Below are 50,172 nucleotides of genomic sequence, written 5' to 3' on the forward strand. Positions count from 1 at the left end.
ATAAAATACAAATAGGTTATAAAAACACTGGTGCACTTTATATTTCATTTAAGGAAACCAGTTTTTATTTAACTGGTTTTTCTTTTTGAATATTCACTAATAAGTCGCTTATAAAATTAAAAGAATTTTTTAATAAATAAGGACTTATTTTTCTTATTCCATATATTTCTTGTAAATCTACTAAAATTAATGTTTCATTATTCACAAATGCTTTTTTATAAGAAAAGAGTATTATATTTTTATCTCTTTCAAGTAAATTGGATACAAAACCCTTTAGTGCAAAATCATCATAAAAATTATCAAAAATGATATAAATATCATCATTTATAACATTATTTTCAATTATTACATTTGTATTAGAATTCAATATAATTTCTTTTCTTTTAATTTCAGAATAAAATTTTATAAATTCATTTACATTATAGTTATCTTCTCCTAATTTAAAAAGGTGAAATCTTGAATATTTTTCTAAAACTAAAAATATTTTTTGTAAATTTTTATAATTAGTCATTAATCCTTCAATTAAAAAATCTAAATCATACCCAATTACAGTCTTAAATAAAGCATCTCCAAAAGGATTTTTATCTTTTTCCTTTTGTTTTATATAGTTTTCAGTTACTGTTTTTCTAAATTCTTTATAATTTTCATAACCGATTTTCTTTACATAATGACTTATCGTACATGCTGTATTCATGAAAAATTGTTCAGCAAATTCCATTTGAGTTAATTTACAAAATAACTCAGTGTTATTTTCAATTCAATCTTCCATTTCATGCTCGGTTTTTGACAATCTAACTTCAACTTTGTGTTTTACTACCATAATTAAATTTTATCATTTTATTGAATTTTTATGAAGATTTATCAACATATCATTAATTTTTTTGAAAATTTGTGAATTTTTTAAACTTTTTGCATAACTAAATGGCGAAGGATGAGATGTTGTTAAAATTATTTGATCTTCTAAATTAATTAATGGAATGAATTCTTCTGCCTTTTTACCCATAAATAAAAAAATTAGATTTTTTTGTTTATTTGAAATAAAGTTTAAAAAATTAAAAGTAAAAGTTTCTCAACCAATATGTTTATGAGAAAGAGGTTTTCCTTTTTCTACAGTTAAAATAGTGTTTAGCAATAAAACACCTTGTTTAGATCATCTTTCTAAATTCCCATTTTCACTTTGAAAATCAGGATAACTATTTTTTATTTCTTTATATAAATTATTTAAAGATGCTGGAATTCTTTTAGATTTGCTTGAAAAAGCCAAACCATCAGCAAAACCTTCTGCATGATAAGGATCTTGACCTAAAATTATAACTTTCAAGTCATTAAAATTTGTAATTTCAAAAGCTTTGAAAATATCTTTATAATCAGGAAAAATAGTTCCTTTTTCATATTCTTTTTCAATTTTTTCACAAATATTTAAAAAATATTTTTTGCTTTTTTCTTTTTTTAAAAAAGTAAAAACTTCTTCTTGATTCAACATATTAAAATTATAAATAAAAAATAAAAATAACACTTTTTTTATTATAATTTAATAACTATGAGTAATAAAGAAAAAAATATTCAAAATATAATAAACCATTTAAAAAATGCAGGTTTTGTTTTTCAAGGATCTGAAATTTATGGAGGTTTAGCAAATACTTGGGATTATGGTCCTTTAGGTGTTCTGCTTTCTAAAAACATTAAAGACTTTTGATGAAGAGAATTTATAACTAAAATACCAGAAAACTATGGATTAGATTCTAAAATTTTAATGAATCCGAAAGTTTGAGAAGCATCAGGACATGTTTCAAATTTTTCCGATCCATTAATAGAAAATAAAAAAAATAACAAAAGATATAGAGCTGATCACATTATGGAAGAACTTTTTCCAGAAATAAATGTCAATAAATTATCAAATGAAGAAATTACAAAACACTTAAGAAATAACGTTAAAAACTATGATAATAGTGAAACAGATTGAGGAGAAATTAAACAATTTCACCTTATGTTTGAAACTCATCAAGGAGTTGTAGTAGATAAAAAAGATAAAATTTATTTAAGACCTGAAACAGCACAAGGAATTTTTGTTAATTTTAAAAATATACAAAGAACAATGAGAGCGAAAATTCCTTTTGGAGTAGGACAAATTGGTAAATCCTTTAGAAATGAAGTAACTCCAGGAAATTTTATTTTTAGAACTAGGGAATTTGAGCAAATGGAACTTGAAATTTTTAGTTCTCCAGAAGATTCACTAGCAATATACAAAAATTATTTAGAAAAAGTGTGAGCTTTCCTTTTAAATATAGGAATTAAGAAAGAATCTATTAAATTTAGGGAACACTCTAAAGAAGAGTTAGCTCATTATTCTCAAGCAACAAGTGATGTAGAATTTTTATTCCCTTTTGGTTGAGGTGAATTACTCGGAGTTGCACATAGAGGTGATTTTGATTTAACATCACACAGTAATTTTTCAGGAGAAAAATTAGAATATTTAGATCCAGTAACTAATAAAAAATACATTCCGCATATTATCGAACCTTCTATTGGGATGGATAGATTACTTTTAGCTTTAATTGTAGATGCCTATGAAGAAGAAAATATAGAAAATAATGATACAAGAATAGTTTTAAAATTAAATAAAGATATCGCCCCATATAAAGTAGCAGTTCTTCCTCTTGTTAAAAAATTATCAAAAGAAGCAATGGAAATTTTTAATTCATTAATAGAAGATAATATAAGTGCTTCATTCGATGAAAGTGGAACTATTGGTAAAAGATATCGTCGTCAAGATTCAATAGGAACTTTTTATTGTATAACTTTTGACTATGATTCTTTAAACGATAATAAAGTAACTATTAGAAACAGAGATACAATGCAGCAAGAGAGAATTTTCATTGCAGATATTAAAAAATATATTAAATAAATTAGGAAGGTAAATGAATAAAGAATTAGTAAATAAAATAATAACTGAATTGGATATAATTTCAGTTATTTCCAGTTTTTTACCTTTAGAAAAAAGAGGAAATAACTATTTGGCCATATGTCCATTTCACCAAGATAGCAAACCATCATTAACTATTTCTCCTTCTAAAAAAATTTTTAAATGTTTTAGTTGTCAAGAATCAGGAAATGTTCTAGATTTTGTAATAAAATTTAATAATTTTTCTTTTACCAACGCACTAAAATACTTAAACGAAAATTTTAACTTAAATTTGAATTTGGATGAAATGTCTTCTTTTGAAAATAAACCCCTATATAATGAGTTTGAACAAAAATTAATTAAAGCAAATGAAGATGCCAATATGTTATTTAAATTGTTCTTATTAAATCAACAAAAAAGTAATTTTGAAATTTCCAGTTTTATTCAAAATCGCTTTATAAATGACGAAATAATAAAGGTTTTTGAATTAGGTTTCGCTCCAAATGATAATAAAATTATTGAACTTTTATCTTTAAAAAATAACCAAAAAGACATATTAATTAATGCATCACTTATAACTGAAAACGAAAACTCTTTTTTTAAAAACAGAATTATGTTTCCTATAAAAAATCAATTTGGAAACATTGTAGGATTTTCAGGAAGAGTTATTTCTGATAAAAGTAATCAAGTTAAATATTTAAATTCAGCTCAAAATAAAATTTTTTCAAAATCAAAAATACTCTTTAATTATAAAAATGCGATTGATTTTTTAGGAACAAAAAATGAATTAATAATTTGTGAAGGATTCATGGATGTTATCGCTCTTTATAAAGCAAACATAAAAAATGCCGTTGCATTAATGGGTACTGCTTTAACTGAAGAACATATTAAATTGTTGCTAAACAAACATGTAATTCTACTTTTAGACGGCGATAAAGCTGGTGTAGAAGCTACTAAAAAATCTCTAAAAATTTTATTAAAAAATAATATAAAAGTAGAAATCATTAAAAATGATACAAACTATGATCCAGATGAATATTTAAACATTTTTGGACAAGAAAAACTCAAGGAAATGCTTAATAATAGAATATCACCCCTTTCTTTTTTATATAAAGAAATGATTATTAATGTAGATAAAAATGATTTTATATCAGTTGATAATTTTATAAAAGACTTTAAAGATTTTTTAGTTTTAGCTGATTATAAAGAAAAATCCTTTATTTTAGAAAAAATTGAAAGAGAATTAAACATAAATCCTAAAATTTTTAATCTCCAAAACAATGAAATAAAATACAAAAGTTTTTCAAATTATAATCAAAACCCAAATAAACAAAAAAAAGTATTAAATTTAGAGAGTAATGTAGAAAAAATAAGAAAACAAATAATAACTTCCATTTGTCTTATAGAAGAGATTGAAAAAAATTTTATGCAAAATTCTGAAAAATTCAATCTTCTTGTTTCTGATAAAAAAAATATTAATAAAATTCTTAAATATAAAACAGTTCAAGAAAAAACACAAGCTCTAAATGAAAGTCAATTATTTATAGAAACTTATGCAAAAGATCTTAATGATTTAAATGTTTTAATTAACAATTACAAAAAAATCAATGAAAAAATAAAAGTATTCAAGATACAGAATATAATAAAAGAATTAGAAAAAGAAAAAGAAAATTGTTCCGATATAGATGAAAAAGAAAAAATTGATGAAAAAATTTTATCATTTATTTCATTATTGAATAAATAAAATCATTTTTATGGTATAATTTTTTATACTTTTTAATTGATAAATTTAATTAAAATCTAAAAAACTTAAGGTGACAAATGGCTAAAGATAAAAACTTATCAAATTCATACACAACAATTATAAATGCATTACAAAAAGAGTTAGCAAGACAAAAAAAGAAGAAAAAAGATAAAACTTTTCTTACTCAAGATGAAGTTTTTAAATTTTTATATGCAAAAAAACTTTCTATAGATGAAGATGAAGCAATGGACTTGCTTCCAGTTTTAATTTCTGAAAAAATCTTAAATGACGAAAGTGATAAAGGTGATTTTGACGAAATAAATGAAAAAGAGATAGAAAAAGAAATATCTAAATCTAAAAAAAGAACTAAAAATAAAAAGATATCTGATGAAGATGTTGATTTCGATGATATCGATGAAATTGATGATTTAGAATTAAAAGATTATGATTCTGATGATGTTTTATCTATGGAAGATGATGAAATTTTTGAAGAAGATTTTAACTTAAACGATTCTCAATACAGAAATAAACTAACCGAAACTAATGATATTATAAAATGATATATGCGTTGAATTGGTAAATATGGAAAATTATTAAGCCAAGATGAAGAAATTGCTCTTGCTAAGCAAATTAAAGAAGGTGGTAGAAAAGGTAGAAAAGCTCGTCACACATTAATTAATAGAAATTTAAGACTGGTTATAAATAATGCCAAAAAATACAAAAATAGGGGTTTATCCTTTATAGATTTAATTTCTGAAGGTAATTCAGGGATTTTAAAAGCCGTTCAAAAATATGAATTTGAAAAAGGATATAAATTCTCAACCTATGCAACTTGATGAATTAGACAAGCAATAACAAGGGCAGTTGCTGATCAAGCAAGAATCATAAGAGTTCCTGTTCATATGGTAGAAACAATTAATAAATTGACTAAAATTGAAAGAGAATTACATCAAAATTTAGGAAGAATACCAACAGATGAAGAGATTGCTGAAAAAATGGAAGATGATTTTACAGCTGAAAAAGTTCAATATATTAGAAAAATTAATATTGATCCAATTTCATTAGATAAACCAATTGGTAAGGAAGATGATTCATTCTTTTCTGACTTCATAAAAGATGAAACTGTAATTTCTCCTGTTGATTTTGCTTCAGGAAAAGAATTGGAACAAATTTTAAAAGAAATGCTTCATAAAAATCTAGATGAAGATGAAAGAATCTTAATAATGAAAAGATTTGGTGTTGGTGAAAACGAACACGGAGAAAGATATAGAATACATAGTTTAGAAGAATTAGCTAATGAAAAAGGTGTTTCAAAAGAAAGAATAAGACAAATTGAATCAAAAATTTTAAGAAAATTAAAAATAACTCAGAAAAAAAGAAAATTAAAAGATTATTACCAAGGTGAATAATTCAAAAGAATTTTCTTTATTTCTTGATTCAATTTTCCCTCAAAATTCTAAAGAAGATTGAGATAAGGTAGGGTTTTCATACTTTTTTGATAATGAAATTTCTAAAGTTCTCATTTGTTTAGATTTAACTAAAAAAGCATTAGATTATGCGATAAAAAACAATTTTAATTTTATTTTAACTTATCACACTTTTCTTTTTTATAAAGGATATTTAAAAAACACTTTTGAAAAAGAACCTTACAAAAAATCAATGCATAAATTAATAAAGAAATATAAAATTAATGTTTTTTCAATTCATACCAATTTGGATTTTTTACCAAATAGCGGTGTTAAATCTATACTTGAAAAAATCAATTTAGAAGGTGATTTAACTCCTGTAAATAAATTTAATTCTATTGTTAATTTAAAAAGCGAAATCTCTTTTTTTGAATTGATAAACAAAATTAAAAATATGCTAAATTTAAATAATTTGCAAACAAATTTGCAAAAAAATAAAAAAATTAAAAAAATTGTAATTTTGCCAGGAGCTGCTGGTATTGAAAATATATTAGAAACTTATAAAGTAATTAAAAATAAAGCTCTTTACATCACTTCAGACTTAAAATGAAATGAATTGTTAACAATCAATAATCTAAAAATTGATTTATTGGTAGTTCCGCACTCAATTGAAAAAGCAAATATTGATTTTATGTATAAAATAATAAAAAAATCTTTAAGCAATTTAAAAGTAGAAAAATATTTGGAAAATGAATTTATAATAAATATATAATAATTTAAAAATTAAAAGGAAAAATATGATTAAATTAGGATCACACGTTTCATTCAAAAAACCCAATTACTTATATGGAGCAATTGAAGAATCTATAAAAAATGGTGCAAATTGCACAATGATTTATTTAGGAGCACCACAAACAACTTTAAGAACAAATGTTTCTAACTACAAACTATTTGAATATTTAAAAGACTATAAAGAAATAATAAAACCAGAAGACATAGTGGTACATGCACCATATATAACTAATCCAGCAAATCCTGAAAAAGCTGATTTTGCTAATAAATTTTTAATAGAAGAAATAGAAAGAATGAATTATATAGGTGCTAAATATTTAGTTTTACACCCTGGTTCCCATACTACATTTTCTAGAGAAGAATCACTTAAACAGTTAATTAAATCCCTAACTTTTATTTTAAATAATACAAAAAATGTAGAAATTATACTTGAAACTATGTCTGGAAAAGGTTCTGAAGTAGGAATTAACTTTGAAGAATTACTTTTTGTTTTGAATGAAGTGAATAATCCCAGAACAGGAATTTGCATTGATACCTGTCATATTTGAGATGCAGGTTATAATTTGGAAAATTATGACGAATTTATAAATGAATTAAAACAAAAAAATATTTTAAAACATTTAAAAGTTATTCATCTCAATGATTCGAAAAATCCTTTAAATTCGCACAAAGATAGACACGCAAACATTGGAGAAGGTTTTATTCCTAAAGAAATTCTTAAAAAAATTGTACACGATCCTTTATTTGATAATATACCTATTATATTAGAGACTCCTTGAAAAGAAGAAGGACCAATTTATGATAAAGAAATTGCTTTTCTGCTAGATAAAGAAAATAAAAATAACTTGGTTTTACCCTAGTTTTCTTTTATCAAAATTTCTGCTGCCTTACAGATCATAGCAGCATTATCAGTGCAATATTCCAATTTAGGAATTATAGAATTTGAATGTAGTTTAACAAATTCATTTCTTAAATGTTTATTAGCAGAAACTCCACCTGCAAGAACTATAGAATTAGGTTGAAATTCTTCAATTGCCATTTTTATCTTTTCTATTAAATAATCAACAATAGTTTTTTGAAAAGAATAAGCTATTTCTTCAACAGGAACACTTAATCTTCTATTTTCAAAGTTATTTATAATATTTATAACTTGTGTTTTTATACCACTTAAAGAAAAATCGTATTTTCCTTCCGTTTTTGGTTTTGAAATTTTTATATTATTAACAAATTGACTTTGTTTGCCTATATTATCAAAATATATTTTATCAATAATTGGTCCGCCAGGAAAGGATAAATTTAATTTTCTAGCTATTTTATCATATGCCTCACCAACTGCATCATCTAAAGTTTCGCCAATTATTTCTATTTGCTTAGGATTTTTAGCATATAAAATTTGAGTATGTCCCCCAGAGACTAAAAGGGAAATAGCCGGATAAATTATTTCATTATCTATTGCACCTGAAAAAAAATGACCATTTAAATGATTTATCGGAAATAAAGGTTTATTTAAAATTAATGAAATTGCTTCTGCAAATAATTTCCCTATTTGCAAAGAACCAATTAAACCAGGTTCTTTTGTAAATGCTATATAATCTATTTTATTTAAGTCTATTATCTTTTTTATTTCTTCTAAAATAATAGCTATATTATTAACATGTTCTCTTGAAGCGATTTCCGGAATTGTACCTCCATATTTAGCATGAATTTTGATTTGACTAAATGTAATATTAGAAAGTATTTTACCGTTTTTTAAAATAGCTACAGATGTGTCATCGTGTGAAGTTTCTATACCTAATATTGTCATTTTTCTTTATTTTTCCTTTATTTTATTCAAATATTCTTTTAATTTTTGTTCATTTTTATTATTACCAAATTCAAAAAATTTATTGTTTTTTATTTCTGAAGGTAAATATTGTTGATCAACATAATTATTTAAAAAATCATGTGGATATAAATAATTTACCCCGTGATTAAATTTTTTAGCACTTTTATAATGAGAATCTTTTAAATGATCTGGAATTTCATATATTTTACCATTATCAATTAATTCAGAAACTTTTTGCATTGCTTGATAAGTTGAGTTGCTTTTTGGACTTAATGCCAATTCAATAATGATAGTAGAAAGCGACAATCTAGCTTCAGGCATTCCAAGTCTTTCTGCTGAATCAATTGCTGCCATAACTTTCAAAGAAATGTTAGGATGAGCAAGACCTATATCTTCATATGCAACACAAAGCATTCTTCTATATAAACCATCAAAATCTCCGCTTTTAATAATTAACATACCATAATATAAAGCTGCATCAGGATCACTCCCTCTTAATGATTTGTGAAAAGCACTTAAATTATTATAATGTGAGTCAGCATTTTTATCGCTGTAAAAATTAACATTTGGTAATAATTTTTCGATAACTTCTTCACTTAAAGGTTCATTTTTGCTTAAAGTTAAAACAAAATCTAAATTTCAAAAAATAGTTCTTATATCAAAATTTGATAAAAATATTATTTTTTCTATAATTTCTTTTGCTAAAATGAAGCTTTTTGAATGAAAAAAATTTATTATTTCTTCCAAAGAAGGCTTGTTGAATTTTAAAATTTGCATTCTGCTTCTAATTGCTGGATTGATTTTAAAATATGGGTTTTCTGTTGTTGTTGCATAAATTATAATTTGGTCTTTTTCCAAATAACTTAAAAGTAAATCTTGTTTATCTTTATTTAAACGATGAATTTCATCAATAATCAAAATGTCATTATTTTTAATTTTCTCTAAAAGCGAATCTTTATTTTCTATAGTTGCATTAAATGTAGTGTATTTTAAATTAAGATTTAAAGCTAAAACATTTGCAACTGATGTTTTTCCAATTCCGCTTTCTCCATAAAAAATAAAAGATGTTCTGTTTTTTAATTCAATTACTCTATTTAAAAGAAATTTAATATGCTCTTGACCTATAATTTCATCCAGTGTTTCTGGTTTAAATTTTTTCAAATCTAATTTTTTATTCATAAATTTTATCTATTTTTTTTGTTATTTTTTGAATAGCAAAATTTTCTATTTTATTTTTTACTGTGTTTAGGTGAATATCAACCACTAAACTAATAGATTCTTTTATTTCTTTTGCGTTTTTTTCTATTGTTTCTGCGTTTTTTAAGATTTTTTCAGTTTGTGTTCTTATGTGTTTAAGAGAATTATCTAAAATTTCATTTTTCATTTTATCAAATTGTTCTAAAATATCCTTTTTTTCTTGGAAAGTTATTTCAGCATCTGCTATTTTTTCCCTTTCCATTATAAAGTGTTTAAGTAGTGATAAAAAAGGAATTAAATAGGCAGGTCTTATAACATACATATTTTCATAATCAAATACCTTAGAAATTAAAAAATCCTTTTCTGGTTCTAATTCACTAACTAAAATAGCAAAGTCTGCTTGTTTTTTAGTTTGGTCTCTTTTTAATTTATCATAATAATCAGAATTCTTTTTATTACCTGTTTCACCTTGACTTTTTGCTTCTATTATTATTTTTCCTAATAATTTTTTATTATTATTTCTACTATAAATATCATATAAAAAATCTGCTTTAGTATGATCTTTAACTTCATTATCTTTATAAAAAGAACAGTTGTTATCAAATGAAAGATTTTCAGAAGCTTGAGAAATTATTCAGTTTTCTAAATCTTCCCCAATAAGTTTTATATTTACATTTTTTTTCCTTTGTAAATCATTTATAGTAGTTTTTAACTCGGTATTTTCCTTAATTCATTTTTGTATTTCATTTGAATGTTGAATTTCTTTTTTAGTCATTTCTACTTGTGATTCACTTTGCATATTAACTTTAATATTATTTATTCTTTCTACTAAAGTTGCGTTTTCTTTTCTTATACTTTGCAATGAATCAAATAATTCAAGATATTCTGGAGATTTTTTATATTCATTTATAATGTTAATTTCAGCATTAGCTAATGTATTTTCTAATTGCATTTTTTCTTTAATTAAGTTTTCTTTTTCAGAAGTTAAATTATCGATTCTCTTTATTTTTTCTGTAAATTCTTCATTATTTCTAAAATCTTTTATAGCTTTTAAAGAGGCGTTTTCTAATTCTTGTTTATGATTTTTTATTATATTATCTTTTTCAGTTAATTTTTTTTGTAAATCAGTAAATTCTTCACTAGTTTTATACTCATTTATAATATCATTTTTAGATGTTTTTAATTTAGTTTCTAATTCTGTTTTTTCTTTAATTAAATTTTCTTTTTCAGAAATTAAATCATCGATTCTCTTTATTTTTTCTGTAAATTCGTCTTTTGTTTTAAAATCTTCAATAGCCTTTAAAATTGCATTTTCTAGTGTTTGTTTATGATTTTTGATTATATTATTTTTTTCGTTTAAATCATTTTTTAAATTAATGAATTCTTCACTAGTTTTATACTCTAAAAGTGCTTGATTTTTAGCTGTATTAAATAAATCCTCGTCAATCTTTGAACGAACTTCATTTAAATAACTTTCTACTCCTTCATCCTTATATTCATCTATAAAGAAAAAATCTCCTTTTTTTGCATCTTCCAAGATTTCAAATTTTATTCTTGGTTCATGTTCTATAATTCTAACTTTTATTTTATTTCCCATTTTTTACCTTTCCATATATAAATAATATTATATTAATTTTACATTTAAACAGTAAAATTTCAAATTTTATTTTTACATTTACTCTTTTAAAATAAAATATTTACATTTTCCCATATTTTCTAAATAAATTAAGGAAAAGCACTCTCCATAAGAACAATAATATAAATTATATTTAGAATGAAAAATGATAGTATTTCCGTGTTCTGGACACAATTGCAATTCACTTGGTAAAATATATTTTCATTCATTTATTATTTCTTTTTTTGCAATAATTCTATTTACATTTTTATTAAATTCATTAAAAATTTTTAAACTTCATTTTAATTTTCAAAAGTCTTTTTTATCAATTTTTCTTTTTTTATATTCAAGTTTAAATTTTTTTCACTGATTTTTATTTTCATTTTTAAAAATTAAAAAATCATTAATCGATTCAACATATTTATATACAAAGATAAATTGATATTCTTCTTCTAAAAATGATTTATTTTCCTGTAAAAAATTAAAATATTCGTGTTTAGTATGTTTGTGTCTATTAAATTTAGAATAGAAAATTATAATTATTCCTATAATAGTAGGAATAAAAATTAAAAGCATTAAAAATAGTATAAGTAACCACTCTAAACCGGAAGAAAAAAGTAAAATAAATAAAGAAAATAAAAATAAAATTAATACATAAAATAAAATTATTATTATTTTTTTTACAATATAAATAATAATATCTTTACGGTAAAAGAAACTATTGAATTTTTGTCTATTTTTTTTATATTCAATAGGTTTTTTCCTATCAAATAATCATTCATTTAATTTTTTTCAAATTATATAATAAATGAAAATTAAAGCTGATTTAAATAAAGTGTTAATTATTAATGAAGATATAAATTCAAAAAATTTAATATTTCAAAATCAGTTTTTTATAAAAATATCTGGTTTTTTTTCTTGTAAAATATTTTGAAATTGCTCAATTAAATTGTTAGATATTAAATGAAAAATATTAACGAATGAAAAAATAGTAGTTAATATTAGAACTGCTATTTCTATATAAATGGTAGGATTCAAAAATTTATTTTTTATTTTCATTTTTATTATTTCTGATAAATCTGAAAATTCAATAAATTTTTTTACTTTAAAAATTTTATTTTTTTCTTTTTCACTTAAAATAACGTATAAAAAAGCAATTATATAAAAAACTGTTATTGTCAATCAAATAAAACCCATTTTAAAATACCTATAATGTAATAAAAGTAATAAAAAAATGGCGGGGCAAACAGGATTTGAACCTGCGCGGGCGGTTAAGCCCCTAACGCGTTAGCAATGCGTCCTCTTCAGCCTCTTGAGTATTGCCCCCCAAGTTTTTACTATATAATTATATAATAATTTGCTTAAATTAATAAGTAATTTTTTTATTTTTCAATAAGTTTATAAAATTCCTTTTCATTAATTATTGGAGTTTTGTGTTTTTCAGCCAATTTTAATTTAGATTCACCTGGTAAATCACCAATAACTAAATAGTTCGTTTTAGAAGTAATTGTATTAGAAAGTACCCCGGAATTAGATACTACTAATTTTTTAAATTCATTTCTTGTTATGGATAAAGTTCCAGTAACAACAAAAGAAATATTTTCTAAATTTTTGCTTTCAATCTTGTTGTTTTCCTTTATAAAATTCAAATTTTGCTCTTTTAATTTTAATAAAAATTCTTTATTTGCTTGAATACTAAAATAATTTTTTAATTCTTTAACAATGGTTTCACCAAATTTATTTACTTCTAAAAATTTTTCATAATCATAATTTAAAAGTTCGTCAATATTGTTAATTCTTTTGCTAATTTCAATAGATGCTTCAACACCTATATTTTTAATTCCTAGTGCGTAAATAAATTTACTAAATTCTATAGTTTTAGAATCATTTATTGCTTTTAATAATACAGTTGTGGAACGCATCTTAAAATTCTTAGTTCATTTTTTATTATTAGCACTAATTAAAGCAATATTTTTTTCTAATTCAAATACATCTATAACATTTTTTATTACACCAAAGTCATAAAATTGTTTAATAGTTTTTTTAGAAAGTGTTGAAACATCGAAAGCATTTTTCGAAAAGAAGTGGATAATTTTTCTAACAATTTTGTCTGAACAATTTTCATTTTCACAAAATTGTTCTTTTTCTGTATTATGTAAAGGAAAATTACAACTTGGACAGTGAGTTAAAATATCAATATTGGTGTTTTCGAATTTTTTTACAGATGAAATTACTTGTGGAATAATTTCTCCAGATTTTTTAATATAAACATCTTCTCCAATTCTAATTTTAAGATTTAAAATGTTTTGAAAATTATGTAAATAAGCTTTTTCAACTTTAGTTCCATTTAAAAAAACTGGTTCTAAATTAGCAACATAAGCAATTTTTCCTGTTCTTCCTATTTGGTAATCAACTGAAAGTAATTTAGTTTTTACAATTTCATCATAAAATTTATATGCAATAGCTCCTTTAGGAAATTTAGAAGTATAACCTAATTCTTCGGAGAAAATAACATCATTTACCTTAATTACCATTCCGTCTATTTCATATTTCAAATCATCTCTATTTTTATCCACATATTCTATAATTTCCTGTATTTCAGATAAATTATGCACAGTTTTTCCTATTATATTTACAGGAAAATGATTTGTTTTTAAAAAGTTGATAGTTTGCGAAACAGAATTAATATTATGGTTAATAGGTTCTACAACTTGATAAAAAAATGCTTTAATTTTATGCATTTCATCAGTGGAAACGTTTTTCAATTTTCTTACTATTCCTGCAGCTGCATTTCTTGGATTTAAAAACAAATTTTTTCTTTCTAAAGATTTAATTTTAGAGTTTGAGTATTCTTCATCAACTTTTTGTTGGTTATATTCATCAATTTTTGCTTGAATTTGTGAATTTAAATCAATAAAATCATCTTTATCAATATATATTTCTCCTCTAATTTCAATGGGTTTATCATATTTTATTGTTTTAGGGAAAAATTCATCTCTTGTTTTTAATATATTGTTAATGATATTTTCACCTTCAATACCATTACCACGAGTTAATGCTTTTATTAATTTACCATTTTTATAATGAAGAGCAATAGAAAGTCCATCAATTTTAGGTTCAATATAAAAGTCTTTAATTTCCTTTATAACTTCTTGAGAATCATTCAAAAATTTTTGAATTTCTTCATATGAATAAGCTTTATTTAAAGATAACATTGCAAAAGAATGTTTAACTTTTTCAAATTGAGTAGAACTTATAGAATGAATTTTTTGAGTTGGTGAATTTAAATTTTCTTCTCAGGAAAATAAAGAAAAATATACATTTTCTAATTCTTTTAACTCTTTCATTTTGTCTTCATATTCTAAGTCGCTAATTTCTTGTGTATTTTCTTCAAAATACAACTTATCATGATATGAAATTTCTTGTCTTAAATCTTCAATAATTTTTTTAATTTCTAAATCGGTTTTTCCTTTTATTTTATCTTTTGTTTTTTTTCTCATAAATCATCCTTATTAAAATTGTTGAGCTGTATAAATTCAAAATAGAGGTAAAGGTCCTATTACATTTTGTTCTACCAATATAACAAAAACTATAAAACTAATTAAAAATAGTAAAAATAAGTAGTCAAATCATTTTAAATAAAGACGACGATATTTTGTTCTTTTTTCATAAGGATCATATCCTCTTACTTCCATTGCGTTTGATAAATCTTCTGCTCTAGAAAATGATAAAACAAATAGCGGAATTGTTAAGGTAATCATTGCCTTAACTTTATCATTAATTTTTCCGTGTTTAAAATCAACTCCTCTTGAAGCTTGTGCTTTAATAATTCTATTTGCTTCAAGTAATAAAGTAGGAATGAATCTAATTGCAATTGAAATAATCATCGCTATTACATTAGTATTAATTTTTACAAGTTTTAATGGGAAAATCAAATCTTCAATAGCTCTTGTTAATAATACAGGTTTAGTAGTATAAATCAAAAGAGTAGTGATTAAAATCATACAATAAATTCTTAAACCAAGAACAAAAGCCCTTATAAAAGATAAATTAGTATATTTTAAAGTTGTAAATTTTAAGTTCAATGAAAATCATTCTTGACTTATAAATTTATACGATTGATCGTGATCTAAACCTTTTATAATGAATTCTGGTTTATTAAAATTACTTAAATCATTTAATATAAAAGAATAAATTATAGACATAAATAAAAATATAAAAATAGGTAATTTAGCTACTTTTATTAAGTGAAAAGGTTTTTTAGTGGTAACAGCAAACAAAATCATCATAGGAATTATTAAAAAAGAAAGAGTTAATAGATGTGTTGTTACAAAAAACAAAGTAATAAAAATAATATTAAATATTAACTTTATTCTTGGATCTAACTTATGCAAAAACGTATTTTTAGGTACATATTTTCCAATTACTATATTCATATTACTCCTTTATTAACTTATTTATTTCTGAAATTAACTCATTAATATTTTTAACTTTTGGAATATTTATTCCTTTTTGTTTTAGTTTATTAACAAAACTTAACAATTTAGTTGGTTGCATTTTATTATCTTCTAAAAACTCTGTATCACTAAGTATTTCGTAAGTGTCTCCATCTTTAATTATTTTACCTTCCTTGAATACAATTGTTCTATTTGTTCAAGTTAAAGCATTATCTAAATCATGAGTTACAATTACTATAGTTTTTCCTGCTTTGTGTAAATTATCAAAAATTTCCAAAGTTTCTTGAATCCCTACCGGATCTAAACCTGCTGTTGGTTCATCAAAAAAAATGATATCAGGATCCATTGCTAAAATTCCTGCAATTGCCACCCTTCTTTTTTGTCCACCTGATAAATCAAAAGGTGATTTTTGTAAATAAGATTCATCTAAACCAACAAGTTTAATTATATTTTTAGCTTTTTCAATAGCTTTTTTCTTTTCTTCTCCCATTGAAACAGCACCAAATATAATATCTTTTTCAATAGTTTGCTCAAATAGTTGGTATTCTGCAAATTGAAACACAACACCAACCCTTTTTCTTATTTGTTTTAACTCTTTACCTTTAACTCTTTTTGCAAAAAGTTTTTTCTTTTTTAAAATAACATTTTTCTGTATATTTTCTTTATTTTTGTTTTCATTAACATAAATAAATTCCACTTCACCATCGTCTGGATAAATTAAACCATTCATATGTTCGATAAATGTGGTTTTTCCACTACCTGTTTGTCCTATAATTGAAATGAATTCACCTTTATTTATTTCAGTTGAAACATCATCTAAGGCATTAAATCTTGAAGGTAAATCTTTATCATAAATTTTAAATATATTTTTTATTTTAATTTGCATATTTCCTCTATTAATTCATTTTCATCATATGTTGGTTTTATTTTATTTATTAAAGAAGAAATTTTATAAATAAATGGTGAATCTAATTTTGCTTCTTCTAATACTTTTTTATCATTTAAAATGTTTTTTGGAGATCCTTGTGCTATTACCTTACCTTTTGCTAAAACTATCACTTCATCTGCTAAAACAGCTTCATCCATATCGTGAGTTATAGAAATTAAAGTTTTTGTTCTTGTAGATTGAATTTCCCTAATTATGTTTAAAACATCGTGTTTTCCTTTAGGATCTAGCATTGATGTAACCTCATCAAAGATTATAATTTTAGGACTTAAAGCTAAAATGGAAGCAATTGCAACTCTTTGTTTTTGACCACCAGATAAATTTTGTGGTTCTCTTTCAAGATGATCTAGCATATCAACTTTTTGAGCTAAATTGAAAATTATTTCCTTCATTTCCTTTGGATTAACACATCTATTTTCCAAACCAAAGGCAATATCATCTTCAACTGTTGCACCAACAAATTGATTATCTGGATTTTGAAAAATAATTCCAATATATTTTCTTGCTTCATTTAAAGTGCTTTTGGATAATAAAATATCATTTATTCACACTTCACCTTTTTTAGGTTTTATAATTCCTGTTAAAATTTTAGATAAAGTTGATTTTCCCGAACCATTGTGCCCTAAAATGGCAATATATTTTCCTGCTTTGAATTCTAAATTTATATCATCTAATGCTAATTTTGCATTTTCTTCATCGCTGTAACTAAAAGATACGTTTTTAAGTTTTATCATAATTTTTAATTATACTATTTATTGCTTTTTTTATTATTATTTAATAATAAATTAGCAGAATTTATATAAGATCTAATCAAACCTCCTGCTCCGAGTTTGATTCCACCAAAATATCTAACAACAACAATGAGGCTATTTTCTATTTTTTTTATTTGAAGCAAATTTAAAAGTGGTTTTCCTGCAGTTCCTTGCGGTTCCCCATCATCGCTCATTCCATAATGTGTTATTCCATTAATATCAGTGAATAAAAAAGCATAACAAATGTGTCTAGCTTTTTTATGTTCTTTTTTTAGATTTTCAATTATTGTTTTTACTTCGTTTTTGTCTTTAATTTCATATAAAAAGGAGTAAAATTTAGATTTTTTAATTTCAAATAAGTTATTCATTATTTTATTTTAAATTGAATATTTCCTTCTCCTACAACATGGGATTTTATACTTTCTAAAACATCTCCCAATGAAATAACATCAAAATTTTCTCTTTTTACAAAATTGATTTTTTCATCTAATGCATAAATTGTTAATGTATAAATTCCGTTTGAATCTGAAATATTTGGTATTTTTACCAATCCATAATCGTTTGCTATATACCTAAATATCTCATCACTTTCTCCAAAATCACTAGCTATTCTTTGTGCAAGGTGAGTACCAAAAGTATTAATATAATGATATTTTTGTTCTTTATTAATGTTAAATTGATTAATTATTCTTGAAGGAATTTTTATAAAGTTATCAGTTTCTAAATTCACATTTTCATTTTCTAGCTCAGTTCTAATTCAAAATATTAAAGGTGTAGCATAGTTTTTTACTTCAGCGTTTCCTAAAAGTGTCACAACATAACTTTTAGCTTCATTTATTTTGGAAAATTCTAAAGGTAGAGATATTGAATGAAACAAATTATTATGTTTTTGTGCTACATAAAATTTATTTAAAAATATTTCATTGTTTTCTCTATAAAAAGCACTAGATTTAATTTCAATATTTGTCTTTTTATTACCTTTATAAAAGAAAATTTTATCTTTTTCAAGTCCTTTGTTTAATTCCTGACTTTCTTTGTTATTTTCTACAAATCTATCATTGATAAAAACATATTTTGTTCTATATAAAAAAGTATAAAATCCTGAATCGATAACTTTTCCTTTTATCAAATTTTGAAAATCGTCAAAAAATAATTTATCTTCTTTATTAAAATTTGAATTTTTTAAAATTTCTTCTGTATTTAAAGCATAAATTCTTAATTCATAATTATGGTCACTTTCTACAGGGAATGGTCCTACATAAACGCCATTATTTTCGATTGAAACAATTTGTTCCAGTAAATGTTTTTTAGCGAAGGCTGACATAGAGTTTTCAAATTGAATAATTTTATCTTTATTTTGAAATGAAAAATCCCAATCTACCCTATTTTTCTTTATATTTGCGGCAATTCAATGAATAAAAGGTACTCCTAAAGATTTAGAAGCTTCCTTATCAATTAATGTTATAGCATATGATTTAGCATTTTTTACTTTTGACCATTTTATTGGGAAACTTACAGAATTGTCTTTTAAATTAGAATTACCAAATTGAGTTTCCAAAACACCATTTTTTACATTTTTTACAATTATTTTCATAAATTAAATTTTAACAAAAAATACACAAAATTAAACTTAAATAATTTAATCTTGTGTATTTTATAAATAAATTGAAAAAACTATTTTCTAATATTAAGTTTTTCAATAGTTTTTTTGTAAGAATCAAAATTGTTTTCTTTTAAATATAATAAAAGTTTTTTACGTTTATTAACTTTTGCCATAAATCCACGTTTTGAATGTTTATCTTTTTTATTAACTTCAAAATGTTTTTTTAATGATTCAATATCTTCAGTTAAAATTGCAACTTGAACTTCAATCATACCTGTGTTTTTTTCGTTTCCACCGAATTCAATTGTTAATTCTCTTTTACGTTCTTTTGAAACCATATTTTCTCCTTTGATTTAATCCCAGCAAAAACTTGAACGAATGTTAAAACCGAGAAAAAATATTTTATATTAATTTGTTAATATTTAAATTTTATCACATTATTTGTTTAATGTTAATAATTTTATAAAAGAATCTGCTTTTAATGAAGCTCCACCTACAAGTGCTCCATCAATATCTTTTTGATTCATTAATTCTTCAATATTTGTTGGACTTACTGAACCTCCATATTGAATAACAACATCTTTATGTGTGTTTTCTCTTATAAATTCACAAACTTCTTGTGCTATTTGTGCAGTTGCTGTTTTTCCTGTACCAATTGCTCAAACAGGTTCATAAGCAATTACAATTTTAGAAAAATCTTCTACATTTTTTAAAGAATTTTTTAATTGATGTAAAATAACATCTTTTGTTTTATTATTTTCGTATTCTTCTAATGTTTCTCCAACACAAACAACAGGAGTTAATCCTTCTTTTAATGCTTGATGAACTTTCAAGTTAACTAATTCATCTGTTTCACCAAAATATTGTCTTCTTTCAGAGTGCCCTAAAATTACAAAAGACACAGATAAATCCTTTAACATAGATGCAGAAATTTCTCCTGTATATGCACCAGAATCAAAATTTGAAAAGTTTTGTGCTACTATTTTTAAATTTGATTTTTCAAATAAAAATAAATTAGTAAAAGGTGCAGCAATTCCGAAAGTAACTTCATCTGAAATTTTTGTTTTGTTTTCACTGTATAATCTACTAAATTCATCTAAAAATACTTTTGTTTCTTGAGCATTTTTATTCATTTTTCAATTACCAATAATTGTTAATTTTTTCATTTTTCTCCTTAAAAAATAATCATTATTCAAATTATACTAAAACTATTGAATTAATAAAAAAATTAATTATTTTATTATAAATTTCAATAACAAAATCTTCAGTTTATAGTAAAATTTAAATAATATTAATATAATAATAAATATTAGAAAGCAGGCAACAATGAAAAGTATAAAAAATGTAATATTAAATGCTAAAGAAAATGATAAAAAATTTTTTAGTATTCAAGGATGACTAACAAACTTAAGAGGAAATACAAAAATTAAATTTTTAGAAATAAATGATGGTTCTACAATAGTTAATTTGCAGGTAGTTTTAAAAAACGAAAAAATCAATTTACAAGAAGTCGATAAGGCAAGGGATGGAGCAGCTATTTATGTTAAAGGTGTTTTAAATTACACCCCAAATTCAAAGCAACCTATCGAACTTCAAGCTGATGAATTTAAGTTATTAAAAAATACAGATGAAGATTTTCCAATTCAGAAAAAAGAAATTTCGATGGAATTTTTAAGAGAAATACCTCATTTAAGACACAGAACAAAATTAATAAAAGCTATAATGCTAATTCGTTCTACTTTGGCGATAGAAATTCATAAATTTTTCTCTAATCATAATTTCCTTTATGTTTCAGCACCTATCATAACTTCTAACGACGGAGAAGGAGCAGGAGAAACTTTTGTTGTGGATTCAGAAAATGAAAAAATGTTTTTTGGAAAAAAAGCAACTTTAGGTGTTACTGGTCAATTACACGCTGAATCTTATGCAATTGGAATGAAAAAGGTTTATACTTTTGCTCCAACATTTAGAGCTGAAAATTCTCACACTAAAAAGCATGCAGCAGAATTTTGAATGGTTGAACCTGAAATCGCTTTTTACGAATTGCAAGATGTGATTAAATTATCTGACCATATGTTAAAAACCGTTATTAAAAACACTTTAGAAAAACATAAATTAGAATTTGATTTTTTAGAAGAAATTGTTGATAAAAACTTGAGAGAAAAACTAAATTTATTTTTAAACAAAACACTTTCTATTATCGATTATAAAGACGCTATAGCAGAATTAATAAAAGTAAAAGATATTTTTGAAGAAAAAAATATTTATTTTGGTTTAGATTTAGCTACAGAACACGAAAAATACTTAGCAGAAAAATTATTTAACGGGCCTGTTGCTGTTATAAATTATCCAAAAGAATTCAAAGCTTTCTATATGTATCAAAATGATGATAATAAAACAGTTGCTGCTTTTGATTTATTAGTTCCAGGTATTGGTGAATTAATCGGTGGTTCCCAAAGAGAAGTTCGTTATGAAAAATTACTAGAAAGAGTTCGTGAATTATCAATCCCAGAAGACGATTTAAAATGATATTTAGATTTAAGAAGATTTGGTGATGCTGGTTCATCAGGATTTGGACTTGGTTTTGAAAGACTTGTTATGTATGTTACAGGAATCGACAATATTAGAGATACTATTCCTTTCCCAAGAACAGTTAATAACTTAAAAATGTAAATAAAGGAGTAAAAATGAAATTATCAATATTAATCCCATCATATAAACAAAAAAATGAACTTAAATCTCTTTTAGACTCTTGTTATGTTCAACAAAAAAACGAAGATTTTGAAGTGATTGTAACAATCAACAAACCTACAAATGATGAATTGAATTTAGTTTATGAATATAAAGAACTTTTCAAAGATAAATTAAAAATTTTAATTAATACAAAAAGACAAGGTGTTATTCGTGATATTTTTGATATGCTTACAAAAGCAGTTGGAGAATATTTTATTGTTGTTTTTCCTGAAACTAATTTAAAAAACTTTTTTGTCAAAAGATTTATTGAAATTGAAAAAAAATACAAGGTTGACATTATTGAATTTAAGCCTAAATTTAAAGGTTTTTTTCAATTAGAACCTAAAAAAAGAATTCAAGACAATAAAATTTTTAAAATTCAAGAAGACAAAAAGGTAATTGCATACACTTTTCCAATTATTTTTAACAAATTTTTTAACACAAATAAATTTTTAGAAATAACAGCAAACACAAATTTCAAAGATGCTAGTTCTAAATATTTGATTGAAATACTATACAAAACACTACCCTTTTTAGAAAGTTATGTCTATATCGATGAAATCATCGTTAATGAATGAAATAATGAAATAAGCATTTTTAACCCTTCACAAGTTATTAGGGACTGAAAAAATATTGAAAATTTCACAAGAGAAAATAAAATTGAATTTATGGAAGAGATTTTATATGCCAAACTTTTCTTTTTACAAATTTTTATTCCTGTAATTTTAGGAGTAACTAAAAAATCTCTATTAACAAGACTATTAACAAGACAAGAAGAATTTCCAATAACTGTTTTAAAATATTATGAAAAATTAAAATTATTAAGAAAAAATGAATTTAATTTACTTTTATCAGTAAATAAATACATCCTATTAAACAGTAACGAAAGTAAACTTATTACAGAAAATACAGCCCCATCAAAATGACATTCAATTTCCAAAAAAATTTAACTAAAGCAGAAGCGAGTCTTTCAATAAAGTTTCTCTCTTCTTTAATTGATATTTTATTATATTTCTCTTTTGCTTTTTCTTCTTTAGGTTTTTTATTCTTTTTAATATTTAAAAACAATTATAACTTAGCTTATTATTTTTGACTTTTTTTTCAAATTATATTTATTTTAGCTTTCCAATTACTTATTCCTTTGTTAAATCAAGGCAATAGTATTGGAAAAATAATTTGTAAATTAGAATTACAAACAGAAAAAAAAGTAAACAAAAAAGAATTGCTTTCTTGCTTATTAAAAAGAAATTTATTTTTTTCTTTGAATTGAGTTATATTAATTTTTCTTTTTATTCTTTTAATTAACCCTCAATTATCACAGAAAATTGTTTCTAGCAACAGTTTACTAAAAGATAAAAATAAGCAATTTAGTAATTTGAATTCATTAGAAAAAGTTTTAATAAATATTTTTATCGCCTTTTCTAACTTTAACTTTATTTTGCTTTTAATTTTATTTTTTTTCAACATATTTAATCCAAAAAAGAACATCATAAATATTTTTTCCAAAAGCAAATTAGTATACAAAAATAAATTCATCGAAACTCAAAAACCTTTAGAAATCAAAAACCTAAATTGAACCAAAGTGCAGTGAGACACGAAAGGAGATTATTATGAAGAATGATAATAATGTAAAAATTCTCTCAAATTTAAATGATAAACAAAAAAGTGCTGTTGTTTATAATCAAGGTCATCTTCGAATAATTGCCGGAGCTGGTAGTGGTAAAACAGGAGTATTAACAAGAAAAATAGCTTACTTAGTTGAAAATAAAATTACTGATGCTAAAAAAATTTTAGCAGTTACTTTTACTAATAAAGCCTCAAACGAAATGAAAGAAAGAGTTATAAATTTAGTTGAAGAAAAAGGAAATGAAGTTTTTATAAGTACTTTTCACTCTTTATGTAACTATATTTTAAGAAGAGAAATCACCAATCTCAAAGATTATAATTCTAATTTCGATATTCTTGATTCTTCAGATCAAAAAAATATTTTAGAAAACATATATAGAAAATTAAAAATAACAAATAGAGATATTAATTATTCAACTGTTTTAGAAAAAATTTCTAAATGAAAAAATTTAGAAATTTTACCAGAAGAAATAGATATAGATAAATTAGAAGAAGATGATGAAATAATAGTTGATCTTTATACTGAATACTCAAAAGAATTAAAATTATTAAAAGCATTAGACTTTGATGATTTAATGATTTTTACCGTTAAAATCTTTCAACAATTTCCAGAAATAAAGGAAAAATGAAGAAATAAATTTTCTCATATTCTAGTTGATGAATTTCAAGATACATCAGAATTGCAATTCGAAATTATTAAACATTTAACTGGAGAAAAAAATATTTTAACAGTTGTTGGAGATCCTGATCAAACAATTTATACTTGAAGAGGTGCTGATGTGGAATTAATTTTAAATTTTGATAAATTTTTCCCAGGGGCCTTAACAATTACCCTGGATCAAAACTACCGTTCTACCAATCAAATACTAAATGCAGCCAACTCTTTGATTAAAAATAATAAAAATCGTTTAGAAAAAAACTTATTCACCGATAATATTTCAAATGAAGAAATTGTATTTCACCATTCTTTCAATGTAGAAGTTGAAGCCAGATGAGTTGCAGAAGAAATAAATGATTTAAAAAGAAAAAAAGTTCAACTTAAAAATATAGCAATTTTATATCGTTCCGGTTTTTATTCAAGAGCTTTTGAAGAAGCTTTAATTAAAGAAAATATCCCTTATCAACTTTTAGGTGGAACTAAATTTTTTGAAAAAAAAGTTATAAAAGATTTAATCGCTTATCTAAAGGTTATAAATGACGGTTCAACTGTTGGTTTACTAAGAATTATAAACATTCCTTCTAGAAAAATTGGTCCTTCAGCAATTCAAAAATTAACTGAGTATGCAAACAAAAGAAATGTTGCCCTTTTTGATTGTTTAATTGATTATTTCACTAACAGAAAGACTTATATGAAAGAAGAAGGATTTGAAGAATTACCTTTAAATCATTCTCTTCAAAAAGAACTGGTTGATTTTTTAAATTCTATTAACTTCGCAAGAAAACTGCTAAAAAGTGAAAAAAGCATATCCTTTGTTCTTGAAAAATTTATTGAAAAAATTAAATACATAAGTTCAATTAAAAACATTTTAGATAAACAAGATGCTCTAAATAATTTGCATAGTTTAATGCAAGGGATTAAATCTTGAGAATCTAAAAATCCTAATTTAACATTAAATGATTATTTACACGAAATTTCTTTATTAACAGATAGTGATGATTCTAATTACGAACCAAATACTGTAACTTTAATGACAATACACAGTTCCAAAGGATTAGAGTTTCAAAATGTATTTTTAGTAGGAATGGCTGAGGGTATTTGCCCAAATAAAAGAACTTTAAAAGATGAAGAAAATATAGAAGAAGAAAGAAGACTTGCTTATGTAGCTATCACAAGAGCTAAAGAAAGATTATTTATTTCTGATTCTGGTGGAAACTATTTTGAAAATCAAGCATATTCTCAAACTTCTAGATTTATTTCAGAAATGGGAATAAAATCTGAAATTTTACAAAATTTCACAAAAAGAACTAATGATGGGCAATTAAACTATAAAAGAAATGATAAAACAATCAATTTAGTTGCTGGTGATTTAGTAAATCACATTGTTTTTGGAGAAGGAATAGTTCTTGCTGAAGAAGGTGATACAATAATTGTTAAGTTCAAAAACTTACCTGAAAAAGATGCGACCAAAAAAATAATGAAACAGCACAAATCTTTAGAAAGGATAACACCTATCTAAGATTATGACTAAAAATAATTTTCAATTAGATCATTTAGGTATTATTTTAGTAGTTATTATTATTTTGTTATGTATAACGGCATCAGGAATTTTATTTTTTGTTTATTCCAAAAATGAAAAACATATTTTAAAAAATAGTTCTATTATCATTCCTTTAAGTTTTGATGAAGAAAACGAAAGAATAAGAGTAATAGATTCTAAATTTAAAGACAGTGTTTTAGAAGTTTTTAAAAATAAATTAAATATTTATACAGGAAATTGAGTTAAATTAAATGATTTTATACTTTTAATTGATGCAAAAGATCGTAGCAAATTTATTGAAAATATGAAAACTTGATCTAATAAAGAGTTAGATTTAAATATAATTGATAAAGAAAACAAAAAAGAAACAAATAAAAAATATAAATTTATTTTTTCAAATGAAGGTGGAAAATATATATTTATTTATAGAAATAGATATAGCAAAATAAATATTAAATTTTTACAAAAAATTGTAAAAAAAATTAAAATTATGAAAATCAAAAATTTTAAAACTAATAAAAGATTTTCCTTATTTTTCAATTTTTCTTTAAGTACATGATTTATAAATGAATCTATTTCCAAAAACATTTTAGAAGAACTTGTGTATAATAATTTTTTACTTTATTTTAAAATAAAACAACTGTTTTTAGAAGAAGGAATATTAATTCTAGCTTTTAATTCAAATAATAAAAGAAAAATAAACAAAATAAAATATAAACTATATAAATTATTTTCAAAATTAAAAAATAATTTTTTCTTTTCGGAACAATCTGTTGTTATTATTGATAATAAAACTCAACAAAATTCAAGTTCAGGAAAAATAAAAAAAATGATTAACTTCTCACTATGAAAATCTAAAAATGTTAATAAAACTATTGAACTTGAACATCCTTATTTTTTAGAATATACAGAAGAATTAGAAAAATACGATAAGGCTATTGAAGAATTTAAAGAAATTCTTAAAAGAGATGTAATAACAACAAACAAATTAGAATTAAGAAGAGGCAAAAGAAAAATTGGTGAAATAGAAATAGATAACATTCGCCCCGAAATTAAAAAATTTCTTTTTGTTAGAGAAAAAATAAAAATAGCTGAAAAAATTCTCAAAAAAGATATTGAGTTAAAAAGTGAAGAAAAAAATCATAATTTTATTTATACATATACAGATGTATTTTTAAATTATTGAAATAAATTAGATAAAAATACTTCTAATTTAATTATCAGAATTAAAAGTTATTCTATGTTTTTAAAAAAATTTAAAGAAGCATCCAAACATAAAGAATTAGCTTTTGACAGATGAGGAATTTATGTTCAAAAAATAAATTTATCGTTGTTTTCTATCTTAAAAGAAATAAAACCTAAATTTTTAGTAATTTCTTATGAAATATTAAATAACATAGAAGATGATTCCTTTTTAATTTCTTTAGAAACATTAAATAAAATTTGTTCTACCAACAAAATAACAATAATTTATGAAAATAAAAATAATATAATTAAAAACGAAAGGATTCTTGAAAAAATAGGTTATAACTATTATTTCAATATTTAAAATGCAAAAAATTAATCAAGAAGATGTGACAATTCTAATTAACGGAAAATATGATAAATATACTAAAAAAAGCATTAATTCATTAAAAAAACGTTTTCCTAAATCGCCAATTTTGGTATCATGTTGAGAAAATGATGAAATTGATGAAAATCCAAAAGTTAGTAAATTTATTTTAAACAAGGATCCTGGTGGTTTTTATATAACTAAATTTAAATATGGTATTAATATTAATAGAATTATTGTTGCAACTCAAAATGGTTTAAAAGAAGTTAAAACCAAATATGTTTTAAGAATTAGAAATGATTTATATTTCAAAAATGATAATATTCTAAATGATTTTGCAAGTTTTTTTCACAAAAGAGATGAAAAATATAAGATATTTGACAAAAGATTAATTTCTTCTACTTTTTTTAGTTGTGATTACAATAATTTAAGTTATGGTAAAATTGATTATGCTTATTTACATATATCTGACTGATTAAATTTTGGTTTGACAACAGATGTGAAAAAATTTTGAGAACCAGTTCAGTTAATAAAAGACTTAAATGAATTTGCTTATTTTAATAAGAAAAATGACTTTCTTCCTGTAAAAATGCATCCAGAAAATTATTTACCTCAGTTTGTTTTTAAGGAAAATACTAATTTAAATTTAGAAGAAGTTGTTGGTGATGATTTAAAGAAAAAAGAAGAATTTGACAAGTATATAAATGAAAATTTTATAACTTTAGAATCTAAACAAATAGGTTTTTATAATTTAAAACCCAGATATAAAGCGGTTACCAAAATTTCTTTACTAAATCTTGGTACACAACCTTTTAATAAAAAATATATTTCTTTTTTAAAATATTATATAGATACATATGAACCAAATTGAAAAATAGCAAATAAATATAAGTTTGAAAGAAAAGAAGAACTGCCTAGCATACCTTACAAAATACCTACAAAAAACTCTAAAATTCAATTTACTTTTTTTAAGTTAGCAATAAAATTTTGCATCAAAGAACTATTTAAACAACATTTAATTAAAATATTTTTTATCTTTTCTAAGAAAAATATTTTAAAATTAAAGAAAGAAAAATCCCAAAATAAAGAACATTATCTAAAGGAATCTACAAATGAAAGAAAAAATAAATAAAGAATTTTTATCAAGATATTTTAACTCAATAGAAAAGAAAAATAACTTGATATACAAAAGTTCTGCTGATAAAAACAAAATATTAGATGAATATTATTGATTTATAAAATTGCCTCAAAACTTAAAAAAATTCATCCCTAACATTTATTTATATCAAGAACTAAATGATTTTAGTACAATAGTTATGGATTTTGTAGATTTTCCTAATATTTATAACTATTTACAAAAAAAAGTTTATATAAATAATTTTTATGAATTAATTAACAAATTATTTTATGTATTAAAACAATTTAAAGATACTTCTTTTTTAAACCCTTATGAAAATAAAGATGATTCTTTATCTCGTTTTATTTATATTGAAAAAACAAATAACAGAATAAGTCAAATAAATGAATCGGAATTTGTAGATATTAATAAAAAAATAATTTTTAATAATAAAGAATTGAAACCTTTCAATCAAATTAAAGAAAAAGTTTTTAATTTGATTGAAAAAAAATTAATAAATAGAGAGTTACTTTCAATTGTTCATGGAGATTTTTTCTTTAGTAACATTTTATTTAATGAAAAAACAAAAGAAATTAAATTAGTAGATCCAAGAGGTAGATTTGATTATTACAGAGATGTTATAGGAGATTTAAGATACGATTTAGCCAAATTAAGTCATAGTATTTTTGGAAAATATGACTGAATTGTACATAATAATTTTTCTTTCCAAGAAAATTCTAATAATTTTATTCTAAAAGAAAATTTTCCTTTTTCTGACAAAGAAAATAAAGAAATTTTGCTTTATTTTAATAAAAAAATTACTGAAATATTTCAAATTTCTTTTGATGAAATTAAATTAATTGAAGGTTTATTGTTTTTAACTATGATTCCATTACATAAAGAATCTAAAATTCATCAAAAAATCTTTTATTTAAAATCTATCGAAATTTTCAATGATTTATTAAAATCGGAGGATAAATGAGAATAGTTATAGATTTAGATGGTACTATTTGTGAAATAAAAAAAGAAAATCAATCTTATTCTGAAGTAAAACCTTTGCCAGGAGCAAAAGAATTTATAGATGAAATGAAACAAAAAGGGCACACAATTATTATTAATACAGCAAGAAATATGCAAACTCAAAATCATAATATAGGAAAAGTTATGAAAAATATAGGATTAGTAACTTTAGAGTGGTTAAAAAATCATAACATTCAATATGATGAAATTTTTTTCGGAAAACCTAATGGTGATATTACAATATGCGATCGCTCCATCCACTTTGAAGGATGAGATAAAATTAATGAAGATTTTTTAAAAAAATATGCAAAAGAAAGATAAAAAAACACAAAAAGCACAGATTGTAATATTAATGGCAGGAAATGGAAAAAGGTTTAAAGAAAAAGGTTATACAACAGATAAACCTTTTATTGAAATAGAAAATAAAACATTCTTGGAACTAGCGATAGAATCTTTTGACAAGCAAAATACATTTATTCTAGCAATGAAAAAAGAATTTACTTCAATTTATAAAAAAGAAATTAGTTCTTTACAAAAAAAATATAAAATTAAAATTTTTACTGTAGATCAAACAACTACTGGAGCTGCTTCCACTGCTCTTTCTATTTGAAAAATTATAGATAATAAAAAACCTGTTATTTTTGCTGATGTTGATAATTTTTATTTAGAAAAAGAAGCACAAAAATTTTTAGAATTTTCTCTACAAAACAAATTTGATGCTGCTGTTTCAACTTTTTATTCTACATCTAATAGTTTTTCTTTCATAAAATACAAAAATAATTTAGTTTTAGAAACAAAAGAAAAAGAAGTTATTTCTAATCAAGCAATTTCTGGTCTTTATTTTTTTAAAAATGGAAAAAAATTTATTGATTATTGCATAAAAATGCATATTTATAATAAAAAAATAAAAGAAGAATTTTATATGTCTAATATTTTTAATTTAATGCTAGAAAATAAAGAAAAAATAGGATGAATGCCTTTAAAAGAAAACGTTTATATTTCACTTGGAACTCCTGAACAACTTGAAAATTATTTAAATAACAAATCTCCTAAAAATTAACGGAATAAAACTAAATATTTTTAAATCAAGGAAAAAGTTATATAATTATACTTATGAAAAAATTAGGTATTTTATTAGACTCATTTGGTGGTATTTCTAAACAAACTATAGAAAATAATGGTTTTGAAATGGTTCCATTGCAATTTACAATAGATGGAAAAGATTATATAGATAATGGAGAAGAATTAACAAATTTACAAATTTGAGAATTAGTCAAAAAATCTAGCAGTGCTTCCACTTCTTTACCTGCATTAGCAACCATACAAGAAAAACTTAAAAAAATGAATAGCGAATATGAAAATGTTATCGTTTTTTTAACTTCTTCAAAACTTTCATCTACTTATCAAACAGTTTTAGTAGAATCTAAACAATATGGAGACAAATTTCACATTATAGATAATCACTTTTTTACAGATGAAGCACTAGAACTGGGTAAATTTTTAGTTCAAAAATCTAATGAAGGCGTTGAACTAAATAAACTTTTAGAAATATCAAAATGAGTTGCTAAAAAAAGTATGAATTTTTTAATTGTTAAAGATCTAACTTCTTTAATTCGTGGTGGAAGATTAAAGGGAGTAAAAAAACTCTTACTTAATTCTCTTAAATTAATCCCTTTACTCAAAGTAGATGAAGAAGGAATTAATTTTGGTGGATTAAAAAGAACATTAAAAGGTTCTTATGAAAAAGTTTTAGAAAAATTAATCGATTTTATAGGTGGTAAACATAATTTAGAAAATTTTGAATTTAAATTTATGTATGCCAATGATTCAGAAATGAAAAACGAAATTATTAACTTATTTAATAAAGAAAAATTAGAACTTGGAAATATCGAAATAGCTTCTGCTACCGTTATGATACATACTGGAGTAGGTTGTTCTTCATTAGGTATTTGACCTAAATTATCAAAAATTAAAATATAAAAAAATACCCTTATTATTTTTTAGAAAAATTTGCCTTTTGGGTATTTTTTTTATTTAAAATTGCTGTTACTAACATTATTGGAATTATAGAAAAAGAACACAAAATAATTAAAAATATTCTTAAAATAATTCAATATTCAGTAAATTGATAAGTAATTAAAATGACAAATAAAGATAAAATTAATGGGAAATTAAAATTAAAAAAATTTATTTTTAAAACTTTAAGATATACAAAAATTGTTATTATTATAAAAGATAAAATAACATAAGAAAGTCCTATTAAACATAAATATTTATATTCTATGATTTCCTTTTTTTGAATTTCAGGAGAAAATAGGAAATAAATAACTAAAATAGGAATTATAACTATTAAAATAGTAAATAATCAACTTGGAACTTTTGTAATTCTCATTATTTTTTATAATGTAATTTATGAAGCATTTTTATTATAAAATTATCAACATTTTCACTGGTTGAGTTTTCTTCACCGTATTTTCTATAAGTAACCAAATTATTTTTAATTTCATTATCACCAATAATAATTTGGTATTTTGTCTTCATTAATTGCGCTTCTCTTATTTTTTTATTAATTCTTTCGTCTCTATCATCTAAATCAACATTAAAGTTTAATAATTGTAATTTTTCTTTTATTTTTTTTGCAAATTCTAAGTGTTTATCATTTTGAATTGGAATTACAACAAATTGTCTTGGACTTGCTCAAAATGGTAAATTTCCCTTTGTTTGTTCAAGAACAATAGAAATAAATCTTTCATATGTCCCTATTAAACCTCTATGGATTAAAACTGGAGTTTCCTTTTCATTATTTTCATTTATAAAACTTATTTTAAATTTTTCAGGAAGCAGAAAATCTAACTGTAATGTAGACATAGTAATTTCATGATTTAAAACTGTTTTTACTTGAAAATCAATTTTTGGTCCGTAAAATGCTGCTTCTCCTATTTTTTCTTCATAGTCAATATTCAATTCTTTTAAAACTTTTTCTAAATCACTTTCTGCTTGGTTTCACATTTCATCATTATTGAAAAACTTTTCTTTATTTTCAGGATCTCTTTTAGAAAAAGAAACATAATCTAATTTAATATTAAACATATTTAATGTTTCAATAATCATTTTATATAAATGTTTAAATTCATCTACAATTTGACTTTTTCTAGCAAAAATATGACCTTCAGTTAAATCCATACCTCTTACTCTTTCAAGTCCTGTTAAAGCTCCTGATTTTTCATATCTATATAGTCTTGACTGCTCAGAATAACGTATAGGTAGTTCTTTATAACTTCTTTTTTGTCTATCAAATAAAATAATATGATGTGGACAAGTCATAGGACGTGCAATTAATCTTTCATTTTCTACCTCTATAGGTTTAAACATATCATCTTTATAATGTTCTAAATGACCAGAAGTTTTGTAAAGTTCTTCTGAACCAAAATGTGGAGTTAAAACTTCTTTAAATCCATATTTTTTGTCAAAAAATAAAATTCTATCTCTAATTGCGTTTCTAATTTTCATTCCATCTTCTAATCAAATAGGAAGTCCTTGACCTGAAAGATGTGAAAAAGTAAAAATATTTAATTCTTTCCCAATTTTTCTATGATCTCTTTCTTTTCTTTCTTTTAAAATTTCTAAAAATTGATCTAACTCTTCTTTAGTTTCTCAAGAAGTTCCGTAAATTCTTGTCAACTGCTCATTTTCTGATTTTCCTCTTCAATATGCACCAGCTATTGATAGTAATTTAAAATGTTTAATTTTTGATGTTGAATTTTCATGACCACCTGAACATAGGTCTTCAAAAAGAATCTTATTGTTAGAAGGATTTATTAAAGAATAAAATGTTACTTCTTGATTTTTAGAAATTATTTCATCATATAATTCTTTTTTAAACGGTTTATCTGTAAAAGAATAATTTTCTCCACTTGTCTTTACCATTTTGTAACCACCAGAAGCTAAACTTTTCATTTTCTTTTCAATTTTATTTAAATCTTCATCACTTATTGGCTTTTCAAATTTAAAATCATAATAAAAACCTTCTTCAGTTGAAGGACCAAATCCTAATTGAACATTTGGATATAATTCAATAACTGCAGCAGCTAATAAGTGACTTGTTGTATGGTTTAATTCTTTATTAAATTTCATTTTATAATCCTATTCTTTCTTTAAATTTTTCAATTGTTTTTAAAGCTACTAAATTAGCTTTTTCTTTTCCTTTTAATGATAATTCTTTTATATTTTTTTTACAATCTCTGTATTTTTCCTGTAAATTAGTTAAAAATTCTTTAACTACAGTAGCAACTGATTCTTTAAATTCTTTATAATTTTTTTCTTTAAATAATGTTTCAGTTTCTTCTAAAGTGATATCTTTCAAAGAACTATAAATCGTTAATAAATTCAATATCCCAGGTTTGTCTTTTGAAATATAAACTTTGTTTTCAGAATCAGTAACAGCTTTCATTATTTTTTTATAAGCAATTTCTGGATCATCCAATAAAAAAATGGAGTCATTTTGATTAGTATTAGACTTGGACATTTTCTTAGTTGGATCTTGTAAACCCATAATTTTTGAACCCGTTTTTTGCACATAAGCTTCTGGTAATTTAAAATTCATTTTATAACTTTTATTTAATCTTTCGGCAATGTTTCTTGTTAATTCTAAATGCTGAATTTGATCAATTCCTACTGGCACAATATCAGCATTATAAAGAAGGATGTCTGAAGCCATTAAAGTAGGATAAATAAAGAGCCCTGTTGGAATTAAATATGTTCCATTTTGATTTTTTATTTTACTACTTTTATCTTTAAATTGCGTCATTCTTGATAGTTCACCCATAGTGGTGTTTACTAAAATAAATCAATTTAAAACCGAATGAGCATCAACATCAGATTGATAAAAAATTGTGCTTTTTTCTGGATCTAAACCACAAGCTAAATATAAAGCAAAAACATCTTCTCTAAATTGTTTTAAATCTTTTCTTTCTATTGGCAACGTTAAACTATGTAAATCAGCGATAAAAATAAAAGATTCATATTCTTCTTGAAGTTTTACTGTATTTTTAATTGCTCCAATATAATTACCCAGTGTTATTTTACCAGTTGCTTGAACGCCTGTTACTAATCTTTTTTTCATATATTAAATTATATAATAATCTATTTAAAATATTCTATTAAAATTTATAATTAAAGAATGATTATAAAAAAATAAAAAGGAGTAATAATATTTTATGGTTTTAAACCATTTTATATTAAAATAATAGTTATATGGAAAAACAAGATTATCAAGCACTTTATAGAACTTATAGACCAACTAAATTCAGTGATGTAAAAGGTCAAGATTTTATAATTAAAACATTAGAAAACATTATCATAAGTAATAAAATCTCTCATGCTTATCTTTTTTCAGGTCCAAGAGGAACTGGAAAAACCACAGTTGCAAAAATTTTTGCAACTGTTGTTAATTGTGCTCATAGAGAAAACATTGATGCTTGTGATTTTTGCATTAGCAACATAAATAAAAATTTTGATATTATCGAAATGGATGCAGCATCAAATAACGGAGTTGATGAAATTAGGGAATTAAAAGAAAATATTCAAAATTTACCAACTAATTCTAAATTTAAAATTTATATTATCGATGAAGTTCATATGCTTTCTAAATCAGCATTCAATGCTCTATTAAAAACTCTAGAAGAACCGCCAAAGCATATAATTTTTATTCTAGCTACAACTGACCCACAAAAAATACCTTTAACTGTTTTATCAAGATTACAAAAATTTAATTTTTCTAAAATTAATCAAAACATAATCACAAATCAGTTAGAAGAAATTTTAAATAAAGAAAAAATTTCTTTCCAAATAAAGGCAATAGAAAAAATAGCAAAACTTTCTGATGGTGGTTTAAGAGATGCACTATCATTATTAGAACAAGCAATTTTGTTCTCTAATAATGATTTAACTTTAACAAAAGTGGAAGAAATTTTCTCTCTTATTTCTAATGGTGATTATGTTCAAATATTAAATTATTTAAATAGTAATTCTGTAGAAAAAATTATAGAAATTGCTGACTCTCTTTTTGAAAAGGGTATAGATTTTGCATCATTTATCAACAATTTTTTAATTGTATTGAGAGATTATATAATTTTTCATAAAACTAAAAAAGTTAATATTTTAGAAACATTATCACAGCAAGAAGTTGAAAATATTAATATAAATATAAAATATGCTTTTAATATTATTACTGAATTAAATAATTCTTTAAAAAATTTATATGTAATTGAAAATAACAAAACTTTTATTGAAATTTTATTATTAAAACTCCTGTTTTTAAATAATAATTCTTCTGATGAAAATTTAAAAAACGAGCAAAAAGAAACAGTAAAAGTTGAAAATATTTCTGAAGTTGCAAAGGCAATAAAAAATTTAGAAATTGACAATTCTGTCAATATTATAAATAAAGAAAATACAACAAATAATTTACACAAAATAGATAGTTTATTCTTAGAAGGAAAAGAAATAAAGGAAAATCCTATTAATAGAACTTCTTTAATAAAAGAAAAAACAGAAATAAAGAATGAAAACTTAAATTCAAATATCTTTAAAGAAAGTTTTCTACAAGATGAAATTTCAGAAGAACAAAATGAAGAAATAGAAAATAAAAATACTTCCGTATTTCAAATAAATAACAATCCTTCTAAAGATAATAACAATAAAGCAACTCAAGAAATTACTTCAATTTTTTCTCAAGACTTAAATAAAGACTTAACCGATACAACTTTATTAAAGAAAAGTACAGAAGTTATTTTACTTGATAATGAAACTATTGATGAAAAATACCAAGAAACAGAAAATATCATAAATAGTCAAGATTATTTAACACAAACTAAAGAAAACATATATCAAACTAATCAAATTAATTTAGACAACAAAAAAGATGAAGAAAATATACAAACTGAAAAGCATGAAATTAAAGTTTATGATGATTTATCTTTAGAAAATACTGAAAATATAAAAATAGAAACAAAAGAAAAAAAATCTGCATTTTCTCTTTTAGACGATGAAGATGAACCAATACCAGGTCTTAAAACAGAAAGTATAGATATCGGAGTTATCGAGGAAGATATTTTAACTGTAGATGAAGTAATTAATTTGTTTGGTTTATTCAAAACCAAAGCAAATTCAAGAGATTTTCTTCAAAAAAGAAAAGAGCAACTAAAGAATTTGGAACTAATTTCTCTTGGCAATAAACAATATGAAGAATACATTAATTACTTATTAGATGTTAAAATTATTACTGCAACTGATAAATTTATTTTAGTTTCTGCTATTCCAGAAAATGAAAATTCAATTTGAGCTTTAAATAGTGTAAAGTCTCAAATTAATTTTAGAGAGTTAAATAAACTAATTTTTGAAGAAGAAATTCATTTCTTTGCAATATCTAAAGAATTATTTGACTTAGCGTCTCAAAAATGAAAAAGAATGCAAGAATTAAAAACTCTTCCTGATGTTTTTAATGAATTACCAGAAATAGTTTATAAAACTCAAAAAGAAATCGAAGAAGAAAAAATGATTTCCATATTCGGAGATAAATTTAAAAAATAAAAAAGAGGTAAAAATGAATATACAAGAAATGATAAAACAAGCAAAAAAAATGCAAGAAAGTTATACAAAAAAACTTAATGAATTAAACTCTACAGTTTTTGAATTAGAAAAACAAGGAATAAAATTAGAAATGTATGGGGACAGAACATTAAAATCAATTAATGTGCATGAAGCATTAATTGATCCTGAAGATAAAGAAACACTTGAAGATGTTATTATTTTAGCAATAAATGAACTTGTTGAAAAAATAAATAAAAAACATGATGAAATTGCACCAGCAAACGGAATGATGTAATGATAGGAAGTGAATTTAATGAGTTAGTTGAGAATTTAAAAAAAATTCCTGGAATAACAAAAAAACAGGCTGAAAAAATAGCTTTCTATACTCTAAATCTTAATTATGAAGAGTTAGAAAAATTACTAAATTCTTTTAAGCAACTCAACCAAAATTTAAATAAATGCATTTCATGCAATTTTATTTCCAAAAACAAACAATGCGATATTTGTTTAGATGAAAAAAGGGAGAAAAAATTATTAATAATCGAAAGTGACAATGAATTATTAAAAATAGAACAAAGTGATTTTTATAAAGGAAAATACTTTATTTTCGATATTAAAAACAAAGAAAATTATCAACTTGAAATTGAAAAAATATTGAGTTTTTCTTCTCAATTTCAAGAAATAATAATTGCTCTTTCTCCAACAATTGATGGATTAAAATTAACAAATTTAATTCATAAAAACCTTAAAGAAAAAACTAAAAAAATTATTATTTCTCAAATAGCTTTTGGAATCCCAATGGGTGCTTCATTAGATTATATGGATATAATAACAATCAAAGAATCAATAAACAATAGAAAAGAGTAAAATTATGTTTATAACTTTTGAAGGATTAGATGGTAGTGGAAAATCTACAATTTTAGAAAAATTAAAAAAATATTTTAAAGAAAATTATTCTAATTTATCTTTTGTTTATACAAGAGAACCCGGTGGAAATAATTTAAAAGAAGCAGAAAAAATAAGAGAGATTATTCTTGATCCAACCAACTCCATCGATGCAATGTCTGAAGCAGTTTTATTTGCTGCTTCCAGAAGATTACATTTAGAAAAAATAATTTGACCAAGTTTAAAAGAAAATAAAATTGTTATTTGCGATCGGTATGTAGATTCTTCAATTGCATATCAAGGTGCTGGACAATTAATCGGAACAAACAAAATTAAAGAATTAAACGATATAGTTATTAATGGTACATATCCAAACTATACTTTTTTATTTGATTTATCACCTGAAGAATCAAGAAAAAGATTGATTTCACAAAATAATCATTGTGACGATAGAATAGAAAAAAATGCTCTTGAATTTTTTCAAAGAGTTTATGATTCATATCATCAAATGGCAAAAAGTGATTCAAAACGTTATATAATCATTGATGCTTCAAAATCCGTAGAAACAGTTTTTGAGCAAGTAAAAAATAAAATAGATAAAATTTTGGAGTTATCAAAAAATGGATAATATTGCAAAAACTATAATTGAAAATTCTTTTTCTACAGGTAAAACCTTTCATTCATGAATTATAAATTCTCAAAATAAACAATTAGCAGAAAATATTCTGTTATTTTTAATTTCTAAAATACAAAACACAACCATTGAAAAAATAAACAAAAACTTTTTTCAGTTTACAAAGGAAAATCCTTTAGATAAAGATATTTTAAAAGAAGTAATTAAAAAAATGACTACTTCTGCAGAAAAAAACGAAAATAATATTTTAGTTATTGAAAATGTTGAAAATTTACATATTGCTACATTAAATTCATTACTTAAGTTTATTGAAGAACCTAATAAAAATACTTTTATTATTTTTACAACTAAAAACATTAAAGCTGTTTTAAAAACTATAGTATCTAGGTCTTTTGTTTTAAATTTAAAAAATCCAAAACATGAATTATTAACAAAAAACGATGTTATTAATGAATTATTAAGTTTAACAAATAATTCAAAAGATAAAATTGAAAAATTTATTAATTCTTTTGAATCAGAACTACATAAAATAAAAACTACAAAAGATTTTTTTAGTTTTTTAATTTTAAATTGGCAAGAAGAAAATCATTCCATTTTTTGATTTCTTTTTTTTGCACTTATTAAAAATTTAATTTTAAATAAGCATTCTTTTATTCAAAAACAAACTATTATTAATTTACAAAAAATTTTAAATTTAAGTTACAAAGATTATGAATTCATAATGTTAATGATTAATGATTTTAATGAAAAAAAACATTATTATGTTAATTTTGAACTTCAAAAAATGAATTTTATAGTTCGTTTAAAAGAAAGGTTTTTAAAAAATGAATGAAAATAAACTTTTTATAGTAGGTACTCCTATTGGAAATTTAAAAGATATTACACTAAGAGCTTTAGAAACTTTAGACATAGTTGATATTATCTTATGCGAAGATACAAGAGTAAGTTTAAAACTTTTAAATCATTACAATATAAAAAATAAAAAATTAATTTCTTATCACAAATTTAACGAAAAAGAAATTGCTAATAAAATAATGGATTATTTTTTGGAAAACAAAAAAATTGCTTTAATTAGCGATGCTGGGATGCCTAAAATAAGTGATCCTGGTTATTTTTTAATAAAAAAATGCTACGAATTAAACATTTCTTTAGAAGTTATTCCTGGACCAACTTCTTTTGTTTCTTCTTTTGTTTTATCGCCTTTTGAAGGAAATTTTACTTTTCTTGGCTTTTTAGCTGATAAAAGCAATCAAAGAAAAAAAGAGTTTAAAACCTTAACTGAAGGAAACTATATTGCTTATGTTTCACCTTATAAATTGGTTGCTACATTAGAAGATTTACAAACTATCTTTAATCAAGAAATTGAAGTTTTTTTATCAAAAGAAATAACTAAAATGCATGAAAAACACTATTTTGGCACTGTTGAAAGTGTTTTAAATTCTTTACCTGAAGTTATTAAAGGCGAGTGAACCATTTGTTTTAAATATAAAAAACACACAGAAAAACGCCAAAAGATTAACAAATATCAACAATTTTCCAAAAATTAACTATTTTTTGAATCTTTTTTAATTTATTTTACAGAATATAACATATAATTTTATCACCTAACTATACTTTATTATAGTAGGTAATTTTAGAAAGGATAAAATGAAATTTTTCTTTAAAACAAAAAGCAAAGATAAAGTAGTAGTTAATGACAAAAACTTTAGTGCAAAAGCTAAGTTGATTTTATCAAAAATTTCAGGTGCTTTTTTACTACCTATTGCTGTTATGGCGATAGCTGGATTATTTCTTGGTATAGGTGCTACCATTGAAAATTTATCATCAGGTGGTGGAAAAGTATTTGGGATTTTTATTAAACAATTAGGTCAACCAATTTTTGACGCTTTACCTTTATTATTTGCTGCTGCATTTGTAGTTTCCTTTACAAATGATGCAGGAACAGCTGTCTTTTCAGCTATTGTAGGATACTTTGTATTTTTAGCTTTACAAGTTCCTTTTATATCACCAGTTTATGAAACATTATCTAATAGCAGTCAAGTAACTGCTGGAAATGTTAATAATATTGTAGTAGAAGTTAATAAACAAGGAGAAATTGTTTATAAAGAATTAAAAGGTTATGTAGTTCTTTTTGGTGGTGCTGGTAGAAGTTTAGAATCTTCATTACAAATTGTAAAAAGTAGTTTTGGAATTCTATCTTTACAAACTTCCATTTTCGGATCTATAATTGTAGGTATTTTAATTTCTTATTTATATAATAAATTCTACAAAATCCAATTACCACAAATGATTTCCTTCTTTGGAGGAAAACGTTTTGTGCCAATTGTTTCAATCGTTGCTATGATTCCATTAACCTTTTTATTCTTGATCTTTTGACCATGAATAGGTGCTGGACTAACAGCATTTGGTAAACTTTTAAATAAAGCTCCAGTAGGTCTTGAATCACTTGTGTTTGGAATTATTGAAAGATCTTTAATTCCATTTGGATTGCATCATGCATTTTATGCTCCATTATGATACACAAATGTTGGTGGAGATGTGTACTCTTCTTTAGGAGATGCTCTTAAAGAAGGTGGTCCTTTATCTTCTACAAACTATGCATTACAAGAAAACTGAAAAAGTTACATTACAGCAACAGAACTTTATAAATTAATGGCTAAAAACCCAACTAAATGAGCTGGAGACTCTCTAATTTCAAATAGTGCTTTATCATTAGAATTTAACAATGTTGTTTATAATGTAAATGGAAAAACTGAAATTGCTCCTGTATTTACTTTCTTTGAAAAACAACTTGGAATTAAAGTAGGTAGATACTTACAAGGTAAATATCCATTTATGCAATTTGCTTTACCTGCTGCAGCTGCAGCAATGGTAATGGCAGCTCCAAAAGAAAACAGAAAAATAGCATTAAGTAGTGTTGTTCCTTCAGCACTTACTTCATTTGTAACAGGAGTTACAGAACCAATTGAATTTACATTCCTATTCTTAGCTCCTTATATGTTCTGAGGATTCCACGCAATAATGGCTGGATTTGCATTTATGTTTATGAACATTTTAGGTGCTCATATAGGTCAAACTTTCTCTGGTGGAATTCTTGACTTAATTATTTACGGAGCAATTCCTGTATTAAAAGGAACTAACTTCTGATGATGAGCAGTAATCGGAATTGCTTATGCTCCAATTTATTACTTTGTTTTCTACTTTGTAATCAAAAAAATGAATTTAGAAACTCCTGGTAGAGGAAGCAATACTAAATTATTTACAAAAGCAGATTTCAAAAATCAAAAAAGTTCAAAACAAACAACCAAATCTTCTTTAAATGCACAAGAAACTGAAATAGTTCTTGCTTTTGGTGGTTGAGAAAATATTGAAAGTTTTAATAACTGTGCTTCAAGATTAAGATATGATATTCTTGATAAAACAAAAGTAAATGAAGAAAGATTAAAAGCAGCAGGTGCAAAAGGTGTTAAATTTATCGGTGATAAACACGTTCAAGTTATTTTTGGACCAGTTGCTGAACAATTAAATTCAAAAATTAGTTCTCACAAAGGTGAAAAACTTGTTTTAGACAACGAAGAAAAACAAGAAAACGAAATTCAACAAGATACAAATAATAATATGAATTTAGATAACAAAGAAGTTGTTAAATTTAAAAATATTACTTCAGGTACTATTAAAGATATTTCTGAAATAAACGATGGTGTTTTTTCAGAAAAAATGCTTGGTGATGGTGTTATTGTTTCTCCAGATGCAACTAAAAAAATAGTTAAAATTTATTCACCATTTAATGGTGTAGCAACTACTGTATTCCCAACAAAACACGCTTATGGTTTAACCACAAAAGAAGGAATTAATATTTTAATTCATATAGGAATTGACACAGTTAATTTATCTGGAAAAGGTTTCACTTCATTTATTGAACAAGGAAGTGAAGTAAAAGAAGGACAATTAATTGCTGAAGTTGATATGGAATTCTTAAAAACAGCTGTTGAAAAAACTGATATTGTTTATATTGTTACTTCAGATTCAACAAAAACAGAAGTTATTAATAAACAATTGAAAAACTCTTCTAAAGATGAAATTGTCTTTGAAGTAAAATAAAAAACAAAAAAGAGATCATTTAAAATGATTTCTTTTTTTATGCTTTTAATGCTTTAAAAAAGAATTTTTTTTGGTATTATTTTATATTATTAAAATGAAAGATAACATATGAAAAAGAAAAAAATATTTAAAAACTTATATTCTATAGGTCTTATAGCAGTTCCTACTTTCTTAAGTGCTGTTTCTCTATCTTGTTCTGTTCAAAAGAACGAAAATAAAGAAAATCCAAGTGAAACAAACAATAAAGTAAATGTTATTAATTTTAACAATTTAGTTAAATTTAATAATTCTTCTGAGCAATGAGAATTAAATATTGAATTTGATAAAAATGTAAATTCACATTTAGAAATTGAACTACAACTAAAAAATGAAAATGAAGAAAAAGAGTTAAGTAGTGTTTCAATTATAAAAAACGAAAATTATGTAAATGGTAAAATTGCAACTTTTTCCTTTAAAAATAATATTATTCCAAATAAGCCATATTTATTAAAATCAATTAAACAAACCAATCAACAAAATGATAATTTGGAATTTTCCATAAAAGAAGAAATAAACAAAGAAATTGTATTTTCTAATTCAAACATTTCTTTTACAACGAATGAAAAAAATAAGGAAATTGAAACAAGTGATTTTGGTAATACTTTCAATTTAAATTATGACTTATCTTCTAATGATTTAAATAAATACATTTCATTAATTATTTATGAATTAAATAATGATAATATAATAAAAGAAGATTCTAAAATCACAACTGATAAAGAAATTATTAGCAAAAAATGAATAAGTATTCCAAAATTAAAGGAAAATACAAAATATTTAGTTAAATATGCATTAATTTACAATAATGAAAAAGATAGTGATTTTTTTGTCGCTAATCTAGAAAATAATTTTATTATATCAACTCCAAAAGAGATTTTAAATAAGCAAGATGTTGAAATAAAAGAAATTTATTCAAATTTACAAAATGATAAAAGAGTAATGGGTGAATTTTTAGAAAAACGTTCTATGAGAATTACTTACTTTGATGAATTATGAAATGTTTATAGCGATAAGGCTGGTAAAAGATCAGTATTATTTCCGTTTTCTTCAATAAATGGAACAGCTTGAGTTATTGATAAAGATCCTTCTGATTCAGAAAATTTAACTTATTATTTAGCAACAAATATTCATGTTACTAAAGTATTAAAATTTCCACAAGTTTATACAAATTCTTCGCAACTTATTAGTCAAAATAACAATTATAAACAAATAACTGAAGAAAAATTATCAATGCTTAATAATGTTTTTCAAGCTCAAGCTTCACTAAATTATGATGGTTCCATACCTGAAAAAACCTTTACAAATTTATTTCAAAATGAGTTATTTCTTTTAAAACCAAATGACAGTCAAGAATGAAATGATACTAATAAAAATCCAGTTAATACAAAATTAGTTTCTGACATTTTGAAAAAACATTTTTCTTATTACAATCCACAAAAAGACAATGGAGATAATTTTGGTTTCAATTATGACTCTCAAGTAATAAATACAAACTTCCAATCACCTTTCTCTTTTATAGAATCATATGAAATTATGGAACCATTACTTTATGATCATAACTTTAAAAACTATTGAAATCTAGATGCTCAGCATCAACCAACAATAACTAATTATCCAAATTCAGGAACTGATTTTTCAATAATTAAAATTAAACTGAAAAATAACATAGAAAAACCAGAAGCTTTTAAAGAATATGATTTAAATCCAACTTTAATTGGAAATATTCAAAGTGAAGATGGAAATAATTCCAAATTGAATCTAAATGTTTTTGGTTATTCTACAGTTGTAGATTCTCAACAAAATGCATTTGAAAAAAATTCTTTTATTGGAGAAACAACAGCTAAACGATATTTTAATGAATCTTTAATTTCTTTTAACAATTCAACAAATACATTTATTGTTGATCCAAAATATAATGAGTTTGTAACAAAAGAAACATCCATATTAAAAGAAAATATCAATTTTAAAAATTCACAATTAGAGGGCGAAGGAAAGTTTTACTATAATAATGCCAATTTTGAAAATATTTGATATTTAAACGGTGTTGGAATATTAAATTCGTTTTGAACTGGGAGTTCAGGTTCAGCAGTATTTGATAGTAATAAAATTCTTGTTGGATCCCTTTTTGCAACAAATGCTAAAAAACCAGGAACCATTGATAATGAAAATAGTAAAGAAAGAATATTATTTAGTGAAATAAACCCTGAAAATAAAGAAATTAACCCAATTTTATTTTATTTAAATACAAGAACTTCTGAAAATTCTTGACTAAAAAAATATTGAAATTCAATTCAAAAAATATTATCCAAAGAAGGTTATAGAAAAGATTAAAATTTAAGGAGAAAAAATGAAAAATTATAAAAATTATAATGAAATACCAGAAAAATATAAATTTGATTTAGAATTTATTTTAAAAAATAAATCAATTCAAGAATGATTAGATGATTTTGAAAAATATTCTATTCCAGTAATAAAAACAAGTAAAACTAAATTTGAAAATATAGATAAATTTATTGAATATAAAGAAAAACAAAAAGAATTTGATTTATATTTTTCACAAATTTATAACTATTTATCTAACAAAAAAAATACTAATTTAGTTGAACCAGTGGTTTCAACTCATTTTGGTTTGCTGTTAAATAAATACTCAGATTTTATTAAAGAACTTGGTTCTGAAGAAAATGAGTATTTTAAAAATTCACACAAAATAAATGAATGAAAATCAGATCCAAGATTTCAATTATATAATAAAGATGTTGAAGAGATTTTATCTAAAAAAGAACATAAGTATGTAGACGAAGTGGAAAATTATATAACACAAACATCAAAAGGAGAGGTTTCTTTATACCAAACTTTTGCAATTTTAAGAGATTCTGAAACTAAATTCGATGAAATTATAAGTAAAAATAAAAAGTTTACCTTAAATCAATCTACTTACTTTTCATATTTAAAAAGAAAAGATGAAAATATAAGAAAGCAAGCATATACTAACTATTTAAATGGTTTTTTAAATCATAAACAAACTTTTAGTTCCTTACTTGAACAACATATAAGAAATAAATCTACAGATGCTCTAAATAGAAACTATAATTCTTTGGTTGAAAAAGAAATATCCAATGACAAAGTTCCTTTAGAACTTTTAAATAAACTATTTTCTATTGTTCAATCAAACTCAAATTTATATGATCTTTTTTACAAAACTAAAAAACAATTTTTTAAACAAAAATATAATAAAGATTATAAACCATGAGATTCAATGCTTCCACTTGTAAATATTAAAGAAAAATACTCAGTAGAAGATGCACAATCTTTACTTTTTGAAGCAGTTAAACCGTTGGGAGAAACTTATTTAAATAAAGTGAAAGAAGCAATAAATCAAAGATGAGTTGATTATTTAACAGTTCCTAACAAAAGAAGTGGAGCATATTCAATCGGAAGTCATTATTCACTTGAAAAAAAATATATCCTTATGAATTTTAATGGAACATTAAATTCAGTTGCTACTTTAGCACATGAAATGGGTCATTCAATGCACTCTTGATATTCAGATCAAAATCAGCCTTATGAACACGCAGACTATCCTATTTTTCTTGCTGAAATTGCATCAATTTTCAACGAACTAATGCTTTTTGATTATATGTTTACTAATGCAAAAAATGAAAAATTAAAATTTCATTTGCTTGAAAAATCTATTCAAGATTTTCTTTCAACAGTAGTAAGACAATGTCAATGAGCTAATTATGAATATGAACTTTATAAAAATATTGATAATTCTGTTCCTATGAAAACTTTTGAAAGTTTTGAAAAAATTTATGTTGATGTTTTAAACAAATATACAAATATCAAAAATAAAGAAAAAGTAGGAAATAAAAGCAATATTTATTCAGTAATTGTACCTCATTTTTATTATAATTTCTATGTTTATAAATATGCTATTGGTTATATAGTAGCAAATATTTTCTTCCAAAAATATAAAGAAAATGGTGTTCAAGAATTAGAAAATTACATTAATAAATTTTTAAGTTCTGGTTCCAAAGATTGACCTTTAAACATTTTAAAAGATTCTAATATTGATTTACTCGATAATAACACTTTACAAAAAGCTTTTGACTTACTAAATAATAAAATTAAATTATATAAAACATTAGGTAAGAAAATTTTTAAATAATTTATGAAAAAGAAAATCTGAATTTTAACAAGCACCCCTTTATTTTTAACAACTTTAATTTCTTGTCAAAATAAAGAAATAAATAAAAATGAAGACAAAAATTTTTATATTATAGATGATATAAAATATAAAAATTCAAAAAATTCTTCAGTAGAAATAGAATTAAAATTAAATTCCAATATTAGTACAACAAAAGAAAATATACAAATATATTATAAAAATTCTGATAATCAAGAAATATTAGTTAATAATTCTTTTATAAAGGAAATTCCTTTAGAAAAGAATTTATTAGTATTTGAAATAAATAACTTGACATCCAATTATGAATACTTTATTTATAAAATAATAATAAATAATCAAGAAGTAAATTTTAATAATTTTAGTACTAAATTTCAACTAGAAATAGCAAATATTGAAATTAATAATTCTTCAGTTTTAAATCAAAGAGAAGAAGTTTCTAATATCAATTTTATTCTTAACAATACTGAATATCTAGAAGAATCTAACCCAATTACTATTGTTGAATTAATTGATGAAGAACAAAATACATATTTATTTGAAGATATTTTACAAAACAATATTTTAAATATAAATTTAAATAAAATCTTATCTTCAAGTTCAAAAACATTAAAAGTTTCAAAAATAAATTTTAAAGATTTAAAAAACAAAATAATAATATCAAATGAAATTTTAAATACTAAATTTACAACTAAAAAAATTAGCAATGAAATAGAAAATAAAGAAGATAATTTTGTTATAGATTTTATAAATTTTAAAAACATTACAGAAAACAGTTTTTTAGTAATATTCCATTTTTCAGAATTTAATTTATCTAATGAAAATCTAAAAACTTTTAAATTAGTATTAAAATCTAAAAATTCTGATGAAGAAGAAAAAGAGATAATAGTAAGTAATTACGAAGTTAATTCTCCTTTTATTGAAATAAATGTAAATGAATTAAAAAGCAATACTCAATACTATATTGATTCTTTTTCTTTAAATAATAAAAATTTAACTATAGAAAAACTTGTAAAAGAAGTAACTACTGCAAAAACTACAATAAAAAACTTTTCAAGTTCAGAATTAATATTTGATGAATCAAAAAATCTTTATTCAATAAAACTTAGTTATGATAAAAACCAATTTTATATTCCTAATAATGCTGTATTTTCCGTGTTTTTATCACCAACAAGTGAAGAAAATAATCTTATAGAATTAACTAATGAAGAAATTTCAAGTGACAACTCTTTTGTATTTTTTAATATAAAAAATCAAATAAAAAAAGGTGTTGAATACAACTTGATAAAAATTCTTTATGAATCAAAAGAAATTTCATTCCCACCTTTATCAATTTTAATTAAAGATAAATTATTTTCCTTCCCAAAACCTGATATTTTAGAAAATAAAACTTTAACTCAAAGTGGTAATATCAATAACCCTAAAATTATTTTTGATAAAAATATTTTCCCAAATAGTGTCCTTCTAGAAAAAACTGATAATAATTTAAATCTAGTAAAAAATTATTTTAATATTGAAATGACAAAAATATTAAAATATATTCAAGGGACTTTTAAATTTAGTGATGAGTTTCCAAAATGAACAAACTTTAGTGATTTTAATAATCCTATTCCTGCTGAAAAACTTTTATCTAAAATACCAGATTTACAAGCAAGATTCAAAGAAGAAAATAATATTTATAAATACGTTAATAAACTTATGCCTATTTTTATTCAATATCAAGAAATTAAATTATCAGGAAACAAAAAAGAAGCAACATTAAAACTTAATTTAAAAAACTTTTTAAATAAACCATTTACTGATAAAAAAATAGGAATTACCTTTGATTTTAGAAAAAAAGATGATTCTTTTGAAACAAAAATTTCTCAAAGAATACTAATAAATTTAGAAGAATTATTAAATAATAAAAATGTTTTAAATAACGAATGAGTAACTGAGTTTTTTGAAGAACCTTTTGTAAAATTTAATTATAATATCGATAATGATTCTAATTTAATTATAAAAATTAAACCAAACGATGAATATAGTGATTATATTCCTGATTTTAGTTTCACTCAAGATGAAACTAAAATTGAAAACAATATTTTTATTTCTAAATATAATACTTTAGTTGATGTTTCATATTTAACAAAAGATGAAGAAGATGAAAATTTCTCACTTGTTCCTGAAACTTATCAATCAGATTTACATGCTAAATTAAGTTCTAATGGACAATATTATTCAAACAAAATTAATAATCCACTTAAATTTAGTAATGGTAAAAGAATTTTAGAACAAGAAACCGACACAAATTTTCAAGAAATTAGAAAAAGAGTTTTTGTTGTTGGTGGTGGAACTTCAACTATGCTTGCAAAAGTTAAACCCAACGATCCAAATGATTATAGATATTTTTTCATAACAAATAGACACGTTAGTGACATTTTAGAAACAAGATGATATGATTCTAGAGTTTTAAAAAAATTTTTAATTCCAGATTTCAACGATTCCAAGGTAAATAGTGCTAATAGTGAAATTTCAATAAATGTAGAAAAAAAATGATTCAATTTTAATTTTTGACAAGCAATAAATCAAACCAAAAGAGATGAAACAAAAGAACAAGATTCAAATAGAAATAATGCTGATATATCAATATCTATAATTGATATTGAACCAATTTTAAAACAAGCAAAATTAGAAAAAAATACCAAAATTATCAATTACTTAAATGAATGACAAAAATTAAAACCACTTAAATTAAGCAAAAAAACTAATTATATTTCCCAAAATAATTATGTAAAATTCTTTGTTAGCAGTTTCCCACAAGATCCTCATCTAAACTTTTCTGGTAGAAGATATAGAGAACATATTATTAATAGAATAGAAAAAGTAACTATAAATGATCAAGCACAAGAATTTGCAAAATATGGTTATTTTAAAACTTTTATTCAATATGATAACAACAATAATAACGATAAATATGATTTAATTTCTGGAGCATCAGGAAGTATAGTTTATGATGAAAGTGGAGAAATGGTTGCTATCTTTATGCAAAATACAGGAGATGATGGTTATGGTTTCGGTTTTCTTTCTTCCTTGGAATTTGACTATTTCGGTTTTGAAACTTCTAGCAACCCTAATTCCTTTAAAAATAAATTATTAAAATCAATAGAATTAGAACCATCAAAATTTGAAATGATTGAAATATAAAAATGCGGATTTAAACATGGACACAAAAACTTAACATTATTTTATAACGTCGCAGCAAATTGTTGC

42 protein-coding genes and 1 tRNA gene are annotated in these 50,172 nt (G+C 23.1%); 25 read left to right on the forward strand and 18 right to left on the reverse strand.

Annotated features, from left to right (window positions below):
* Positions 1-64 precede the first annotated feature (64 nt).
* Positions 65-820 (reverse strand): hypothetical protein, encoded by a 756-nt coding sequence (locus ACXX89_RS00725; protein WP_436359063.1) that lies wholly within the window; start codon positions 818-820, stop codon positions 65-67.
* Positions 821-829: 9 nt separating this feature from the next.
* Entirely contained in the window at positions 830-1,483 is a 654-nt protein-coding gene (locus tag ACXX89_RS00730; RefSeq protein WP_458557289.1) for a uracil-DNA glycosylase, read from the reverse strand.
* A 57-nt stretch (positions 1,484-1,540) separates the two neighbouring features.
* Between ACXX89_RS00730 and ACXX89_RS00735 the strand changes: the two genes are divergently transcribed.
* From ACXX89_RS00735 to ACXX89_RS00755, 5 genes are all read left to right on the forward strand, one after another.
* Positions 1,541-2,905, forward strand: coding sequence for a glycine--tRNA ligase (locus tag ACXX89_RS00735; protein WP_458557290.1), 1,365 nt, complete (start codon positions 1,541-1,543; stop codon positions 2,903-2,905).
* Between the two features lie 13 nt (positions 2,906-2,918).
* A complete protein-coding gene (gene dnaG, locus ACXX89_RS00740; protein ID WP_436359057.1) occupies positions 2,919-4,646 on the forward strand; it encodes a DNA primase in 1,728 nt (575 codons plus the stop codon).
* Positions 4,647-4,723: 77 nt separating this feature from the next.
* Positions 4,724-6,055: an RNA polymerase sigma factor gene (locus ACXX89_RS00745; RefSeq protein ID WP_436359056.1), complete on the forward strand. Its 1,332-nt coding sequence runs from the start codon at positions 4,724-4,726 to the stop codon at positions 6,053-6,055.
* Positions 6,048-6,824, forward strand: coding sequence for a Nif3-like dinuclear metal center hexameric protein (locus ACXX89_RS00750; RefSeq protein WP_458557291.1), 777 nt, complete (start codon positions 6,048-6,050; stop codon positions 6,822-6,824). The genes ACXX89_RS00745 and ACXX89_RS00750 overlap by 8 nt, the downstream gene beginning before the upstream one ends.
* Positions 6,825-6,849: 25 nt before the next feature.
* Entirely contained in the window at positions 6,850-7,704 is an 855-nt protein-coding gene (locus ACXX89_RS00755) for a deoxyribonuclease IV (protein WP_458557292.1), read from the forward strand.
* On the opposite strand, the gene tsaD is transcribed toward ACXX89_RS00755, so the two are convergent.
* The 13 genes from tsaD to tpiA all read right to left on the reverse strand — a co-directional run bounded on the left by tsaD (position 7,701) and on the right by tpiA (position 20,405).
* Positions 7,701-8,648, reverse strand: coding sequence for a tRNA (adenosine(37)-N6)-threonylcarbamoyltransferase complex transferase subunit TsaD (gene tsaD, locus ACXX89_RS00760; protein WP_458557293.1), 948 nt, complete (start codon positions 8,646-8,648; stop codon positions 7,701-7,703). The two genes, ACXX89_RS00755 and tsaD, sit on opposite strands and share 4 nt — an antisense overlap.
* 6 nt (positions 8,649-8,654) lie before the next feature.
* Positions 8,655-9,848 carry a replication-associated recombination protein A gene (locus ACXX89_RS00765; RefSeq protein WP_458557294.1) on the reverse strand — a complete coding sequence of 398 codons (1,194 nt, stop codon included), beginning with the start codon at positions 9,846-9,848 and terminating at the stop codon, positions 8,655-8,657.
* A complete protein-coding gene (locus ACXX89_RS00770) occupies positions 9,841-11,463 on the reverse strand; it encodes a DUF2130 domain-containing protein (protein WP_458557295.1) in 1,623 nt (540 codons plus the stop codon). Before ACXX89_RS00770 ends, ACXX89_RS00765 begins: the two co-directional genes overlap by 8 nt.
* 78 nt (positions 11,464-11,541) lie before the next feature.
* Entirely contained in the window at positions 11,542-12,663 is a 1,122-nt protein-coding gene (locus tag ACXX89_RS00775) for a hypothetical protein (RefSeq protein WP_458557296.1), read from the reverse strand.
* Positions 12,664-12,716: 53 nt separating this feature from the next.
* A tRNA-Ser gene (locus ACXX89_RS00780) sits at positions 12,717-12,807 on the reverse strand.
* Between the two features lie 56 nt (positions 12,808-12,863).
* Positions 12,864-14,981, reverse strand: a complete 2,118-nt coding sequence (ligA, locus tag ACXX89_RS00785; RefSeq protein WP_458557297.1) for an NAD-dependent DNA ligase LigA — start codon at positions 14,979-14,981, stop codon at positions 12,864-12,866.
* 12 nt (positions 14,982-14,993) lie between these two features.
* Positions 14,994-15,917: an energy-coupling factor transporter transmembrane component T family protein gene (locus ACXX89_RS00790; RefSeq protein ID WP_458557298.1), complete on the reverse strand. Its 924-nt coding sequence runs from the start codon at positions 15,915-15,917 to the stop codon at positions 14,994-14,996.
* Position 15,918: 1 nt separating this feature from the next.
* The gene (locus ACXX89_RS00795; protein WP_458557299.1) at positions 15,919-16,824 is read right to left on the reverse strand and encodes an energy-coupling factor transporter ATPase; all 906 of its coding nucleotides are present in this window, start codon (positions 16,822-16,824) and stop codon (positions 15,919-15,921) included.
* Positions 16,809-17,618, reverse strand: a complete 810-nt coding sequence (locus ACXX89_RS00800) for an energy-coupling factor transporter ATPase (protein ID WP_436359038.1) — start codon at positions 17,616-17,618, stop codon at positions 16,809-16,811. The genes ACXX89_RS00795 and ACXX89_RS00800 overlap by 16 nt, the downstream gene beginning before the upstream one ends.
* Positions 17,619-17,632: 14 nt before the next feature.
* The gene (locus ACXX89_RS00805) at positions 17,633-18,004 is read right to left on the reverse strand and encodes an IMPACT family protein (RefSeq protein WP_458557300.1); all 372 of its coding nucleotides are present in this window, start codon (positions 18,002-18,004) and stop codon (positions 17,633-17,635) included.
* Positions 18,004-19,230 carry a YbhB/YbcL family Raf kinase inhibitor-like protein gene (locus ACXX89_RS00810; RefSeq protein ID WP_458557301.1) on the reverse strand — a complete coding sequence of 409 codons (1,227 nt, stop codon included), beginning with the start codon at positions 19,228-19,230 and terminating at the stop codon, positions 18,004-18,006. The genes ACXX89_RS00805 and ACXX89_RS00810 overlap by 1 nt, the downstream gene beginning before the upstream one ends.
* Before the next feature lie 80 nt (positions 19,231-19,310).
* Complete coding sequence (gene rpsO / locus ACXX89_RS00815) at positions 19,311-19,577, reverse strand: 30S ribosomal protein S15 (protein WP_436359033.1); 267 nt, start codon at positions 19,575-19,577, stop codon at positions 19,311-19,313.
* A 99-nt stretch (positions 19,578-19,676) separates the two neighbouring features.
* Complete coding sequence (tpiA, locus tag ACXX89_RS00820) at positions 19,677-20,405, reverse strand: triose-phosphate isomerase (protein ID WP_458557302.1); 729 nt, start codon at positions 20,403-20,405, stop codon at positions 19,677-19,679.
* A gap of 160 nt (positions 20,406-20,565) precedes the next feature.
* Here tpiA and asnS point away from each other — a divergent pair, with 160 nt between their 5' ends.
* From asnS to ACXX89_RS00870, 10 genes are read left to right on the forward strand one after another with little or no spacing between them, the layout of a single operon-like run.
* Positions 20,566-21,912, forward strand: a complete 1,347-nt coding sequence (asnS, locus tag ACXX89_RS00825) for an asparagine--tRNA ligase (protein WP_458557303.1) — start codon at positions 20,566-20,568, stop codon at positions 21,910-21,912.
* A 14-nt stretch (positions 21,913-21,926) separates the two neighbouring features.
* Entirely contained in the window at positions 21,927-22,922 is a 996-nt protein-coding gene (locus tag ACXX89_RS00830) for a glycosyltransferase family 2 protein (RefSeq protein ID WP_458557304.1), read from the forward strand.
* Positions 22,895-23,596 carry a hypothetical protein gene (locus ACXX89_RS00835; RefSeq protein WP_458557305.1) on the forward strand — a complete coding sequence of 234 codons (702 nt, stop codon included), beginning with the start codon at positions 22,895-22,897 and terminating at the stop codon, positions 23,594-23,596. Before ACXX89_RS00830 ends, ACXX89_RS00835 begins: the two co-directional genes overlap by 28 nt.
* Entirely contained in the window at positions 23,583-25,775 is a 2,193-nt protein-coding gene (locus tag ACXX89_RS00840; RefSeq protein WP_458557306.1) for an ATP-dependent helicase, read from the forward strand. Before ACXX89_RS00835 ends, ACXX89_RS00840 begins: the two co-directional genes overlap by 14 nt.
* Positions 25,776-25,779: 4 nt before the next feature.
* On the forward strand, positions 25,780-27,345 hold the full coding sequence (locus ACXX89_RS00845) for an MHO_4530 family protein (protein ID WP_458557307.1): 1,566 nt from the start codon (positions 25,780-25,782) through the stop codon (positions 27,343-27,345).
* 1 nt (position 27,346) lies between these two features.
* The gene (locus ACXX89_RS00850) at positions 27,347-28,480 is read left to right on the forward strand and encodes a WavE lipopolysaccharide synthesis family protein (protein WP_458557308.1); all 1,134 of its coding nucleotides are present in this window, start codon (positions 27,347-27,349) and stop codon (positions 28,478-28,480) included.
* A complete protein-coding gene (locus ACXX89_RS00855) occupies positions 28,461-29,453 on the forward strand; it encodes a hypothetical protein (RefSeq protein ID WP_458557309.1) in 993 nt (330 codons plus the stop codon). Before ACXX89_RS00850 ends, ACXX89_RS00855 begins: the two co-directional genes overlap by 20 nt.
* On the forward strand, positions 29,444-29,806 hold the full coding sequence (locus ACXX89_RS00860) for an HAD hydrolase family protein (protein WP_458557310.1): 363 nt from the start codon (positions 29,444-29,446) through the stop codon (positions 29,804-29,806). Before ACXX89_RS00855 ends, ACXX89_RS00860 begins: the two co-directional genes overlap by 10 nt.
* On the forward strand, positions 29,790-30,545 hold the full coding sequence (locus tag ACXX89_RS00865) for a sugar phosphate nucleotidyltransferase (protein WP_458557311.1): 756 nt from the start codon (positions 29,790-29,792) through the stop codon (positions 30,543-30,545). Before ACXX89_RS00860 ends, ACXX89_RS00865 begins: the two co-directional genes overlap by 17 nt.
* 53 nt (positions 30,546-30,598) lie before the next feature.
* Complete coding sequence (locus tag ACXX89_RS00870) at positions 30,599-31,465, forward strand: DegV family protein (protein ID WP_436359021.1); 867 nt, start codon at positions 30,599-30,601, stop codon at positions 31,463-31,465.
* A 13-nt stretch (positions 31,466-31,478) separates the two neighbouring features.
* Here the strand turns inward: ACXX89_RS00870 and ACXX89_RS00875 are convergent, their stop codons facing one another.
* The 3 genes from ACXX89_RS00875 to trpS are packed head-to-tail and all read right to left on the reverse strand — an operon-like array spanning position 31,479 to position 34,607.
* A complete protein-coding gene (locus tag ACXX89_RS00875; RefSeq protein WP_458557312.1) occupies positions 31,479-31,877 on the reverse strand; it encodes an MAG3450 family membrane protein in 399 nt (132 codons plus the stop codon).
* Positions 31,877-33,619 (reverse strand): threonine--tRNA ligase, encoded by a 1,743-nt coding sequence (gene thrS, locus ACXX89_RS00880; protein WP_458557313.1) that lies wholly within the window; start codon positions 33,617-33,619, stop codon positions 31,877-31,879. The genes ACXX89_RS00875 and thrS overlap by 1 nt, the downstream gene beginning before the upstream one ends.
* 1 nt (position 33,620) lies before the next feature.
* Complete coding sequence (trpS, locus tag ACXX89_RS00885) at positions 33,621-34,607, reverse strand: tryptophan--tRNA ligase (RefSeq protein ID WP_458557314.1); 987 nt, start codon at positions 34,605-34,607, stop codon at positions 33,621-33,623.
* 131 nt (positions 34,608-34,738) lie between these two features.
* Here trpS and dnaX point away from each other — a divergent pair, with 131 nt between their 5' ends.
* The 10 genes from dnaX (at position 34,739) to ACXX89_RS00935 (ending at position 50,106) form a co-directional block, all read left to right on the forward strand.
* On the forward strand, positions 34,739-37,075 hold the full coding sequence (gene dnaX, locus ACXX89_RS00890) for a DNA polymerase III subunit gamma/tau (RefSeq protein ID WP_458557315.1): 2,337 nt from the start codon (positions 34,739-34,741) through the stop codon (positions 37,073-37,075).
* Positions 37,076-37,088: 13 nt separating this feature from the next.
* On the forward strand, positions 37,089-37,370 hold the full coding sequence (locus ACXX89_RS00895; RefSeq protein WP_436359015.1) for a YbaB/EbfC family nucleoid-associated protein: 282 nt from the start codon (positions 37,089-37,091) through the stop codon (positions 37,368-37,370).
* The gene (locus tag ACXX89_RS00900) at positions 37,370-37,942 is read left to right on the forward strand and encodes a toprim domain-containing protein (RefSeq protein ID WP_436359014.1); all 573 of its coding nucleotides are present in this window, start codon (positions 37,370-37,372) and stop codon (positions 37,940-37,942) included. Before ACXX89_RS00895 ends, ACXX89_RS00900 begins: the two co-directional genes overlap by 1 nt.
* A 4-nt stretch (positions 37,943-37,946) precedes the next feature.
* Entirely contained in the window at positions 37,947-38,588 is a 642-nt protein-coding gene (gene tmk, locus ACXX89_RS00905) for a dTMP kinase (RefSeq protein ID WP_436359012.1), read from the forward strand.
* On the forward strand, positions 38,581-39,432 hold the full coding sequence (locus tag ACXX89_RS00910) for a hypothetical protein (protein ID WP_458557316.1): 852 nt from the start codon (positions 38,581-38,583) through the stop codon (positions 39,430-39,432). Before tmk ends, ACXX89_RS00910 begins: the two co-directional genes overlap by 8 nt.
* Entirely contained in the window at positions 39,419-40,141 is a 723-nt protein-coding gene (gene rsmI, locus ACXX89_RS00915; protein ID WP_458557317.1) for a 16S rRNA (cytidine(1402)-2'-O)-methyltransferase, read from the forward strand. The genes ACXX89_RS00910 and rsmI overlap by 14 nt, the downstream gene beginning before the upstream one ends.
* A gap of 100 nt (positions 40,142-40,241) precedes the next feature.
* Entirely contained in the window at positions 40,242-42,695 is a 2,454-nt protein-coding gene (locus ACXX89_RS00920; protein WP_436359009.1) for a PTS transporter subunit IIABC, read from the forward strand.
* Between the two features lie 108 nt (positions 42,696-42,803).
* Positions 42,804-45,065, forward strand: a complete 2,262-nt coding sequence (locus ACXX89_RS00925) for a DUF31 family putative serine protease (RefSeq protein ID WP_458557318.1) — start codon at positions 42,804-42,806, stop codon at positions 45,063-45,065.
* Positions 45,066-45,081: 16 nt separating this feature from the next.
* Positions 45,082-46,902: an oligoendopeptidase F gene (gene pepF, locus ACXX89_RS00930; RefSeq protein ID WP_458557319.1), complete on the forward strand. Its 1,821-nt coding sequence runs from the start codon at positions 45,082-45,084 to the stop codon at positions 46,900-46,902.
* A gap of 3 nt (positions 46,903-46,905) precedes the next feature.
* Entirely contained in the window at positions 46,906-50,106 is a 3,201-nt protein-coding gene (locus tag ACXX89_RS00935; RefSeq protein WP_458557320.1) for a hypothetical protein, read from the forward strand.
* The last annotated feature ends 66 nt before the right edge of the window (positions 50,107-50,172 follow it).

The organism is Mycoplasma sp. 1012 (assembly GCF_054343455.1).